The sequence below is a fragment of the Pseudomonas sp. MDV22-iso1 genome, assembly GCF_058145095.1.
The window spans coordinates 1-57,293 of record NZ_JBYVMF010000021.1 but is presented as its reverse complement, the minus strand read 5'-3'; the positions used below and the strand labels follow the sequence as shown (position 1 = coordinate 57,293).

At 58.0% G+C, this 57,293-nt stretch carries 51 protein-coding genes (1 of these 51 running past the window's edge); 24 read left to right on the top strand and 27 right to left on the bottom strand.

The features are described 5' to 3' along the window. The 4 genes from AC3ZVB_RS21685 to rpsU form a co-directional block, all read right to left on the bottom strand. Positions 1-1,867: the 5' end (the start) of an EAL domain-containing protein gene (locus AC3ZVB_RS21685; protein ID WP_194693802.1), read on the bottom strand. The gene continues 1,880 nt to the left of window position 1, outside the view; 1,867 of the gene's 3,747 nt are visible here — the first part of the coding sequence; its start codon is at positions 1,865-1,867; the stop codon falls past the left edge of the window. A gap of 122 nt (positions 1,868-1,989) precedes the next feature. Beyond that, on the bottom strand, positions 1,990-3,840 hold the full coding sequence (rpoD, locus tag AC3ZVB_RS21680; RefSeq protein WP_162436253.1) for an RNA polymerase sigma factor RpoD: 1,851 nt from the start codon (positions 3,838-3,840) through the stop codon (positions 1,990-1,992). 67 nt (positions 3,841-3,907) lie between these two features. After that, positions 3,908-5,887 (bottom strand): DNA primase, encoded by a 1,980-nt coding sequence (gene dnaG, locus AC3ZVB_RS21675; RefSeq protein ID WP_194693801.1) that lies wholly within the window; start codon positions 5,885-5,887, stop codon positions 3,908-3,910. A gap of 482 nt (positions 5,888-6,369) precedes the next feature. Further along, the gene (gene rpsU, locus AC3ZVB_RS21670; RefSeq protein ID WP_002551877.1) at positions 6,370-6,585 is read right to left on the bottom strand and encodes a 30S ribosomal protein S21; all 216 of its coding nucleotides are present in this window, start codon (positions 6,583-6,585) and stop codon (positions 6,370-6,372) included. 199 nt (positions 6,586-6,784) lie between these two features. Between rpsU and tsaD the strand changes: the two genes are divergently transcribed. Further along, positions 6,785-7,810 carry a tRNA (adenosine(37)-N6)-threonylcarbamoyltransferase complex transferase subunit TsaD gene (tsaD, locus tag AC3ZVB_RS21665; protein WP_490147704.1) on the top strand — a complete coding sequence of 342 codons (1,026 nt, stop codon included), beginning with the start codon at positions 6,785-6,787 and terminating at the stop codon, positions 7,808-7,810. A gap of 23 nt (positions 7,811-7,833) precedes the next feature. Here tsaD and plsY read toward each other — a convergent pair whose 3' ends face one another. Next, complete coding sequence (gene plsY / locus AC3ZVB_RS21660; protein ID WP_490147703.1) at positions 7,834-8,403, bottom strand: glycerol-3-phosphate 1-O-acyltransferase PlsY; 570 nt, start codon at positions 8,401-8,403, stop codon at positions 7,834-7,836. A 74-nt stretch (positions 8,404-8,477) separates the two neighbouring features. On the opposite strand from plsY, the gene folB reads away from it, so the two are divergent. Then, positions 8,478-8,834 (top strand): dihydroneopterin aldolase, encoded by a 357-nt coding sequence (folB, locus tag AC3ZVB_RS21655; protein ID WP_162436257.1) that lies wholly within the window; start codon positions 8,478-8,480, stop codon positions 8,832-8,834. Then, on the top strand, positions 8,825-9,343 hold the full coding sequence (folK, locus tag AC3ZVB_RS21650) for a 2-amino-4-hydroxy-6-hydroxymethyldihydropteridine diphosphokinase (RefSeq protein WP_490147702.1): 519 nt from the start codon (positions 8,825-8,827) through the stop codon (positions 9,341-9,343). Before folB ends, folK begins: the two co-directional genes overlap by 10 nt. Positions 9,344-9,416: 73 nt before the next feature. On the opposite strand, the gene AC3ZVB_RS21645 is transcribed toward folK, so the two are convergent. The 11 genes from AC3ZVB_RS21645 to AC3ZVB_RS21595 form a co-directional block, all read right to left on the bottom strand. Then, complete coding sequence (locus AC3ZVB_RS21645) at positions 9,417-10,646, bottom strand: multifunctional CCA addition/repair protein (protein ID WP_490147701.1); 1,230 nt, start codon at positions 10,644-10,646, stop codon at positions 9,417-9,419. Between the two features lie 63 nt (positions 10,647-10,709). Continuing rightward, positions 10,710-12,272, bottom strand: a complete 1,563-nt coding sequence (locus tag AC3ZVB_RS21640) for a SpoVR family protein (RefSeq protein WP_162436260.1) — start codon at positions 12,270-12,272, stop codon at positions 10,710-10,712. Then, positions 12,269-13,540, bottom strand: a complete 1,272-nt coding sequence (locus tag AC3ZVB_RS21635; protein WP_162436261.1) for a YeaH/YhbH family protein — start codon at positions 13,538-13,540, stop codon at positions 12,269-12,271. The genes AC3ZVB_RS21640 and AC3ZVB_RS21635 overlap by 4 nt, the downstream gene beginning before the upstream one ends. Before the next feature lie 141 nt (positions 13,541-13,681). Further along, on the bottom strand, positions 13,682-15,604 hold the full coding sequence (locus tag AC3ZVB_RS21630; protein WP_046029985.1) for a PrkA family serine protein kinase: 1,923 nt from the start codon (positions 15,602-15,604) through the stop codon (positions 13,682-13,684). A gap of 297 nt (positions 15,605-15,901) precedes the next feature. Then, positions 15,902-16,231, bottom strand: a complete 330-nt coding sequence (gene glpE / locus AC3ZVB_RS21625; protein WP_194693796.1) for a thiosulfate sulfurtransferase GlpE — start codon at positions 16,229-16,231, stop codon at positions 15,902-15,904. Positions 16,232-16,264: 33 nt separating this feature from the next. Continuing rightward, the gene (locus tag AC3ZVB_RS21620) at positions 16,265-17,149 is read right to left on the bottom strand and encodes a symmetrical bis(5'-nucleosyl)-tetraphosphatase (RefSeq protein WP_490147700.1); all 885 of its coding nucleotides are present in this window, start codon (positions 17,147-17,149) and stop codon (positions 16,265-16,267) included. Further along, positions 17,149-17,529 carry a Co2+/Mg2+ efflux protein ApaG gene (gene apaG, locus AC3ZVB_RS21615; RefSeq protein ID WP_162436264.1) on the bottom strand — a complete coding sequence of 127 codons (381 nt, stop codon included), beginning with the start codon at positions 17,527-17,529 and terminating at the stop codon, positions 17,149-17,151. The genes AC3ZVB_RS21620 and apaG overlap by 1 nt, the downstream gene beginning before the upstream one ends. A gap of 122 nt (positions 17,530-17,651) precedes the next feature. Further along, entirely contained in the window at positions 17,652-18,470 is an 819-nt protein-coding gene (gene rsmA / locus AC3ZVB_RS21610; RefSeq protein WP_194693794.1) for a 16S rRNA (adenine(1518)-N(6)/adenine(1519)-N(6))-dimethyltransferase RsmA, read from the bottom strand. After that, entirely contained in the window at positions 18,467-19,456 is a 990-nt protein-coding gene (gene pdxA, locus AC3ZVB_RS21605) for a 4-hydroxythreonine-4-phosphate dehydrogenase PdxA (protein ID WP_490147699.1), read from the bottom strand. Before pdxA ends, rsmA begins: the two co-directional genes overlap by 4 nt. After that, complete coding sequence (gene surA / locus AC3ZVB_RS21600; RefSeq protein ID WP_194693792.1) at positions 19,453-20,769, bottom strand: peptidylprolyl isomerase SurA; 1,317 nt, start codon at positions 20,767-20,769, stop codon at positions 19,453-19,455. The genes pdxA and surA overlap by 4 nt, the downstream gene beginning before the upstream one ends. Next, positions 20,750-23,563: an LPS-assembly protein LptD gene (locus AC3ZVB_RS21595; protein WP_490147698.1), complete on the bottom strand. Its 2,814-nt coding sequence runs from the start codon at positions 23,561-23,563 to the stop codon at positions 20,750-20,752. Before AC3ZVB_RS21595 ends, surA begins: the two co-directional genes overlap by 20 nt. 130 nt (positions 23,564-23,693) lie before the next feature. Here AC3ZVB_RS21595 and AC3ZVB_RS21590 point away from each other — a divergent pair, with 130 nt between their 5' ends. The 3 genes from AC3ZVB_RS21590 to AC3ZVB_RS21580 are packed head-to-tail and all read left to right on the top strand — an operon-like array spanning position 23,694 to position 26,150. After that, entirely contained in the window at positions 23,694-24,713 is a 1,020-nt protein-coding gene (locus tag AC3ZVB_RS21590; protein ID WP_490147697.1) for an aminoglycoside phosphotransferase family protein, read from the top strand. Next, a complete protein-coding gene (gene murU, locus AC3ZVB_RS21585; protein WP_490147696.1) occupies positions 24,710-25,381 on the top strand; it encodes an N-acetylmuramate alpha-1-phosphate uridylyltransferase MurU in 672 nt (223 codons plus the stop codon). The genes AC3ZVB_RS21590 and murU overlap by 4 nt, the downstream gene beginning before the upstream one ends. Before the next feature lies 1 nt (position 25,382). Next, entirely contained in the window at positions 25,383-26,150 is a 768-nt protein-coding gene (locus AC3ZVB_RS21580; protein ID WP_162436271.1) for a DnaJ domain-containing protein, read from the top strand. Between the two features lie 66 nt (positions 26,151-26,216). On the opposite strand, the gene AC3ZVB_RS21575 is transcribed toward AC3ZVB_RS21580, so the two are convergent. Beyond that, positions 26,217-27,200 (bottom strand): alpha/beta hydrolase family protein, encoded by a 984-nt coding sequence (locus tag AC3ZVB_RS21575; protein ID WP_490147695.1) that lies wholly within the window; start codon positions 27,198-27,200, stop codon positions 26,217-26,219. Positions 27,201-27,273: 73 nt separating this feature from the next. Here AC3ZVB_RS21575 and AC3ZVB_RS21570 point away from each other — a divergent pair, with 73 nt between their 5' ends. From AC3ZVB_RS21570 to trpE, 10 genes are all read left to right on the top strand, one after another. Further along, the gene (locus AC3ZVB_RS21570; protein WP_490147694.1) at positions 27,274-29,670 is read left to right on the top strand and encodes a PAS domain-containing sensor histidine kinase; all 2,397 of its coding nucleotides are present in this window, start codon (positions 27,274-27,276) and stop codon (positions 29,668-29,670) included. Between the two features lie 66 nt (positions 29,671-29,736). After that, positions 29,737-30,366, top strand: coding sequence for a response regulator (locus tag AC3ZVB_RS21565; protein ID WP_490147693.1), 630 nt, complete (start codon positions 29,737-29,739; stop codon positions 30,364-30,366). A gap of 343 nt (positions 30,367-30,709) precedes the next feature. Continuing rightward, entirely contained in the window at positions 30,710-31,834 is a 1,125-nt protein-coding gene (locus AC3ZVB_RS21560) for an ABC transporter ATP-binding protein (protein ID WP_194693786.1), read from the top strand. Between the two features lie 44 nt (positions 31,835-31,878). Beyond that, entirely contained in the window at positions 31,879-32,922 is a 1,044-nt protein-coding gene (locus AC3ZVB_RS21555; protein WP_162436276.1) for an ABC transporter substrate-binding protein, read from the top strand. A gap of 264 nt (positions 32,923-33,186) precedes the next feature. Then, entirely contained in the window at positions 33,187-34,434 is a 1,248-nt protein-coding gene (locus AC3ZVB_RS21550) for an ABC transporter permease (protein WP_490147692.1), read from the top strand. An 11-nt stretch (positions 34,435-34,445) separates the two neighbouring features. Then, positions 34,446-35,270, top strand: a complete 825-nt coding sequence (locus AC3ZVB_RS21545; RefSeq protein ID WP_162436278.1) for an ABC transporter permease — start codon at positions 34,446-34,448, stop codon at positions 35,268-35,270. Between the two features lie 224 nt (positions 35,271-35,494). Further along, positions 35,495-36,643: an iron-containing alcohol dehydrogenase gene (locus AC3ZVB_RS21540; RefSeq protein ID WP_490147691.1), complete on the top strand. Its 1,149-nt coding sequence runs from the start codon at positions 35,495-35,497 to the stop codon at positions 36,641-36,643. An 80-nt stretch (positions 36,644-36,723) separates the two neighbouring features. Next, complete coding sequence (rpe, locus tag AC3ZVB_RS21535) at positions 36,724-37,398, top strand: ribulose-phosphate 3-epimerase (RefSeq protein ID WP_008035979.1); 675 nt, start codon at positions 36,724-36,726, stop codon at positions 37,396-37,398. Then, positions 37,395-38,213 carry a phosphoglycolate phosphatase gene (locus AC3ZVB_RS21530; protein WP_162436280.1) on the top strand — a complete coding sequence of 273 codons (819 nt, stop codon included), beginning with the start codon at positions 37,395-37,397 and terminating at the stop codon, positions 38,211-38,213. The genes rpe and AC3ZVB_RS21530 overlap by 4 nt, the downstream gene beginning before the upstream one ends. A gap of 71 nt (positions 38,214-38,284) precedes the next feature. Beyond that, a complete protein-coding gene (trpE, locus tag AC3ZVB_RS21525; protein WP_194693783.1) occupies positions 38,285-39,766 on the top strand; it encodes an anthranilate synthase component I in 1,482 nt (493 codons plus the stop codon). 87 nt (positions 39,767-39,853) lie between these two features. On the opposite strand, the gene estP is transcribed toward trpE, so the two are convergent. Then, positions 39,854-41,761 (bottom strand): esterase EstP, encoded by a 1,908-nt coding sequence (gene estP / locus AC3ZVB_RS21520; RefSeq protein ID WP_162436282.1) that lies wholly within the window; start codon positions 41,759-41,761, stop codon positions 39,854-39,856. Between the two features lie 407 nt (positions 41,762-42,168). Between estP and AC3ZVB_RS21515 the strand changes: the two genes are divergently transcribed. The 4 genes from AC3ZVB_RS21515 (at position 42,169) to AC3ZVB_RS21500 (ending at position 45,471) form a co-directional block, all read left to right on the top strand. Then, complete coding sequence (locus tag AC3ZVB_RS21515) at positions 42,169-42,762, top strand: aminodeoxychorismate/anthranilate synthase component II (protein WP_007980194.1); 594 nt, start codon at positions 42,169-42,171, stop codon at positions 42,760-42,762. 9 nt (positions 42,763-42,771) lie between these two features. Continuing rightward, the gene (trpD, locus tag AC3ZVB_RS21510; protein WP_162436283.1) at positions 42,772-43,821 is read left to right on the top strand and encodes an anthranilate phosphoribosyltransferase; all 1,050 of its coding nucleotides are present in this window, start codon (positions 42,772-42,774) and stop codon (positions 43,819-43,821) included. Beyond that, the gene (trpC, locus tag AC3ZVB_RS21505; protein ID WP_490147690.1) at positions 43,818-44,654 is read left to right on the top strand and encodes an indole-3-glycerol phosphate synthase TrpC; all 837 of its coding nucleotides are present in this window, start codon (positions 43,818-43,820) and stop codon (positions 44,652-44,654) included. The genes trpD and trpC overlap by 4 nt, the downstream gene beginning before the upstream one ends. Positions 44,655-44,748: 94 nt before the next feature. After that, positions 44,749-45,471, top strand: a complete 723-nt coding sequence (locus AC3ZVB_RS21500; protein WP_490147689.1) for a lipoate--protein ligase family protein — start codon at positions 44,749-44,751, stop codon at positions 45,469-45,471. Positions 45,472-45,492: 21 nt separating this feature from the next. Here the strand turns inward: AC3ZVB_RS21500 and crp are convergent, their stop codons facing one another. After that, complete coding sequence (gene crp / locus AC3ZVB_RS21495) at positions 45,493-46,137, bottom strand: cAMP-activated global transcriptional regulator CRP (protein WP_490147688.1); 645 nt, start codon at positions 46,135-46,137, stop codon at positions 45,493-45,495. A gap of 260 nt (positions 46,138-46,397) precedes the next feature. Here crp and AC3ZVB_RS21490 point away from each other — a divergent pair, with 260 nt between their 5' ends. Beyond that, a complete protein-coding gene (locus tag AC3ZVB_RS21490) occupies positions 46,398-46,820 on the top strand; it encodes an OsmC family protein (RefSeq protein ID WP_008061600.1) in 423 nt (140 codons plus the stop codon). Positions 46,821-46,964: 144 nt separating this feature from the next. Here the strand turns inward: AC3ZVB_RS21490 and coq7 are convergent, their stop codons facing one another. The 6 genes from coq7 to hemJ all read right to left on the bottom strand — a co-directional run bounded on the left by coq7 (position 46,965) and on the right by hemJ (position 51,483). Beyond that, positions 46,965-47,612 carry a 2-polyprenyl-3-methyl-6-methoxy-1,4-benzoquinone monooxygenase gene (gene coq7 / locus AC3ZVB_RS21485; RefSeq protein WP_162436287.1) on the bottom strand — a complete coding sequence of 216 codons (648 nt, stop codon included), beginning with the start codon at positions 47,610-47,612 and terminating at the stop codon, positions 46,965-46,967. Between the two features lie 123 nt (positions 47,613-47,735). Next, a complete protein-coding gene (locus AC3ZVB_RS21480) occupies positions 47,736-48,074 on the bottom strand; it encodes a histidine triad nucleotide-binding protein (protein ID WP_008027110.1) in 339 nt (112 codons plus the stop codon). A gap of 80 nt (positions 48,075-48,154) precedes the next feature. Continuing rightward, entirely contained in the window at positions 48,155-48,943 is a 789-nt protein-coding gene (locus AC3ZVB_RS21475) for an SDR family NAD(P)-dependent oxidoreductase (protein WP_490147687.1), read from the bottom strand. Positions 48,944-49,005: 62 nt separating this feature from the next. Beyond that, positions 49,006-49,980 carry a DUF805 domain-containing protein gene (locus AC3ZVB_RS21470; RefSeq protein WP_490147686.1) on the bottom strand — a complete coding sequence of 325 codons (975 nt, stop codon included), beginning with the start codon at positions 49,978-49,980 and terminating at the stop codon, positions 49,006-49,008. Between the two features lie 72 nt (positions 49,981-50,052). Further along, a complete protein-coding gene (locus AC3ZVB_RS21465; protein ID WP_490147685.1) occupies positions 50,053-51,021 on the bottom strand; it encodes an NAD(P)H-dependent flavin oxidoreductase in 969 nt (322 codons plus the stop codon). Between the two features lie 33 nt (positions 51,022-51,054). Further along, positions 51,055-51,483, bottom strand: coding sequence for a protoporphyrinogen oxidase HemJ (hemJ, locus tag AC3ZVB_RS21460; RefSeq protein WP_162436290.1), 429 nt, complete (start codon positions 51,481-51,483; stop codon positions 51,055-51,057). Between the two features lie 137 nt (positions 51,484-51,620). On the opposite strand from hemJ, the gene argC reads away from it, so the two are divergent. After that, a complete protein-coding gene (argC, locus tag AC3ZVB_RS21455) occupies positions 51,621-52,655 on the top strand; it encodes an N-acetyl-gamma-glutamyl-phosphate reductase (RefSeq protein WP_490147684.1) in 1,035 nt (344 codons plus the stop codon). 167 nt (positions 52,656-52,822) lie between these two features. Further along, complete coding sequence (gene erpA / locus AC3ZVB_RS21450; protein WP_007947969.1) at positions 52,823-53,173, top strand: iron-sulfur cluster insertion protein ErpA; 351 nt, start codon at positions 52,823-52,825, stop codon at positions 53,171-53,173. A gap of 81 nt (positions 53,174-53,254) precedes the next feature. Here erpA and AC3ZVB_RS21445 read toward each other — a convergent pair whose 3' ends face one another. Together AC3ZVB_RS21445 and AC3ZVB_RS21440 are read right to left on the bottom strand one after the other, a co-directional pair. After that, positions 53,255-54,346 (bottom strand): anhydro-N-acetylmuramic acid kinase, encoded by a 1,092-nt coding sequence (locus AC3ZVB_RS21445; RefSeq protein WP_490147683.1) that lies wholly within the window; start codon positions 54,344-54,346, stop codon positions 53,255-53,257. A gap of 3 nt (positions 54,347-54,349) precedes the next feature. After that, positions 54,350-55,774 (bottom strand): peptidoglycan DD-metalloendopeptidase family protein, encoded by a 1,425-nt coding sequence (locus AC3ZVB_RS21440; RefSeq protein WP_490147682.1) that lies wholly within the window; start codon positions 55,772-55,774, stop codon positions 54,350-54,352. Between the two features lie 212 nt (positions 55,775-55,986). Here AC3ZVB_RS21440 and tyrS point away from each other — a divergent pair, with 212 nt between their 5' ends. Next, positions 55,987-57,186: a tyrosine--tRNA ligase gene (gene tyrS / locus AC3ZVB_RS21435; protein WP_162436294.1), complete on the top strand. Its 1,200-nt coding sequence runs from the start codon at positions 55,987-55,989 to the stop codon at positions 57,184-57,186. The last annotated feature ends 107 nt before the right edge of the window (positions 57,187-57,293 follow it).

The window sequence follows — 57,293 nt, the reverse complement described above, 5'->3', positions numbered from 1 at the left end:
TCTGCTTGCGCTCGTTGAGGTTGACCCAGATCCCGAGCTCCAGAGACGACCTGTCTACCGACATCGCGCTGTTGAAACCGGTAATGCGGCTGAAGCCGTCGTTGACTTCCAGAAGCAAGCCGTCGCTTTGACGCGACAGTAGTAATCCGTCCGGGGACGCATGGAAGGCCTTGGCAAATTTCTCTTCGGAGATTTGCAGTTGCTGCTGCGTTTCCTTGAGTTGGCTGATGTCACGCACGACCACGACCAGTGCCGGGGTGGTAACCAGATCGAACGGTTCGGCCGAGATCAGGCCGGTAAACACCTGGCCATTGTTGCGGCGAAAGGGCATTTCCAGGTTGCGAATGCTACCGGCCTGCAACCGCTGCAGCAGTCCCGGGCCGACGCCGGGAATGCCCCAGATGTTCAGGTCGGTGGCCGTCTGGCCGATGACTTCTTGAGCGGTGAGGCCGATCTGTTCTTCGAACGCCTCGTTGACCTCCATCAGGCAGCCGTCGGAGAGTCGCGCAATCACCAGGATGTCGGGGCATTGCTGGAACACCGAAGCAAATTTCTGCTCCGAGAGGCGCAAGGCTTCTTCGGTGCGCTTGGCGTCACTGATGTCGATCATCAAGCCGCGCAGGACCGGTTCATGGCCATGTTCGATCAAGCTGACAATATCGCGCACCCACAGGCACCTGCCGTCAGCGGTGATTACCCGGTAATCCACCGTGTGATCGCGACCGGCCAATACTTCGTGATCGCAGAAGGTTTGAGTGCGGGTAAGGTCGGCGGGGTGAATGATGCTGCGCCAGAAGCCCGGAATCAGCCAGTGGGACAGTGGGTAACCGAGCAAGTCTTCGGCATGGGGCGACACGTAGCTGTAGGTGAAGTCGCTGATGCGCGCTTCCCAGGCAATCGCGGAAAGGCTCTCCACCAGCCCGCGGTAGTGGTACTCGCTGCTACGCAGTTCCTGTTCCAGATCGACGCGCCTGGCGATTTCCGAGCTGAGTCGGCGGTTGATACGGATCACCATGGCCAGCACGGTGATCAGCAACAGCAGTCCCGGCAGGCCATACACCAGCAGATCTGACCAGAAAGTCCGGTGATCGAGGACGTTGCCTACCCAGTGTTCCTGAATGGCACTGATTTCAGACGGGGACATGTCTGCCAGGACTTTGTCCAGAATGCCGACCAGTACCTTGTTGTCCTTGGGTACGGCCATTGCCAGTTGGTAGCGGTAGGGGGTCTCGCCACTGACATAGAGGCCTTCAAGCTTGAGCTGACGCAGGCTCCAGACGCTGGAGGCGAGATCGCCGACCACCGCGTCTACTTCGTCGGTCGCCAGTGCCTGCAAAGCCGAGCTGACGTTGGGCATCGCCACCAGATTCAGGTCGGGATGATGATTGCGCAGCAGTTCGTGAGGGGCATAGTTCTCGACGACGGCAATTTTCAGTCCGTACAGGTCCTCGATTTTGCGTGGTTGGGCGCCGCCGACGTGGGCAAGGATGACGATCGGGAAGTCCAGGTAAGGGCGAGTGAACGACAGATAGGTCTGGCGTTCCGGAGTCGACATGATGCCTGGCAACAGATCGATTTTGCCTTGTTTGACCTGCTCCAGAACGACTGTCCAGTTAACGGGCTCGATGGGGGTGAGCTTGATGGACAGGCGTTGGCGGATCATGTCGATATAGTCCGCTGCAAGGCCCTGGTAACGGCCCTGGTCGTCGCGGTACTCAAAGGGTGGCCACGACGCATCTACACCCAGACGCAGGTCTGGGTGGGCCGTCAGCCAGCTACGTTCTTCGTCGGTCAGAGTCAGCGCGCCAGCCGTTGCGGTCCAGGTCATCAGCGACAGCAAAAAAAGCACGGTCGGCAGTCTGGGCATAACGGTCTCGTTATGGCTCGGGGGAATGTTTCGAGTGTAGACGGGCAATTCGGCGGGAGGGAGGCGCGGGGGATTTAATCTGCATAAAGCAAAACCCCCGGCCTGGGCCGGGGGTTTTGTTGTCACTCGTCGAGGAAGGAGCGCAAATGCTCGCTTCTCGTCGGGTGGCGCAGCTTGCGCAGCGCCTTGGCTTCGATCTGACGAATCCGTTCACGGGTCACGTCGAACTGCTTACCAACCTCCTCGAGGGTGTGGTCGGTATTCATGTCGATACCGAAGCGCATGCGCAGGACCTTGGCTTCACGGGCAGTGAGGCCGGAGAGTACTTCGCGAGTCGCTTCTTTAAGGCTCTCAACGGTGGCGACATCGATTGGCGACTGCATGGTCGAGTCTTCGATGAAGTCACCCAGATGGGAGTCTTCGTCATCACCGATCGGGGTTTCCATGGAGATCGGCTCTTTAGCGATCTTCAATACCTTGCGGATCTTGTCCTCAGGCATTTCCATGCGTTCGCCCAGCTCTTCCGGGGTCGGTTCGCGACCCATTTCCTGCAACATCTGCCGGGAAATGCGGTTGAGCTTGTTGATCGTCTCGATCATGTGCACCGGAATACGGATGGTGCGGGCCTGGTCGGCGATCGAGCGAGTGATCGCCTGACGGATCCACCAGGTGGCATAAGTCGAGAACTTGTAGCCGCGACGGTATTCGAACTTGTCTACCGCTTTCATCAAACCGATGTTGCCTTCCTGAATCAGATCGAGGAATTGCAGGCCACGGTTGGTGTACTTCTTGGCGATGGAGATCACCAGACGCAAGTTCGCTTCTACCATCTCTTTCTTCGCGCGGCGGGCCTTGGCCTCACCGATCGACATGCGACGGTTGATGTCCTTGATCTCGGCAATCGTCAAACCGGTTTCGGTTTGCAGCGCGGTCAGCTTTTGCTGGCAACGAATGATGTCCGGCTGCAGGCGACCAATGGCTTCAGCGTATTTGCTTTTGCCTTTAGCCAGCGCATCGGTCCAGCTTTCGTCAACTTCGTTGCCCGGGAACTGGCGCAGGAAGTCGGCACGTGGCATGCGAGCATCACGAACACAAAGCTGCATGATCGCGCGCTCTTGCTGACGCAGACGATCCAGGGCACTGCGAACACGCTCGACCAGGCCTTCGAATTGCTTCGGAACCAGTTTGATCGGCATGAACAGCTCAGCCAGAAGCACCAGCTCGGCGATTGCCAGCTTGTTACCACGACCGTGCTTTTTCAGCGCCTTGCGGGTGATTTCCATCTGATCGGAGACAGCGCCAAAACGCTGTGCTGCGATGACCGGATCCGGACCGCTTTCGGCTTCTTCTTCGTCATCAGTCGTTGCTTCGGCGTCATCGTCTTCGGTGTCGTCGTCCGCTTTCACGGCTTTCGGATCGACAGGCGGTGGCACTTCTGCAGCAGGCGGCGCAATGCCGTCGTCCGGGTCGATATAACCGCTCAGGACGTCGGACAGGCGGCCACCTTCGGTGGTGACGCGAGTGTATTCGGAGAGAATATGGTCAACCGTGCCAGGGAAGTGCGCAATTGCGCCCATCACTTCGCGGATGCCCTCTTCAATACGTTTGGCGATTTCGATTTCGCCTTCACGTGTGAGGAGCTCTACCGTACCCATTTCACGCATGTACATGCGCACTGGGTCGGTGGTGCGACCAATGTCGGTCTCGACCGCTGCCAACGCTGCTGCTGCCTCTTCGGCCGCGGCTTCGTCGGTATCGGCGTCGGCCAGCATAAGGGAATCCTTATCTGGCGCAACCTCGAATACGTTGATCCCCATGTCGTTGATCATGCGGATGATGTCTTCCACCTGTTCCGGATCTGAAATATCCTCCGGCAGGTGGTCGTTGACCTCCGCGTAAGTCAGGTAGCCCTGCTCACGACCAAGTGTGATCAACTCTTTGATACGAGACTGCTGTTGCGCTTTTCCGGACATAACACCCTATCCACTGAAGGTCTTGGCGGGCAAAAAACAAGCCGAGGATTATACCTGAGCTATGACCTCACGCGCCAGTTGAGGTCGGGTTTGATACAGCCATATTGCGTTTTAATAGGTCGCGCATCTGATTTGCGATCTGATTTGCTTCCTCTGCACTCAATCCTGGCTGCCTGGCTTTTCTGATGAGTGCTTCCAGGCTATCCGTGTGTTGAGCTGCCGATAACCTAGTAATGGTGTCTAAAAACTGTTGTTCAAGGTTGTCGCCATCAATCAGCCATTCCTTTTCCGCTAATGCCTTGAGCAATCGCCCCTGTTCGGTCCCGTGCCAGCGGGCCATCAACTGAATTGAGTTTAGCTTAGGATTTTTTTGCACGGCCCCGATAAGGGCGACCAGCAACTGTGCGTATGTGTTGCTTTCATTGGCGAAGTGGTCGGCGGTTTCTACCCTGCCAGCCAGATCGGGATGATGAATAAGGGTGCGCAGCGCGATCAGCGTCGGGGCTTCCACCGCAATCGGCGTGCGTGGCGCGCGGGGTTGATCACGATCACCGCCGCGTTTGCCATTCTTGTCCCAAGGCTTCTTGTCCCACTTTTTGCCACCAGCGCCGGGTTTTTTCGGCGTCCATTCCTGCTGCGGCGCGTACATGTCTTGCGCTTGCGGCTGATGGTAGTCGCTGTAGTCAGGCATGACATCGTAATCGATGCCCGGATCGTAGGCCGGCGGCGCATCTTGCGGTGCGCTTTGCACCAGCTGGCTGACCGCTTCGCCACTCAGGCCGGTAATTTCGGTCAGGCGCTGACGCATCAGGATGCGCAGGTTTGCACCCGGCACCTTGTCGATCAGCGGTGCAGCGAGGGTGGCCATGTGGGCCTTGCCTTCAAGCGAGCGTGGGTCCGACTCTTCGGTCAACTGCTGAAAAAAGTAATCGGCCAGCGGTTGAGCGTGCTGATTGATGCGAGCCCGGAACGCGTCAGTGCCTTCGGAGCGAACCAGGGTGTCCGGGTCTTCGCCCTCGGGCAGGAAAAGAAAGCGAGCGCGACGTCCGTCCTGCAGGCACGGCAGCGTCGCTTCCAGTGCACGCCAGGCAGCATTGCGGCCAGCCTGGTCGCCATCGAAGCAAAACAGCACGTTGGGCACGACGCGAAACAGTCGCTTCAAGTGCTCTTCGCTGGTGGCGGTGCCCAGGGTGGCGACGGCGTTGCGCAGGCCTTGTTGGGCGAGGGCAATAACGTCCATGTAGCCTTCGACAACAATGATTTCGTCCAGGTTGCGGTTGTTCTTGCGCGCTTCATAAAGGCCGTAGAGCTCCTGGCCTTTATGGAAGACCGGGGTCTCTGGAGAGTTCAGGTACTTCGGTTTGTCGTCGCCCAATACCCGGCCGCCGAACGCGATGATGCGCCCCCGGCTATCGCGAATCGGGAACATGACACGATCGCGAAAGCGGTCATAGCGTTTGCCTGTTTCGGCGTTCTCGATCAATAGGCCGGCGTCGACCATGGCTTTCTGTTGCAGGGTATCGCTGCTCAAGTGTTTGAACAGGTTGTCCCAGCCGGGTGGCGCGAAGCCGAGACCGAAGTCCCGTGCGATCTCGCCCGTCAATCCACGTCCCTTCAAGTAATCCACAGCGGCTTTGCGCGATGGATGGCTTTTGAGTGCCTGACGATAAAAGTCGGCAGCGGCGGTGAGCAGTGGGTACAGCGGAGAGTCGGTTGGCTGTCGCGGTTTATGCGGTCGGCCACTTTCTTCTCGGGGTATTTCCATGCCCGCGGCTTTGGCCAGTTCTTCGACAGCCTGGATGAAGTCCAGGTTGTCGTGGTCCATCATGAAGCCGAGTGCATTGCCGCCAGCGCCGCAGCCGAAGCAATAATAGAACTGCTTGTCGGGACTGACGCTGAAGGAGGGGGTTTTCTCTTTGTGGAACGGGCAGCAGGCGGTGTAGTTCTTGCCGGCTTTTTTCATTTGCAGGCGCGAGCTGACTACATCGACGATGTCGGTGCGGTTCAGAAGGTCGTCAATGAAGCTCTGGGGAATTAGCCCGGCCATGGCGTTCTCGTCATCTGCGATGAAGTGGATCCAAAACTTACGACGAACGAGCGTGGTTCGTTGCTTGAGACGCGCAAGGTTGGCGGCTCAAACGGTGTCGTTTGCGTAATCGCTGTCGGGAAGTGTATCTGCCGAAAATCCACTGACGTTAGTACCAATCAGTATTCGACTTTTTGAAAGTATTGCGCTGAACTCCGCAACGGCCAGTCAATGGCCTCGGATAGCTCATAAGCGGGCACGCAAGAAGGTGCCTTGGGCTGATCGTCGTGAGAGGAATCAGTGGGTGTGCTCGTCAGTAGCCTTGGAAGGCTCGTCAGAAAAGACGTGCACCGCTGGCAAAAGAGCCAGGTCTGACGCTGTGAAGCAGATTTGTCTAGGTCGCGTCTGCGACTTTGACGGTGAAGCATCAAGCGTTTTCCGCAAATGCCATAAGCCCGGCTGAGGGCCGGGCTTGGCAGAAGCTTGCTACGAACGTCTGTGTATTAGTACAGACGAACGGCGCGGCGCTGTTCGCGCTGAACTTTCTTCGCGTGACGCTTAACAGCGGCTGCTGCTTTGCGCTTACGCTCAGAAGTTGGCTTCTCATAAAATTCGCGGCTACGAACTTCAGCCAGTACACCGGCTTTTTCGCAGGAGCGCTTGAAACGACGCAGAGCTACGTCGAAGGGTTCGTTCTCTTTTACTTTGACGGCTGGCATCCAGAGCTACCTTCATTCATTACCGGGGTCAACATCCTCGCGGCAAAAGAGCACTTGAAGACGTCGGTTTTTAAGGGTTGCGGATGTTAACCCCTCATCGCTCGGAATGCAAAGCCTCTGATCGAAAACCGCTGGTCGGGGCATCGCGTGGGGACTATTATGCGCGCCTTCGAATTCAGCCTAAACAAGGCGCAAACCCATGCTAGTACTGGGATTAGAGACCTCTTGCGACGAAACTGGTGTCGCACTTTACGACAGTGAGCGCGGTTTGTTGGCCGACGCGCTGTTTAGCCAGATTGACCTGCATCGTGCCTATGGCGGTGTGGTGCCGGAGCTGGCCTCGCGTGATCACGTCAAGCGCATGCTGCCCTTGATTCGCCAGGTGTTGGCAGAGGCGGGCTGTGTGCCTACCGAGATCGACGCCATCGCTTATACCGCGGGTCCTGGCCTGGTGGGTGCCTTGCTCGTGGGTGCTTCGTGCGCCCAGGCGTTGGCCTTTGCCTGGGGCATTCCAGCGTTGGGCGTGCACCACATGGAAGGTCACTTGCTGGCGCCCATGCTGGAGGCGCAGCCCCCCCAATTTCCGTTCGTCGCTTTGTTGGTGTCGGGCGGTCATACGCAGTTGGTTCAGGTCGACGGAATCGGTCAATACACCCTGTTGGGCGAGACTCTTGATGACGCCGCTGGTGAAGCCTTCGACAAAACCGCGAAGATGATGGGCCTCAATTATCCGGGTGGGCCGGAAATTGCGCGCCTGGCGGAGCAGGGAGTAGCAGGACGTTTCACGTTCCCGCGTCCGATGTGCGACCGGCCGGGTCTGGCTTTCAGTTTCAGTGGTCTGAAAACCTTCGCCCTGAACACCTGGCAGCAGTGTGTCAGTGCCGGGGACGACAGTGATCAAGCCCGTTGCGACATCTCGCTGGCGTTCCAGCAGGCCGTGGTGGAGACTTTGACCATCAAGTGCAAGCGTGCCCTGAAACAGGCGGGTATGAAGCGTCTGGTGATCGCTGGAGGCGTCAGCGCCAACAAGGCCCTGCGCACTTCGCTGGAAAAGATGCTCGGCGACTTGAAAGGCGATGTGTTTTACGCGCGTCCGGAGTTTTGTACCGACAACGGGGCGATGATCGCGTTTGCCGGTTGCCAGCGACTGCAAGCCGGCCAGCACGAAAGTCTGGTGATCAGCGTGCAGGCGCGGTGGCCGATGGAGCAGTTGTCGCCACTCTGATGAGCGGTACTCATGCGCGGCATTTAAAAATGCCGTTCGCGCCCGGCAAACAGGTCGCGTAGATTGCCGCGGTGACGCCAGACAATCAGCCCGGTGAGCACGCTCATGGGCAGCAATGCCGCCGGCTCTTGCCAGGCGAGCAGGGGCAGGGTCAGCGGTGTGGCGATCAGTGCCGCCAGTGAGCTGGTACGGGTCAGGTAGAACGTCAGGAGCCACGCACAAACCGCCAGCAACGCGGCGGGCGGGTAGAGGCCCAACAGCATGCCGGCAGCGGTGGCGACGCCTTTGCCGCCACGAAAGCGGAAATACAGCGGGAACAGATGACCGATGACGGCGCAGATGCCGATCCAGGCCTGTTCTTGCAGTGAAAGGCCTGCAAGACTTGCGATCAGTACTGGCAGCAAGCCCTTGCAGAGGTCGCCCAGCAAGGTCAGCACGGCGAGTTTTTTGCCCGCCAGGCGCAACATATTGGTGGCGCCGGCATTGCCTGAGCCACTCATTCGCGGATCGGGGTTACCGGTCAGGCGGCTGAGCAAAATGGCGAAGGACAGCGAGCCGAGCAGGTAGGCGAAAGTCGCCAGTAACCAAAACATGCTAACTATTCCGGGCAAGGACGCCCTGATTCTAACGGCGCATTGCGCCCTTGTCGTGCAGCGGAGAGAAGTGCTTGGACAGAGTGTTTATCGAGGGCCTGGAAGTCGACACCGTGATTGGTGCCTACGACTGGGAACGAGGCATCCGACAGTGCTTGCGTCTTGATCTGAGTTTTGCCTGGGACAACCGCCCTGCTGCCGCCGGTGACGACCTGACCTTGGCACTTGATTACGCCAGCGTCTCGTCGCGCATTCAGGCGTTTGCCGAGCAGGCTCAGTTTCAGTTGGTCGAAACCTTCGCCGAGCGCCTGGTTGAAGTATTGATGAGTGAATTCAAGGTCACTTGGGTGCGCCTCAAGCTGACAAAGCCTGGTGCGGTTCCCGCTGCCAAAGGTGGTGTGGGCGTGGAGATCGAGCGCGGATGTCGCTGACTCAGGTGTATCTCGGGCTCGGTAGCAATATCGAGCGCGAAACCCATCTACAGGCGGGTCTGGATGCGCTCGCGGGTTTTCTGGTGGATATCCGCTGCTCGGCAGTCTTCGAAAGCCAGCCGGTGGGGATCAAGAGCGGGCCATTTTTCAACTTCGTGGTTTCGGCGTTTACCGACCTGCCGTTGATGGAGCTTGATCGACGGCTGAAATTCATCGAGGCGGACAATGGTCGCTACGCACCGGACCGCAAGGGTTTGCCCCTGGACATCGATGTGTTGCTGTTCGGCGACCTGGTAGGCAACTTCGATGGCTTGATCCTGCCGCGAGCAGAAATCCTGAAAAATGCCTTCGTGCTGTGGCCCTTGTCGCTCATTGCCGCGGATCGCGTGCATCCGGGCGTAGGCAAAAGCTTTGCGACGTTGTGGCGCGAGGCGCAGATCGATCAAGTGTTGGCGCCAGTGGCATTCGAGTGGCGCGGTGAGCAGCTGACCCCCTTAGAATTGCTGTGACGCTATCGCAGGCAAGCCCGCTTCCACAAGGTCGACACCGTACCTGCGGGAGCGGGCAAGCCCGCGATGCTTTTCAAGCCGAGGCGGCTTCCTTGTAAGCCTTGAGCGCTTTCAAACGCTCACGCTTGATCGCTTCCCCCAGCTCTGGTCCCTTGAATCCTTTCTCCAGCAACGGTTGAACGGCCACACTTCTGGCGGCAGTTGCCGCGCCACGCAAATAATCCGCTTGTGGATAACTTCTCTGCTCCAGACCTTTGCGTCCTCGAGCGTCCATCTCGCACGCCGCTATAAACTCTTCGAACCGCTGTGGTCGCCGATAGACGTCAAAGCTTTGCAGTAACTCCAGCAAGGTCGAAGGCTTCAGTTCCAAAGCGCGATGACCATGGGTGTGATATTGGCCCACCAGCAGCGCCAGCTCCTGGCAGTCTCGCGGCGCTTTGAAGCGTTGGTTAACCGCTTTTATCAGCTTCAGGCCCGTGTGCTCGTGGGCGATGTGGCGCGGCCATTCTTCCTTTGGCGTCAGGCCTTTGCCCAGATCATGCAGCAGGCAAGCCCAACGTACCGTAAGCGGTTGCTTGTGGAGGGCCGATTGCTCAAGGACGCTGAGCGTATGTGCGCCCGTGTCGATTTCCGGGTGATGAACTTCAGGCTGCGGTACACCAAACAAGGCATCGACCTCAGGCATCAGGACCTTGAGCGCGCCGCATTCGCGCAGTACTTCGATGAATACTTGCGGCTGGTCTTCCATCAAGGCGCGAGAAATTTCCTTCCAGCTGCGTTCGGCGGTCAAGGCTTCCAGCTCGCCGGACTCGCTGAGCTGACGCATCAATTCCAAAGTCTCGGACGCGACGGTAAAGCCCAGCGCCGCGTAACGGGCGGCAAAGCGAGCAACGCGCAACACACGAAGGGGATCTTCGGCAAACGCCGGGGAAACGTGGCGTAGCAGGCGCTCTTTTAAGTCTTTCTGACCTTGGTAAGGATCCGTCAGATTTTGCTGGTCGTCTTCGGCCATCGCGTTAATTGTCAGGTCGCGGCGAACCAGATCTTCTTCAAGGGTAACTTCAGGGCTGGCATGGAAGGTGAAGCCGCCATAGCCGCGTCCGCTCTTGCGTTCAGTGCGAGCAAGCGCATATTCCTCGCCGGTTTTTGGATGAAGAAAAACCGGGAAATCAGATCCCACCGGCCGAAAACCCTTGGCGAGCATTTCCTCGGTGGTGGCCCCGACGACAACCCAATCGATGTCGGTGACAGGTTTGCCCAGCAGGCGGTCACGTACTGCACCACCGACTTTATAAATCTGCATAAAAAACCTCCGTTAGCTCGACAGGATAACCTTTGCGTCGAGCTAACGGAGGCCGAAACCGGTTCAAAGATGAATGACAGCCAAGTCCAGGCGGCCATAATCACTCTCGGAATGCTCACCTTTTGGCGGCACGTGGTGGGTTTTCGTCACTTGATCCCCTTGCAGGGTTTCCAGGTGTATGTCGAAGCCCCAGAGCCGATGCAGATGCTTGAGCACTTCCTCGGTCGATTCTCCCAATGGCTTGCGGTCGTGCTGCTGATGACGCAGCGTCAAGGAGCGATCACCGCGCCGATCGATGCTGTAGATCTGCACATTGGGCTCCCGATTGCCCAGGTTGTACTGCGCTGCGAGGGTTTCGCGAATAGTGCGATAGCCTCCTTCGTCATGAATGGCGGGAACCAGAAGATCGTCTTTCTGGTCATCGTCAAGAATGCTGAAGAGCTTCAGGTCGCGAATCACTTTCGGCGACAGGTACTGCAGGATGAAGCTCTCGTCCTTGAAGCTGCTCATGGCGAATTTGATGCTCGACAGCCAGTCCGTACCGGCAATCTCCGGGAACCAGCGATAGTCCTCCTCCGTTGGGCTTTCGCACATGCGCCGAATGTCCCTGTACATGGCAAAACCCAATGCGTACGGGTTGATGCCACTGTAGTAAGGGCTGTCGAAACCCGGTTGCATGACCACACTTGTGTGTGACGTCAGAAACTCCATCATGAAACCGTCGGTGACGAGACCTTCGTCATACAGGTCATTCATCAACGTGTAGTGCCAGAACGTGGCCCAGCCTTCGTTCATGACCTGAGTCTGGCGTTGCGGATAAAAATACTGGGCGATCTTGCGCACGATTCGCACGATTTCCCGCTGCCATGGCTCGAGCAGAGGTGCATGTTTTTCGATGAAATACAGGATATTTTCCTGAGGTTCGGCGGGGAAGCGTGCGTTATCCTTGTCGCTGTATTTGTCCGCGCCTTTTGGAATCGTGCGCCACAGATCGTTGATCTGCTTCTGCAAATGTTCCTCACGGTCCTTTTGCCGGCGGCGTTCCTCTTCCGCTGATATCGGATAGGGGCGCTTGTAGCGGTCCACGCCGTAGTTCATCAATGCATGGCAAGAGTCCAGCAGGTCCTCGACAGCATCGATGCCATGGCGCTCTTCGCACTGCATGATGTATTGCTTGGCAAACACAAGGTAATCAATGATCGAGCTGGCGTCCGTCCAGGTGCGGAACAGGTAGTTGCCTTTGAAAAAACTGTTGTGCCCGTAGCAGGCATGCGCAACCACCAACGCCTGCATGCAGATGGTGTTTTCTTCCATCAGATAAGCGATGCACGGGTCTGAGTTGATCACGATTTCATACGCGAGCCCCATCTGGCCTCGACTGTAGGATTTCTCGGTGCTCAGGAAGTGTTTGCCATAGGACCAGTGGTGGTAACCCAGTGGCATACCTACCGAGGCATAGGCATCCATCATCTGCTCAGCAGTGATCACTTCGATCTGGTTAGGGTACGTATCGAGTGCGTAGCGAGCTGCAATACGACTGATTTCACGGTCGTAGGCCTGAATCAGCTCGAACGTCCATTCGGAGCCGGTGGAAATGGGTTGGCGCTTCTGCTCTTTGGCGGTCATGTCACTAACCTGCGCTGGAAGAGTTCACGGAAGACCGGATAGATATCGCCGGCCGAGACCAGTTGTTGCTGGGCAAACGTTTCAGAGAAGGCTTCGGCAATCCGTTCGTACTCGAACCACAGAGCCTGATGTTCGCGTGGGGTGATCTCGACGTAAGTGTAGTACTGCACGAACGGCATGATCTGGTTGATCAGAATGTCGCGGCAGATCGGTGAGTCGTCATTCCAGTTGTCACCGTCCGAAGCCTGAGCGGCGTAGATGTTCCACTCATTGCTTGGATAGCGCTCGGCCATGATCTCCTGCATCAGTTTCAAGGCGCTGGAGACGATGGTGCCGCCGGTTTCCCGCGAGTAGAAGAATTCCTCCTCGTCCACTTCCCGGGCGCTGGTGTGGTGGCGGATGAACACGACGTCGATCTTGTCGTAGTTACGCTTGAGAAACAGGTACAGCAAGATGAAGAAGCGCTTGGCGATGTCCTTGGTTGCCTGGGTCATGGAGCCGGAAACGTCCATAAGGCAGAACATCACTGCTTTCGAGCTGGGGTTGGGTTGCTTGATGAGCAGGTTGTACTTGAGGTCGAATGTGTCGAGAAATGGCACGCGATGGATTCGCGCGCTGAGTTTTTCGATTTCAGCTTCAATTTCTTGAATATCGCCGAAGTTATCCGGTTCATCCCGTCTCAGTCGCAGCAGTTCCTCTTTCGCTTCACGCAACTTTGCCCGGCTGCTGCCGGACAATGCAATGCGTCGGGCATGGGCTGAGCGAAGGGTACGGATGATGTTGATCCGCGATGGATTGCCTTCGTTACTGATCCCGGCTCGAACCGTCTTGAAGGTGTCAGTGCCAGTCAGGTTGCGCTTGACCAGGTTCGGCAACTCGAGATCCTCGAACATGAATTCAAGGAATTCCTCCTGGGTGATCTGGAAGACGAACTCGTCCATCCCTTCACCCGAATTGCCGGCCTTGCCTGGACCTCTACCGCCACCCCCGCCCGGCGGACGTGCAATATGCTCGCCGCTGGTGAATTCCTTGTTACCTGGGTGCACGACAGTCTGCTTGCCACCACGGCCGTGATGAAGCACCGGCTCGTCGATGTCACGACCGGGAATACTGATCTGTTCGCCATGTTCCATGTCCGTAATGGAACGCCGGCTGACCGCCTCTTCGACGGCTTTCTTGATGTGATCACGGTAGCGCCGCAGAAACCGTTGGCGGTTCACCGTGCTCTTGTTCTTGCCATTGAGACGTCGGTCGATCACATAGCTCATAGGCCCTCCGGGGAGCTTCGAGTCATAAGCTTCAAGCTGCAAGACAGAAGCTTCAGAAACAAGCGGCGCGCGACATATGGCCACAATTACGCAAACAGCGCGTGTTCGTTGCTGATCTGCCGCTTGCCGCTTGCCGCTCCCTTATTGGGACTTTCTAACCCTCAGATACCACTCGGACAGCAGTCGTACCTGTTTGTCGGTGTACCCGCGCTCGACCATTCGTGTAACGAAGTCGTTGTGTTTCTGTTGATCCTCTTTGCTCGCCTTGGCGTTGAAGCTGATAACTGGCAGCAAGTCTTCGGTGTTGGAGAACATTTTCTTCTCGATGACCACGCGAAGTTTTTCGTAGCTGAGCCAGGTCGGGTTCTTGCCATTGTTGTTGGCGCGGGCGCGCAGTACGAAGTTGACGATTTCGTTGCGGAAATCCTTCGGATTGCTGATGCCTGCCGGTTTTTCGATCTTTTCCAGCTCTTCGTTCAACGCCACCCGATTGAGGATCTCGCCGGTTTCCGGATCGCGGTATTCCTGATCCTGAATCCAGAAGTCTGCGTACAGCACGTAGCGATCGAAGATGTTCTGGCCGTACTCGCTGTAAGACTCGAGGTAGGCGGTCTGGATCTCCTTGCCGATGAATTCGATATAACGCGGTGCAAGGTATTCCTTGAGGAAGCGCAGGTAGCGTTCGCGCGTCTCGGCCTGGAATTGCTCCTGTTCGATCTGCTGCTCAAGTACATAAAGCAGGTGGACCGGGTTGGCGGCGATTTCGTGCGGATCGAAGTTGAAGACTTTCGACAGAATCTTGAATGCAAAACGCGTCGACAGCCCGTTCATGCCTTCGTCGACACCAGCGTTATCGCGGTATTCCTGTATCGATTTGGCTTTCGGATCAGTGTCCTTGAGGTTCTCGCCGTCATACACCCGCATCTTGGAATAGATGTTGGAGTTCTCCGGTTCTTTGAGGCGCGAGAGCACGGTGAACTGGGCCAGCATCTTCAAGGTGTCGGGCGCGCAGTGAGCTTTGGCCAGCGAACTGTTGAACAGCAGCTTGTCGTAAATCTTCACCTCGTCGCTGACCCGCAGGCAGTACGGCACTTTGACGATGTAGATCCGGTCGATGAACGCTTCGTTGTTCTTGTTGTTACGGAAGGTGTGCCATTCCGATTCGTTGGAGTGAGCGAGCAGGATCCCGGTAAACGGAATGGCCCCCAATCCTTCGGTACTGTTGTAGTTACCTTCCTGAGTGGCGGTCAGCAACGGGTGTAGCACCTTGATCGGCGCCTTGAACATTTCGACGAATTCCATCAGGCCCTGGTTGGCCCGGCACAGTGCGCCCGAGTAGCTGTAAGCATCGGCGTCGTTCTGTGGGTATTCCTCCAGTTTGCGGATATCGACCTTGCCCACCAGCGCGGAGATGTCCTGGTTGTTCTCGTCTCCCGGCTCGGTTTTGGCCACCGCGATCTGGTTGAGAATGGATGGATAAAGCTTCACCACGCGGAACTGGCTGATGTCCCCGCCGAACTCGGCCAGGCGCTTGGTCGCCCATGGCGACATGATGGTGTTGAGGTAGCGACGCGGAATGCCAAAATCTTCTTCAAGGATCGCGCCATCTTCAGTGGCGTTGAACAGACCCAGGGGCGATTCGAATACCGGTGAGCCCTTGATCGCGTAGAAGGGCACCTTTTCGATCAACTGTTTGAGCTTCTCGGCGAGGGACGATTTACCGCCACCCACGGGGCCGAGCAGATAGAGGATTTGTTTCTTCTCTTCGAGGCCCTGAGCGGCATGACGGAAATACGACACGATCTGGTCGATGCATTCTTCCATCCCGTGGAAGTCTTCAAAGGCCGGATAGCGACGAATAACCTTGTTCGAGAAGATTCGCGACAGCCTCGAGTTGGTCGAGGTGTCGAGCAGTTCCGGTTCACCGATAGCCAGCAACAAGCGTTCGGCGGCGGATACATAGGCGCTGCGGTCCTTTTTGCACAGCTCAAGATACTCTTGCAGCGAGAGTTCTTCCTGGCGTGTGGATTCGAAGCGTTGTTGGAAGTGGCTAAAGATACTCATGACGTCACCTCGCTCGATACGTGGAGCCGACGCCGGATCACTCAGTCGATGCTGGCAGCAACCGAACAGGCAGTCGCTGTTTACCCCCCAGAACTCTTTCACAGCTGACGACTGCGAAAGCTACTCCCGATGACCCGCGCGCCGGTGTACCGGCTCTCCCCTGTTTTGGATGGCCTGGGCTTAAGGATAGTTGGGAATTCGGGAGGTAAAGGCGAGATACGTAATTAGTTGTGGCTGACCGTTCGTCTGCCTCGGTGCAAGCCCACGGGAGACGGGGGCTTGCGCGTTACAAAAATATTATTCAGAAGTGCTTTGCGCGGTATCTGAAGGATAGGTCGTACGCCACAACTCAAAACCGCCGTCCATGCTGTAGACGTCGGAGAAGCCCTGACTAACCAGATATGCCGCAGCGCCCTGGCTGGAATTGCCGTGGTAGCAGACCACGACGGTCGGTGCATCGAGGTCGGCTGCCCGGATGAAATCCGAGATGGAAACGTTGTCCAGATGTTTGGAGCCAGCAATGTGTAGTGCAGCATAGGTTTGTGGATCGCGAACATCGACTACCACTGCACCTTGTTCACGCAGGGCCTGGGCCTGTTCTGGGGGGATACGTTTGAATTCGCTCATGGCGGGCTCCTGTGGCTCGGCTGAAAGCGCAGTCTAGCGCTGGGCGCTGGCTGACGATGATTCGGAAATGGTCTGGGCGACTGGCGGTTTGGCTACATGGCCATGCTCGTCGCATTTGCAGGACAGGCGCTCGCCGCTGTCGACATTCATCAGGGTCAGGGCACCGCCCCAGACACAGCCGGTGTCGAGCGCCGAAATGCCCGGTTCAAGCACTTTGCCTTCCAGCGCGGCCCAGTGACCAAAGATGATTTTAACGTCCTTGGTTTTGCGTTCCTTGTGCTGAAACCAGGGCTTGTAACCTGGCGGTGCTGAATCGACGCCTTCCTTGCTCTTGAGATCGAGCTTGCCTTCGGCGGTGCAGAAACGCATGCGGGTGAAATAGTTGGTAATCACCCTCAGGCGCGTGACGCCTTTGAGGTCGCTGTCCCATTTCGCCGGATCGTTGCCGTACATGCCGTCGAGGTAAAGCGGAAGCATGTTGTCGTCTTGCAGGGCCGCTTCGACCTCGGCGGCACACTTGAGGGCTTTACGCAGCGACCATTGCGGCGGAATGCCGGCATGCACCAACGCGACGTTGCGTTGTTCGTCGTAGTGCATGAGCTTCTGCTGGCGCAACCAGTCCAGCAACTCTGCGCCATCGGGAGCCTCGATAATGTCACGAAGGGTGTCGCTTTTTTTCAGGCGTTCGATGTTCTTTCCCGCAGCCAGCAAATGCAGGTCATGGTTGCCGAGCACGCACACCAGCGATTCACGGATGCTATAGAGGAAACGCAGGGTTTCCAGGGATTGGGGGCCGCGGTTGACCAGGTCGCCTACCAGCCACAAACGGTCTTTAGTCGGGTCGTAGGCGACTTTCTTGAGCAGGCATTGCAATGCCTCAAGACAGCCCTGCAAGTCACCGACGGCGTACGTTGCCATCAGTGCAGGGCTCCGGGCACCGCCAGGCGAAATGGTGCGATGACAGCATCAAAATGCTTGCCATCGTCGGCGATCATTTCATAGGTGCCCTGCATCGTGCCGACTTTGGAAGTCATCACCGTGCCACTGCTATAGGTGTGGCTTTTGCCCGGATCGATCAACGGTTGCTGGCCAACGACGCCCGCACCACGAACCTCCTCGACATGCCCGTCACCATCGGTGATTACCCAATGCCGCGACAGCAGCTTGGCGGGTAGCTCGCCATTATTTTGCACGGTGATGGTGTAAGCGAAGGCAAAGCGTTCGTGCTCGGGTTGCGATTGTTCTGCCAGATAGCGGGTGACGACGCTGACGTCGACCTGATAGCGAGGATCGGACATGCAAGAGGCCTTAAAAACGAAGCGGGACGCGGGGCGTAGCTGATAGAACTCAGTCTAGGCCAAGTATCGGGTAGTAAACCAGACCTGACGGCTGGTGTCTTACCCGATAACGCTCGTTTGTCTCAGTCTGCGTCGGGTTTCTGCAGGACTTGTTCGCTGAGCTTGTCGGCCAGGCGTACGAACGCGGCCAGATCGAGTTGCTCCGGGCGCAGACTGCCGTCGACTCCGGCCGCTTCGATCTCGTCATTGCTGAGCAGCAGCTTGAGAGTGTTACGCAAGGTTTTACGGCGCTGGTTGAAGGCTTCGCGCACGACGCGTTCCAGCAGTTTGTGATCCTTGGCCGGGTGCGGAAGCACCGCGTGAGGTACCAGGCGCACGATGGCCGAATCGACTTTAGGTGGCGGATTGAACGCGCCAGGGCCTACGTTGAACAAATGCTCCACGCGGCAGTGGTACTGAACCATGATCGACAGACGACCCCAGTCACCGCCGCCCGGGCCTGCAGCCATGCGCTCGACCACTTCCTTTTGCAACATGAAGTGCATGTCACGGATCAGGCTGGCGTTGTGCAGGAGGTGAAAGATCAGCGGGGTGGAAATGTTGTACGGCAGGTTGCCGACGACCCGAAGACTGCCGGGTGCTGCATTCAGGCTGTTGAAGTCAAACTTCAGTGCATCGCCCTGGTGCAGGTTGAAGTTGCTCTTGCTGGCGAACTGCTGGTTCAGGATCGGGATCAGGTCCTTGTCCAGTTCCACTACGTCGAGCTGACCGCCGCTGCTCAACAGGCCTTGGGTTAATGCGCCCTGGCCTGGGCCGATTTCCAGCAGGCGATCTTCGGCCTTGGCATGGATGGACCGCAGGATGCGGTCGATAACGCCGGCATCGTGCAGGAAATTCTGGCCAAAGCGTTTGCGCGCCTTGTGTTGATAATGCTCGGTCATAAACGGGTCTCGGCCATCTGGTAAGCGGTTTCAAGGGCGACTTGCAGGCTGCCGGTGTCGATTTTTCCGCTGCCGGCCAGGTCCAGGGCTGTGCCGTGGTCGACCGAGGTGCGGATGATTGGCAAGCCCAGAGTCACGTTCACTGCCGCGCCGAAGCCTTTGTACTTCAGTACCGGCAGGCCCTGGTCGTGGTACATCGCCAGCACCGCGTCGCAGTGCTCCAGATATTTGGGGGTAAACAGAGTGTCGGCGGGAAGGGGGCCCCGAAGGTCCATACCCTCGCCACGCAGGCGCTCTAATGTAGGTTCAATGATGTCGATTTCTTCATGGCCCAGATGACCGCCTTCACCGGCGTGCGGGTTAAGCCCGCAGACCAGGATGCGAGGCTGGGCGATGCCGAATTTTTCCTGCAGATCGGCGTGCAGGATTCGAGTGACCCGCTCCAGACGCTCCGGTGTGATTGCGTCGGCAATGTCGCGAAGGGGCAGGTGAGTGGTGACCAGCGCCACGCGCAATCCGCGAGTCGCCAGCATCATCACCACTTGCGCGGTCTGGGTCAGGTCGGCGAGAAATTCCGTGTGCCCGGAGAAGGGGATCCCCGATTCGTTGATCACGCCTTTATGAACTGGCGCGGTGATCATGCCTGCGAAATGTCCATCCAGGCAGCCTTGGCCCGCACGGGTCAAGGTTTCGAGCACGAACGCAGCATTGGCTTTGTCCAGTTGCCCGGCGATGACCTTGGCGTTGAGCGGAGTGTCCCACACGTACAGGCTGTTGGCTGGCGCCGGGGTATCTGGCCAATGGTCAGGTGTCACCGCAAGCAGATCGACAGCCACGCCCAGCTGCGCGGCGCGCTCAATGAGCAGGTCACGGCTGGTAATGGCAATCAGGGGGTGCGGCTGGGCTTGCGAGGCAAGCAGCAGGCACAGGTCAGGACCTATGCCGGCTGGTTCGCCGGGTGTCAGCGCGAAACGTTGGGGTTTCACTGCGCTGCCTGGTCTGCACCAGGGAGTTTGATCTCTACGTACGCTTCGTCACGGATCTGACGCAGCCAGGTTTGCAGCTCTTCGTCGTACTTGCGGTTACGCAGGACGGTCATTGCTTGCTGCTCGCGCGCCTGGTTGGTGCTGTCGGTAGCGCGGCGACCAAGGACTTCCAGGACGTGCCAGCCGTATTGAGTCTGGAACGGCTTGGACAGTTTGCCTTGCGGGGTGTTAGCCATCACTTCACGGAATTCAGGCACCAGTGCATTCGGGTCGATCCAGTTCAGGTCGCCACCGTTGAGGGCGGAGCCCGGGTCTTCCGAATAGCTCTTGGCCAGCTCGCCGAAGTCTTCGCCTGATTCGATGCGTGTGTAGAGCGACTCAGCCAAAGCCTTGGTTTTTGCTTCATCACGGATCGGGCTAGGTTTGACCAGGATATGACGCACGTGCACTTCGTCACGTACCTGGGCCTCGCCGCCACGCTTGTCGAGAATCTTCAGGATGATGAAGCCACCTGGAGTGCGCATTGGCTGGGTGATGTCCCCAACCGCCATGGTGCTCAGCATCCGGTCGAACGGTGGTGGCAATTGAGCTGCTTTACGCCAGCCCATGTCGCCGCCTTCCAGTGCTGTCTCGCTGGCGGATTTGGCGATTGCCAACTGACCGAAGTCAGCGCCTTGCTTGAGCTGCTGGTAAACCGCGTCCGCTTGTTTGGCAGCATTCTGAATCGCGTCGGAGTTGGCGCTTTCCGGCGTAGGAATCAGGATGTTGGCCAGGCGGAACTCTTCGGACAGCTGCATCTTGCCAAGGTCGGAAGCAAGAAAGTTTTTCACTTCCTGCTCGGACACCTGGATGCGCTCGGCCACACGACGCTGACGTACACGGCTGATGATCATTTCGCGACGGATCTGGTCACGGGCGTCGTCGTAAGACAAACCATCGCGAGTCAGGGCTGCGCGGAATTGATCCACGGTCATGTTGTTGCGCTGTGCAATGGTGCCGACAGCCTGGTTCAGTTCTTCATCGGTAATACGGATGCCGGAGCGTTCGCCGATCTGCAGTTGCAGGTTTTCGACGATCAGGCGCTCCAGCACCTGCTGATCCAGCACGCCAGGCGGCGGTGCAGCGGCACCACGCTTGGCGATGGTTTGCTGAACTTCATGAACTCGTTGGTCCAGTTGGCTCTGCATGACCACGTCGTTGTCGACGATGGCCACCACTTTATCGATGGACTGTACTGCGGCGTTGGCCGCAGTACCCAGGAACAGCGCGCCCAGCACGAGCGGGCGCAGACAATCAGAAAGCTTGGTCTTCACGTTCACGATAACCTTGGATGCCTTTGTCGAGGAAACTCTCTACTTTGGCGCCGGTGAGGCCGCCGAGTCCCTTCAGAACAATTTGGAGGAAGACGCCATGGTCGCCTTTTTCGTTTTGCGGAGCGTCTTGGCTGGTTTCGTCGTAGTCGACGAAGTAGCGGTTGATCACGCGCAGTTTCCAGCAGCAGTTGTCGTACTCGAAGCCACCGAAGGCATCCAGGGTACGGTTACGGTTGTAGTCATACTGCCAGCGGCTGATGAGGTTCCATTGCGGCACGATCGGCCAGATCACCGAGAAGTCGTGCTGTTGAATCTTGTAGTAGTCCTTCACGTAGCCAGGTTGGCCCGGAGTGCCGTAGTCACCGCCGCCCACAGCCCACTTACCGGTGTTCTGGTCGTAGCGGATCTGGTCGTTGCGATAGCGATAACCGGCGTTGATAACCTTGTTCGGGTTGTCTTCAGGCTGGTAGTGGAACATCGCGCTACCCGAGCGAGGGCTGCGGGTATCCGGGTCCCAGTTGTAATCGGCGGTGGTGCGCCAATCGCGGTTCCAGCGATATTCGTATTCCAGCGCATAAGGCGAAACTTTGGATTTCGCGTCTTCGCGGGTTTTGGCGTCAATACCTGGCAGTTGAACTTCGCGGTTCTTGAAGTAGAACGCCTGACCGATGCTGATGCGTTGACGTTCGAAACCGTTGTCTTCGATCCAGCGGTTAGTGATACCCAGGGCCAGTTTGTTCTCGTCACCGACGCGATCGGCACCGGAGAAGCGGTTGTCACGAAACAGCGACGAGTAATTGAATGTGTACTCGCTGGTGTCGAATACCGGAATATCTTCCTGGTTCGTCTCTGGAACGTAGAGGTAATAGAGGCGCGGCTCGAGGGTCTGGTTGTAGTTTTTGCCAAACCAGGTGGTTTTGCGATCGAAGTACAGGCCACTGTCAATGCTCGCAATCGGAACGCCACGGTTCTGGTTGCTGTCGAACTGGCCATTGATGTTTTCAGTCCCGGCCGCTGCAGCCGCCGCATTTTGCGCGGCAATCTGGGATTTCCCGATGCTGTCCAGATCCAACTGGTACTGGGTGTATTGGTATTTGAGCTGTGGTTTCAGGAACCCATATGACCAATCCAGCGGCAGGCTGACAGCCGGTGCAAGGTTGAGGCGATCGCCATTGGCACGAGCCAGACCTTGAACGTTGGTGTCCAGTCGCGGAGTAGAAACGCCATCTTCATCGGTGAAGTTGCCATTTTTCAGGTCGCGATCAAACCGCACCAGTTCGGTGTTGTAAGTGAAGTCCAGGCCGCCCGGATGAGTCGGCAGCGCGCCATCAAAGGTGATCTGCGGCAAACGGTCATACGGTGTTATGTTCGAAACAGTCGCCAGCTGATAAGCCTGGGCATTCAGTCGGGCGGTGTAGCTGTCGCCACGATAGCTAACCGAACCCTGCTGGTTCACATAATCAGCGCTTTTCACACCAATCTGGTCAGTCTGCAGATCCTGGAAGTAATACGGATCGCTGATCTTGGTGTAATCGACCTGCGTGAAAACGCGCGAGTCGAGGCCACCTTTGTGCTGCCAGTTGTACATGTAGCGGGTTTTTTCGTAATCGGACTGTTTGCTGCGCTCGGTGTCGTCGTCGTTGAGGTACGCGGCGCCGAACTGACCTTCGCTGGACGGGGTCAGGTAGCGGAACTCGCCTTCCATCAACAAGCCACGCTTGCTCATGTAACGCGGGTACAACGTGGCGTCGTAGTTCGGCGCCAGGTTGAAGTAGTACGGCGTGACCAGCATGAAGCCGGTATCGGTGCCGGTGCCGATAGTCGGCGGCAGGAAGCCGGACTGGCGACGGTCATCGATCGGGAAGTAGATGTACGGCGTGTAAAGAACCGGAATGTCCTTGACCCGCAGTGTCACGTTGGTCGCGGTGCCGAAGCCGGTGGCCGGGTTAAGGGTGATGTTATTACCCTTGAGCTGCCAGGCGTTGCTGTTCGGTTCGCACGTGGTGTACGTACCATCCTTGAGGCGGATGATCGCGTTCTCGGCACGTTTGGCGTACAGGGCGCTGCCGCGAATACGGGACTTGTGAAGAATGTACTCGGCGTTGTCGACCTTGGCTTCGCCGGTGTCGAGCTGGACATCGGCGTGGTCGCCGACGATCAGGGCACCGTTGTCACGAACCCGGACATTACCGCTCAGTTCGCCACGGCTTTCTGCCTGATAAAGATTTGCTTCGTCGGCTTCGACCTGCATGCTGCCCTGGCGCATGACGACGTCACCGGCCAGGGTAGCGACCTGCTCATCCTGCTTGTAGCGGGAGGCTTTGGCGCCGAGGAAGGTCGGGGCGTCACTTTTACTCGTCTTGTCATTCATGCCAGGACGAATCGGTTCGATATAGGAACCAGAGCAGTAAGGACCTGTTTCGGCCAATTGCGCTGCAGTGAGGTTTTCGCGTGGAACCCAGTCGAGGTGACTGTAGTCTGCACTGCGCGACTTCAATCCGCGTCCCTTGGCCTCGGTCACCAGTGCCGTTTTGGCGCCGGTGTCTTCGCTGGAACCGCTGTCGGCCGGTGTCTCGCCGCTCGCGCCTACCGCACTGCCGTCATGGACGGGGCGTGGAGGCAGGGCAGCCGCTGGCGATTTTGGCGCACAGTCCCAGGCACCCGAAGCAGAGACTGAGCAGTCATACTGTTCCGCGGCGACCACGAACGAAGTGGCTAGGGGTTGCAGGGCCAGCAGACTGCCGGTAACCAACAACGGAAATTTTTTACGAAACGCGGGGGATTTCAATGCCATCTTATTAGTCCGGGCTTCCTGCGTGCCATCTGCCCGCGGTGTGGGCCGCACGCCTCTCGATGGTCTGAAAAAGATGCTGGATAATAAAGCATGACCCGCTTGACGGCTAGCGCCGTCGGAGACCCTTGCAATGCCTGACCAAGATGTACGTTTGCAACACCTGAAAGTTTGGCTCGATGAGCAATTGGCGATTCTCTACGCAGATCAGGGCTGGGGAGTCGTACCCCCGGCCACGTTGACTGCTGCCAGCAGTGACGCGAGTTTTCGGCGGTATTTTCGCTGGGAGGGCGAGGGCAGAAGTTTCGTCGTGATGGACGCACCTCCGCCTCAGGAAAACTGCAAACCCTTCGTGGATATTGCTTTTTTGCTGGAGAAATCCGGAATTAACGTGCCGAAAATTTATGCCGAAGACCTTGAACGCGGCTTTCTTCTGCTCAATGACCTTGGAAACAAGACGTACCTGGACGTGATCACCAGCGAAAACGCCGATGATCTGTTCAAGGACGCGCTGCAGGCACTGCTGGCTTTTCAGCAACTGCCAATGGTGGCGCCGTTGCCAAGTTATGACGTGGCCTTGCTGCGGCGTGAGCTGGAATTGTTCCCAGAGTGGTACGTCAAGCATGAATTGGGCATCGAGTTCGATACCGCTCAGCAAGCACTCTGGCAGAAAGCCAGCGATCTGTTGATCGACAGCGCACTGGCACAGCCGAAAGTGCTGGTCCATCGCGATTACATGCCGCGCAACCTGATGCTCAGCCAGCCCAACCCCGGCGTGCTGGATTTCCAGGACGCGGTCTATGGCCCAGTAACCTACGACGTGACCTGCCTGTTCAAGGACGCTTTTCTCAGTTGGCCTGAGGAGCGTGTACGCGGTTGGCTGGAAGATTATTGGCAGCAAGCGGCCGCTCTCGGCATTCCGGTTCAGCCGGATCTGGAAGATTTTCTGCGTGCCAGTGACCTGATGGGCGTGCAGCGTCACCTGAAAGTCATCGGGATCTTTGCCCGCATCTGTCACCGCGACGGCAAGCCGCGCTATCTGGCGGACGTACCGCGATTCTTTGCTTATATAGAGGACGTTGTGGCGCGCCGACCCGAGCTGGCTGAACTAGGGGCGTTGCTGGACAGCCTGCGCGGCGGAGTAACGGCATGAAGGCGATGATTCTGGCGGCAGGCAAAGGCGAGCGCTTGCGCCCGCTGACCCTGACCACGCCCAAACCGCTGGTTCGTGCCGGTGGTGTGCCGCTGATCGAGTATCACTTGAAGGCCCTGGCAATCGCGGGCTTCACCGAAATAGTGATCAACCACGCCTGGCTCGGTCAGCAGATTGAAAACTATCTGGGTGACGGATCGCAGTACGGCGTTCGAATCCAGTACTCGCCGGAGGGCGAGCCTCTGGAAACGGGCGGCGGTATTTTCCGTGCATTGCCGCTACTGGGCGACGATGCGTTCCTGGTGGTCAACGGTGATATCTGGACCGACTATGACTTCAGCGTGTTGCACCAGCCTATCTCCGGGTTGGCGCATCTGGTGCTGGCGGACAACCCGCCTCATCACCCGACCGGCGATTTCAGTCTGAGCGATGGTCACGTTCGCGACAATGAGCCGGGTGCTGAAACATTGACCTACAGCGGCATTGCCGTGCTGCATCCGCAGCTGTTCGATGGGTGTCCTGCGGGCGCGTTCAAACTCGCGCCGTTGCTGCGCACAGCGATGGCGGCAGGGCAGGTCACCGGCGAGCGCCTTAGCGGACGCTGGGTCGATGTGGGTACTCACGAGCGTCTCGCTGAAGTGGAAACTCTATTAGAAGCGAGCCGCTGACATGTTGTGGCCAGGGACTCTGATTGGAGCCGGAGCCGGCTTTGCCATAGCCAGCATTCCGGGGGCCATGCTTGGCGCCTTGTTAGGGCAGGCGTTGGACCGGCGTTTGCAGCTGCAGAGCTGGGGGCATTTGCGGGAAAAGCTCGGTGGCCGTCCTGTACTGCGCAATGACGAACTATTGTTTGTGCTGCTTGGACGGCTGGCGAAGTGTGACGGACGCGTCGTGGATGGGCACATCCAGCAAGCGCGCCAGGAAATGCGTGCGCTGGAAATGACCGAGTCAGCCCAGCGCCGAGCGATTGCCGCGTTCAATCGAGGCAAATCCGGGCATGACCGTTTACGTGGTCATTTGAGGCGCTTGAGCGCCCAGCCTTTCGCGGCGGAAGGGGTGTTGCGCGCCTGCTGGCGAATGATCTGGGCCGACGGCCAGGCGGGGCGCAGTGAGCGTGAGCTGATTGCGCAGTGGGGCAAGTGGCTGGGCTGGAGTTCGCGCCAGGTACAGGCACTGGCGACCGATTACGAGCCACAGAAACGTCCGTTGGTCAGCAATACCCTGACCTATCAGGACGCAATGCGGTTGCTGGGAGTGTCCGCCACCAGCGATCCGGCGCAGATCAAGCACGCCTATCGGCGCCTGCTCAGTCGTCATCATCCGGACAAAATTGCCGGCAGTGGCGCGACGGCGATGCAGGTTCGGGAAGCGACGGACAAAACGCGGGAGTTGCATAACGCCTACACATTGATTCGTCAGCGGCGGGATTTCCGTTAGCTATCCACAAGAACAAAAGATCGTCCGAGCGCGGTTCGAGCCTTCGGACGATCTTCTGCTTTTTGCTCAATCAGCAGCGTTAGGACTCAACCAGCCACGCACCCGGCGCACCAGTTGTTCCTGTTGATCCTTGGCGTTACCCGGCAGTGATTTCAGCGACACCTGACTGAACGCCGATGTCTTCAATCGCTTGCTCGCCTGCAATCGCTCCAGCGCTGCGTTGCGATCGAGCGGCTTGTCCATGTAGAAGATGTCCGCTGTGGGTAGCTTCAGGGTTGGCATGAGTTCGGTCAGTTCGGGTTTCGCCTTGGCGGGTGTCTGGACCGCGACCATCACAAGTTTCTCGACTTGCGACGGTTGCTTTTCGCTCATATATCGAGCAGCCCAGTAACCACCAGTGCCGTGCCCCAATACCACGATGCTGGGGGCGCTTTGCTGTTCGGCGTAGGCAATAGCGGCATCCAGACGCGCAAAAATCCGTTCGGCGTCGACCTTGGCGTGTTCTTCGCTACTGTCGACCACGACCTTGTCTGCTACGTCCGCTTCCCCGCCCGCCGCTTGTTCGATAGGCGCGGCGGTCGTGGAATCCTTGCTCCCGACATCCGGCGCCTTGATGGTGGGCGGTACGTCGAGGACTCGAGGCGCAATGACATCGCTTTGCAAGTCCGGCAAGGTGATACTCAGGCTGCTCCAGCCGGCGTTCGGTAATTGGCGTCGCAATGGACCGATTGCTTGAGGCCAGTCAGCTGTTTCGCCGGCGCCCGGGATGATAATGACTACGCCTTTGGGTTCGGCAACATTGGCCGGTTTCCATAGCGACAGAAAGGTGTCGTCGCCGGCTTGCAGTTGTTGCTGTTCCTCGGCGGGGATCGTTCGCGCCAGCGCTGCGGCCTCTTCCTGGCTGCGTTCAGGCAGCGGCTGGCGTTCGACCGGTTTTGCTTCGGTGGGTGTTTGCGCCGGAACAGGATCAGCCGCCTCAACTGAAAAGGCGCAAGGCAGGATCAGCGACAGGCACAATGCTGGCAGTGCCAGGCGGTAGACAAGGGGCATCGGATATTCCAGGCCAGAAGTGATTCCGGCAGCCTAATGGGTTGGTCAGTGTTTGTCAGTGTGCGGAGCTTCAATGATGCGTTTTCGCTGCCTGTGGGTGATCGGCTGCTTGTTGTTTCCCTTGATGAGCTGGGCGGCGTCGGCGCCACCGGCCCACGTTGCCCAGTTGTCATCGGGGCAACAGCAATGGTTGGAAGACCACCGTGAGTTGCGGGTCGGATTGGTTTTGCAGGCGCCCTATGCCCAATACGATCGTCGCTTGCAGCGCCTGTCGGGTGTCAACGTCGAGCTGATGAAGTGGTTGGCCAAAGCGCTCAAGATCGAGCTGAGCTGGCGAAACTATCCCGACCTCGCTCAATTGGAAACGGCTGCCCGCGAAGGGGAGATCGACCTCGCGCCGGGATTGACTCAAACCCCCGGTGGTCTGCGTCTATGGCAGTTTTCAGACCCCTACATGCGGGTGCCGCAATTGGTCGTCAGCGACCAGAAAAGCAACGGTGCAGTGGAGCTGGAAAAACTCGACAGCCAGACCCGGGTGGCAGTGCGCATGCCGGGTGCCACGGCTGATTACCTGCGTAGCAATTTTCCGCATTTGAATCTGCAGGGCGTGCCCATCGAGCGCCAGGCGTTGCAACTCCTGTTGAGTCAACAAGCCAGCTACGCCGTGGTCGACGAAGCGCAGTTGGGGCGGCTGTCCGCCGAGCCCGAGTTCGCGGGGCTGGTGGTCGTCGGCGACATCGGCTTACCGCAGTTGCTGCGGGTGGCCACGCGTCGTGACTGGCCTGAACTGGCGGGGATCGTCGAAAGTGCCCTGCGAGCGATCCCTGCCAAGGACCTGGAGCAACTGCACAACCAATGGCTGCAACCCAAATACCCGCGCCTGACCGAGTCTCCGGGGTTCTGGCAAAACCTCTGTCTTCTGTTGGCCGTGATCATGCTGAGCAGCATGGCCATTGTGTTTTGGCAGCGTCGGCAGCAGCACAGTCTGGAGCAGCGCCTTTTAGCAGCACGTGAAGACATCGCGTTGCGCAAGGCCAGCGAAGAGGCCTTGCGACTCACCCAGTTTTCCATCGACCAAAGTACGGTCGGTATCTTGTGGGTGAATTGGGACAGTCATGTGCGCTATGCCAACCGTGCCGCCGAAGCCATGCTCGGCTATACGGCGGACGGGATCATTGATCGGCCATTGATCGACTTCGAGCCAGGTTTGCACATGGATCGCTGGTTGAACCTGTGGAAACGCGCCAGGGCCAGCGAAGAGGGGCCGCAATCCTTTGAAACTAACTGTGTGCGTGCCGATGGCAGCATTCTGCCGACGGATGTGTCGCTGAGTTTCCTGCGTTTTCGCGACGGCGAATACCTGGTGGTCTACCTCAATGATGTCACCGAGCGTCGTCGCGCACTGGCTGCGTTGCAGGAAAGTGAAGCGCGGCTGCAAGGAATTGCCGCCAACGTACCGGGCTTGGTCTTTCGACTGGAGCGAGCGCCGGTAACAGGGCAGATCGATTTTGCCTACATCAGTGAAGGCAGCGAGAGTCTGGTTGGCTATTCGCCAGCGACCCTGGCCCATCGCGACAAAGGCCTGCGCAGTTTGGTGCATCCGGATGACAAGGCGAGCTATCACCAGACTCAGGACCGTGCCCTGGATACCGACAGTGACTGGTCATGGCAAGGTCGAATCCTGACCCGCCAGGGCGAGCAACGCTGGGCTGAAATCAAGGCGATTACCCGACGGCTCGAGGATGGTGCCTACGTCTGGGACGGGATCGTTTGGGACATCAGCGAGAGCAAACGCATCGAACTGGAGCTGGCCGGCTCCCGCGAGCAACTGCGTGAATTGTCTGCACACCTGGAAAGTGTGCGGGAGGAGGAAAAAGCTCGTATCGCGCGTGAGGTTCACGACGAGTTGGGTCAGATGCTCACGGTATTGAAGCTGGAAACGTCCATGTGCGAATTGGCCTACGCCCAATTGGACCCTGGTCTGAATGAGCGCCTGAACAGCATGAAGCGTTTGATCGCCCAGTTGTTTCAGCTCGTGCGCGATGTGGCGACGGCACTCCGTCCGCCGATTCTCGACGCAGGGATCTCCTCTGCCATTGAATGGCAGGCCCGGCGTTTCGAGGCGCGTACGCAGATTCCGTGTCTGGTGCAGGTACCGGACAATCTGCCCGTGCTGAGTGATGCGATGGCCATTGGATTGTTCAGGATTCTTCAGGAGGCGCTAACCAATGTCATGCGGCATGCCCAAGCGCATACTGTCGAACTGACATTGGTGCGTGAAGGCGACGAACTGTGTCTGACCGTCAGCGACGATGGCGTAGGATTTATCGCCACGACCGGTCGGCCAACATCCTTTGGCGTGGTCGGCATGCGTGAACGGGTGTTGATCATGGGCGGGCAGTTGTCGCTCGACAGTGAGCCGGGGGAGGGCACGACGTTGATCGTGCGTGTTCCTTTGGAGGCGGCCTGAGGTATTTGTTGGAGCACCTGCTCACGAATGTTCCTGGCTCTGACATTAAGAAGAATGGAGAAGTCTGTGATCCGTGTACTGGTAGCCGAAGACCACACCATCGTTCGTGAAGGCATCAAGCAGTTGATTGGCCTGGCCAAGGATTTGTTGGTGGTGGGGGAGGCGAGCAATGGCGAGCAGTTGCTCGAGATCCTGCGACATGTGCCCTGCGAGGTGGTGCTGTTGGATATCTCCATGCCTGGTGTCAACGGCCTGGAAGCCATTCCACGGATTCGGGCGCTGAACAATCCGCCCGCGATTCTGGTGTTGTCGATGCACGATGAGGCGCAAATGGCCGCCCGTGCTTTAAAGGTCGGCGCAGCGGGCTACGCGACCAAGGACAGCGATCCGGCACTGCTGCTGACGGCGATCCGCAAAGTCGCGGCCGGTGGGCGTTACATCGATCCGGACCTGGCAGACCGAATGGTGTTCGAGGTAGGTCTGACCGATTCCCGCCCCTTGCATTCATCGCTGTCGGAGCGAGAATTTTCGGTGTTCGAACGCCTCGCCCAAGGCGCCAACGTCAACGACATCGCCCAGCAATTGGCCTTGAGCAGCAAGACCATCAGCACCCACAAGGCGCGGCTGATGCAGAAGCTCAACATCACCTCCCTGGCGGAACTGGTGAAGTACGCGATGGAACACAAACTCCTCTAGAGAACACCGCTGTCCCCTGTGGGAGCGAGCATGCTCGCGATAGCGGACTATCAGTCGACATTCATTTTGAATGTCATACCGCAATCGCGAGCAAGCTCGCTTCCACAGGGATTGTGGTCGCATGCCCATTTACGACATCCTGCAAAACCGCTTTTGCCCGTTCTTGCGGCTTGCAGCTTCAAGATTGCAGCTGTCTCTATCTATTCCCGCCATCCTTGTAGGGCAATCCCTACCCCCAACCTTCCATCCGGCTGAGGCCAATCTCTCCTGCCCCCCGATTTGCGTGGCTCCCGGCGTCCACTAGGCTTAGTCCACAGCAGTCATCACTAACAAAGGTGTGGGTATGAGCCAGGTCGATTCAAGCGCAGGGGCCAGCGATGTTCTGGTCAGCTTTCGTGGAGTGCAAAAGAGCTACGACGGCGAGAACCTGATCGTCAAAGACCTCAACCTGGACATTCGCAAAGGTGAGTTCCTTACCTTGCTCGGCCCGTCCGGTTCCGGCAAGACCACCAGCCTGATGATGCTCGCCGGTTTCGAAACACCGACCGCAGGCGAGATCCTGCTGGCGGGTCGTTCGATCAACAACGTGCCGCCACACAAACGTGACATCGGCATGGTGTTCCAGAACTACGCGTTGTTCCCGCACATGACGGTGGCCGAGAACCTCGCGTTCCCGCTGACCGTGCGCGGTTTGAACAAAAGCGATGTCAGCGACCGGGTCAAACGTGTCCTGAGCATGGTTCAGCTCGACGCCTTCGCCCAGCGTTATCCCGCACAACTGTCCGGCGGCCAGCAGCAGCGTGTGGCACTGGCCCGCGCACTGGTGTTCGAACCGCAACTGGTGCTGATGGACGAACCTCTTGGCGCACTCGACAAGCAACTGCGTGAGCACATGCAGATGGAGATCAAGCATCTGCACCAGCGTCTCGGCGTGACCGTGGTGTACGTGACCCACGACCAGGGTGAAGCCCTGACCATGTCTGACCGCGTCGCGGTGTTCCATCAGGGCGAGATCCAGCAGATCGCGCCGCCGCGCTCCCTTTATGAAGAACCGAAGAACACCTTCGTTGCCAATTTCATCGGCGAGAACAACCGCCTTAATGGGCGCCTGCACAGCCAGACGGGTGATCGCTGCGTGGTCGAGCTGGCGCGTGGTGAGAAGGTTGAAGCCTTGGCGGTCAATGTCGGCAAGACCGGTGAGCCCGTCACGCTGTCGATTCGTCCGGAACGCGTGAGTCTCAATGGTTCGAGCGAGTCCTGCGTCAACCGTTTCTCGGGCCGGGTGGCGGAATTTATCTATCTGGGCGACCACGTCCGGGTTCGTCTGGAAGTCTGCGGTAAGACCGACTTCTTTGTGAAACAACCGATTGCCGAGCTCGATCCCGCGCTGGCTGTCGGCGACGTGGTACCGCTTGGCTGGCAGGTCGAACACGTTCGTGCGCTCGACCCGCTTCTAGAGGCGAATTGATCGCCCCCCTGCTACACCAACCCTGCACGTGGAGAACAATATAAATGTTGAAATCCCTGAAATTCACAGCCCTGGTAATGGGCATGATCGGTGCGGCACACGCGATGGCAGCGGGGCCGGATCTGACCGTGGTGTCCTTTGGCGGGGCGAACAAGGCCGCGCAGGTCAAAGCCTTCTACGCGCCGTGGGAAGCGGCGGGTAACGGCAAGATCGTAGCCGGCGAATACAACGGTGAGATGGCCAAGGTCAAAGCCATGGTCGACACCAAGAGCGTGTCCTGGGACCTGGTGGAAGTTGAATCGCCGGAACTGTCCCGTGGTTGCGATGAAGACATGTTCGAGCAGCTCGACCCTGCGCTGTTCGGCAAGTCCGAAGACTACGTCAAAGGCGCTATCCAGCCTTGCGGCGTGGGCTTTTTCGTCTGGTCGACAGTGTTGGCCTACAACGCCGACAAGCTGAAAACCGCACCGACCAGCTGGGTGGATTTCTGGGACACCAAGAAATTCCCGGGCAAGCGGGGCCTGCGTAAAGGCGCCAAGTACACCCTGGAATTCGCTTTGATGGCCGATGGCGTTGCGCCGAAGGACGTCTACAAAGTACTGGCCGGTAAAGACGGTCAGGATCGCGCGTTCAAGAAGCTCGATGAGCTCAAGCCAAGCATTCAGTGGTGGGAAGCCGGTGCGCAACCGCCGCAATACCTCGCCTCCGGTGACGTGGTCATGAGCTCGGCCTATAACGGCCGAATTGCTGCCGTGCAAAAAGAAAGCAATCTGAAAGTCGTCTGGAACGGCGGTATCTACGACTTCGACGCATGGGCCATTCCAAAGGGCCTGGACAAGGCGCGGGCTGAAGCGGCGAAAAAATTCATCGCGTTCTCGGTCATGCCGCAGCAGCAGAAGACCTATTCGGAAAACATTGCTTACGGCCCGGCCAACACGCAAGCGGTGCCGTTGCTCGCCAAGGATGTCCTGAAAGACATGCCGACTACTCCGGAAAACATCGCCAACCAGGTGCAGATCGACGTCAGCTTCTGGGCTGACAACGGTGAGCAACTGGAGCAGCGCTTTAATTCCTGGGCTGCGAAGTAAGCAAAGGGCTCGCCCTCCTGTGAGGGCGAGTTTCTGTGGCGAGGATTCGTGTGATGAAGAGATTTATGTGGCGAGGGGATTTATCCCCGTTCGGCTGCGTAGCAGTCGCGAATTCGGTGAGTGCGTGTACCTGAAACTCCTTAGTCGCAGGTTTTGGGGCCGCTTCGCGACCCAACGGGGATAAATCCCCTCGCCACACAAGCTTTCTCGCCACACCAGTTCGCTCCCACTTCAACGACTGATCAAAGATTTCCGGAGTACGCCATGGCTACCGCCATTCCCCTGAACGCGGGCACTGACCCCACCTTGAAGCAGCGGCTCAAGCATGCCGAGCGGATCAACCGCTGGAAGGCCCAGGCCTTGATCGCGCCACTGGTGCTGTTTCTGTTGCTGGTGTTCCTGGTGCCGATCGTGGCGCTGCTCTACAAAAGTGTGGGTAACCCGGAAGTTGTCGGCGGCATGCCGCGCACCGTGGCTGCCATTGCCAGTTGGGACGGCCGCGGCTTGCCCGCTGAACCGGTTTACAAAGCTGCCAGCGAAGACCTCGCCGAAGCCCGCAAAAACCAGACCTTGGGCGATCTGTCCAAGCGCTTGAACATGGAGTTGGCCGGCTACCGCAGCCTGCTGACCAAAACCGCCCGTGCTTTGCCGTTCGCCGCTGAGCCCGCCTCTTATAAAGAAGCGCTGGAAAGTCTCGACGAGCGTTGGGGTGATCCGGCCTATTGGCAAGCGGTGCGCCGTAACACCAGCAACATCACGCCGTACTACCTGCTGGCGGCTGTCGATCACCGCATCGACGACCTCGGCGAAATTGCCCCGGCCACACCCGACCAGGCGATTTACCTCGACATCTTCGCCCGGACTTTCTGGATGGGTCTGGTCATCACGGCGATCTGCCTGGTGCTGGCGTATCCGTTGGCCTACCTGCTGGCCAACCTGCCGTCCCGTCAAAGCAACCTGCTGATGATTTTGGTACTGCTGCCGTTCTGGACCTCGATTCTGGTCAGGGTTGCGGCCTGGATCGTGCTCTTGCAGTCGGGTGGTTTGATCAACAGCGGCCTGATGGCCATGGGCATTATCGATAAGCCACTCGAATTGGTGTTCAACCGTACCGGGGTCTACATATCGATGGTGCACATCCTGCTGCCGTTCATGATCCTGCCGATCTACAGCGTCATGAAAGGCATCTCGCCGACTTACATGCGCGCCGCGATTTCACTGGGCTGCCACCCGTTTGCCAGTTTCTGGCGGGTGTACTTCCCGCAGACGTATGCCGGTGTCGGTGCCGGTTGCCTGTTGGTATTCATCCTTGCCATCGGCTACTACATCACCCCGGCCTTGCTCGGGAGCCCGAACGATCAGATGGTCAGTTACTTCGTCGCCTTCTACACCAACACCAGCATCAACTGGGGCATGGCGACCGCACTCGGTGGGTTACTGCTGCTGGCGACTGTGGTGCTTTATCTGATTTACAGCTGGCTGGTGGGCGCCAGTCGCCTGCGCCTGAGCTAAGGGAGAACGAAATGCTGAATCCTTATATGTCGCCCATCGAACGGGTGTGGTTCTACAGTTTGCGCATCCTCTGCGGACTGATCCTGTTGTTCCTGATTCTGCCGGTGCTGGTGATCATTCCGTTGTCGTTCAACTCCGGGAGTTTCCTGGTGTATCCGCTGCAAGGTTTTTCACTGCACTGGTATCAGGACTTCTTCGCCTCGGCGGAATGGATGCGTGCGTTGAAGAACAGCATCATCGTCGCACCGGCAGCCACCGTATTGGCCATGATCTTCGGCACGCTGGCGGCGATTGGACTGACCCGTGGCGATTTTCCGGGCAAAGCTCTGGTGATGGCGCTGGTGATTTCGCCGATGGTGGTGCCGGTGGTGATCATCGGTGTGGCCAGCTACCTGTTTTTTGCGCCGCTGGGGCTGGGCAACAGCTTCTTTTCGCTGATCGTGGTGCACGCGGTACTGGGTGTGCCGTTTGTGATCATTACGGTGTCGGCGACACTGCAGGGGTTTAATCACAACCTGGTGCGTGCGGCGGCCAGCCTGGGCGCTTCGCCACTCACCGCGTTTCGTCGAGTGACGTTGCCGTTGATCGCCCCCGGCGTGATTTCCGGTGCGCTGTTTGCCTTCGCGACGTCGTTCGATGAAGTGGTGGTGACCTTGTTTCTCGCCGGTCCTGAACAAGCGACCTTGCCTCGGCAGATGTTCAGCGGCATCCGCGAAAACCTCAGCCCGACCATTGCTGCTGCGGCAACGCTCTTGATTGCTTTCTCGGTGATCCTGCTGCTGACCCTGGAATGGCTGCGCGGACGCAGCGAGAAACTGCGTACTGCGCAGGTGTAACACCAATCTCTGTAGGAGCTGGCGAGTGAAGCGAGGCTGCGATCTTTTGATCTTGTTTTTAAAATCCAAAGTCAAAAGATCGCAGCCTCGTTTCACTCGACAGCTCCTACAGGGGATTATGTAGTTTCTCCGGATCGCAGGTCATTCATGACCTGAATATCAGACAACCCCAAATCCCCAGCTACTATTGTGCCCAGCTCCCCTGTCTATAAGAGGCTGCGCACATGAGTCTTTCCTCTTTCAAAATCGCTCACAAACTGATCACCGGCGCAGGCGCCATCGAGCAGTTGGCCGCTGAACTGACACGCCTGGATGTCGACCACCCGCTGATCGTCACCGATGCGGCCCTGGTCAAATCCGGAACCGTCGAGCTGGCGCTGACGCAGCTGGGCGGTCGTACCTACGAGATATTCGACCGGGTGCTGCCGGACCCGGAAATCGCCATCGTCGAAGACTGCATGCGGGTTTACCGTGAAGGCGGGCATGACGGCTTGATCGGATTGGGCGGCGGGAGTGCGATCGACATCGCCAAGAGCGTTGCGGCCTATGCGGGTTATCACGGCGCGCTGGAGGACTTGTTCGGTATCGATCAGGTGCCGCGCAAAGGTCCGCCGCTGATCGCCATCCCGACGACGGCGGGTACCGGCTCGGAGGTGACCAATGTAGCGATCCTCTCCGACAAGGTTGCGCAGCTCAAGAAAGGCATCGTCAGCGACTATCTATTACCGGACGTGGCGCTGGTCAGCCCACAGATGACCCTGACCTGCCCCCGCAGTGTCACTGCTGCCAGTGGTGTCGACGCGCTGGTCCATGCCATCGAATCCTATTTGTCGGTCAATGCCTCTCCGATCACCGACGCCTTGGCCATTGGTGCGATCAAACTGATCGCCAAGGCATTGCCCAAGGCCTACGCCAACCCGACCCACCTGCAGGCCCGCGAGGACATGGCGACCGCCAGTCTGATGGCCGGCATGGCGTTTGGTAATGCGGGGGTCGGCGCGGTGCATGCGCTGGCGTATCCCCTGGGCGGGCGTTTCAATATTGCCCACGGTGTCAGCAATGCACTGCTGCTGCCCTATGTGATGGCCTGGAACAAGATGGCCTGCGTCGAGCGCATGCAGGATATTGCCGAGGCCATGGGGGTGAAGACTGCTCATTTGAGCGCTAACGAAGCGGCGGATAAAGCGGTCGAGGCGATGACCGAGCTGTGCGCTGCGGTAGAAATTCCTCAAGGACTGCGCAGTTTCGGCGTGCCCGAAGACGCCATCCCGGCCATGGCCGTGGAAGCCGCCGGGATCGAACGCCTGATGCGCAATAATCCACGTAAGTTGAGTGCCGTCGATATCGAGAAGATCTACCGAGCGGCCTACTGATCATCGCGCTCACGGTGCGCGCGTCAAAGCATGAGGTATACAATGCGCGCCATCGTGATTTTGCTCAGAAAAGGTGCGTCATGCAGCCCTTCGTAATTGCTCCGTCGATTCTCTCCGCTGACTTCGCCCGACTGGGTGAAGAAGTGGACAACGTCCTGGCCGCTGGCGCCGACTTCGTGCACTTCGATGTCATGGACAACCATTACGTACCCAACCTGACCATCGGCCCGATGGTCTGCGCGGCACTGCGCAAGTACGGCGTGACCGCGCCGATCGATGCGCACCTGATGGTCAGCCCGGTAGACCGCATCGTCGGTGACTTCATCGAGGCGGGGGCGACGTACATTACCTTCCACCCGGAAGCCACTCAGCACGTTGACCGCTCCTTGCAACTGATCCGTGAAGGCGGCTGCAAGTCGGGCCTGGTGTTCAATCCGGCAACACCGCTGGACGTACTCAAATACGTGATGGACAAGGTCGACATGATTCTGCTGATGAGCGTCAACCCGGGTTTTGGCGGCCAGAAGTTCATTCCAGGCACCCTCGACAAGCTGCGTGAAGCGCGCGCCCTGATCGACGCTTCCGGACGTGACATTCGCCTGGAAATCGACGGCGGTGTAAACGTGAACAACATCCGTGAAATCGCCGCTGCCGGCGCCGATACCTTCGTTGCGGGCTCGGCCATCTTCAATGCGCCGAACTACCAGGAAGTGATCGAGAAGATGCGTTCCGAACTGGCGCTGGCTCGCCCATGAGTGGCTTTGAACAGCTGTTCCCGGGGTCTCTGCCGCGGCTGGTGATGTTCGATCTGGATGGCACGCTGATCGATTCGGTCCCGGACCTCGCAGTGGCTGTGGATAACATGCTGTTCAAGCTCGGTCGACAGCCTGCCGGCCTGAACGCTGTCCGCGAATGGGTCGGTAACGGTGCTCCGGTGCTGGTTCGTCGAGCGCTGGCGGGTGGCATTGACCATTCGACGGTCGATGACGGTGAAGCGGAAGGCGCGCTGGAGATTTTCATGGAGGCTTACAGCGAGAGCCATGAGCTGACCGTTGTTTACCCCGGCGTGCGCGACACTCTGAAATGGCTGCACAAGCAGGGTGTGGAGATGGCGCTGATCACCAACAAGCCGGAGCGTTTCGTCGCGCCATTGCTGGATCAGATGAAGATCGGTCGCTACTTCAAATGGATCATTGGCGGCGATACCCTGCCGCAGAAGAAACCCGATCCGGCAGCACTGTTCTTTGTGATGAAGATGGCCAACATTCCGGCTTCACAGTCCTTGTTCGTCGGCGATTCGCGCAGCGATGTGCTGGCGGCGAAAGCGGCAGGGGTCAAGTGTGTAGCGCTGAGCTATGGCTATAACCATGGCCGGCCGATTGCCGAAGAGTTGCCGGCGCTGGTCATCGACGATCTGCGCAAGCTAATTCCCGGTTGCCTGGATTCTGCCTCTGGGATAACGTTGCCCGACGCTGTTCAACCCCCTTCTGGAAACGCCATCGTGGTGGTCACTCGCAAACTCTGGATGAAAGTCATCAAGGCCCTGGCCCGCTGGCGTTGGCGCGCCTGACTCGATTCTGGCCGGTTATCCGGCGCGTTTGCATACCTGACTGTTAGACCCTCAAGCCACGAGGCTACCCCATGATCCGCGAAGAATTCCTGCGTTTGGCCGCTGCCGGCTATAACCGTATCCCGCTTGCCTGCGAAACTCTTGCCGACTTCGACACGCCGCTGTCGATCTACCTGAAACTGGCTGACGAACCTAATTCCTATCTGCTGGAATCGGTTCAGGGCGGAGAAAAGTGGGGCCGTTACTCGATCATCGGTTTGCCATGCCGCACCGTGTTGCGGGTCCATGACCATCACGTCAGCGTGACCCATGACGGCATCGAGATCGAAAGCCACGAAGCCGAAGATCCACTGGCCTTCGTCGAAGCATTCAAGGCTCGGTACAACGTGCCGACCATCGCCGGCCTGCCGCGCTTCAATGGCGGCCTGGTGGGTTACTTCGGTTACGACTGCGTGCGTTATGTGGAAAAGCGTCTGGGCAAATGCCCGAACCCGGATCCGCTGGGCGTGCCGGACATTCTGCTGATGGTGTCCGACGCGGTGGTGGTGTTCGACAACCTCGCCGGCAAGATGCACGCCATTGTTCTGGCCGATCCATCCCAAGAGGATGCGTTCGAACAAGGTCAGGCGCGGTTGCAGGAACTGCTGGAAAAACTCCGCCAACCGATTACCCCGCGACGTGGGCTGGATTTCAGCAAACAGCAGTCTGCTGACCCGATCTTCCGTTCCAGTTTCACCCAGAACGATTACGAGAAAGCCGTCGACACCATCAAGGAATACATCCTCGCCGGTGACTGCATGCAAGTCGTGCCGTCCCAGCGCATGTCGATCGACTTCAAGGCAGCGCCGATTGATCTGTACCGGGCGCTGCGCTGCTTCAACCCGACGCCTTACATGTACTTCTTCAACTTCGGCGACTTCCATGTCGTGGGGAGTTCGCCGGAAGTGCTGGTGCGGGTTGAAGACAATCTGATCACCGTCCGACCGATTGCCGGCACCCGCCCACGTGGTGCCAACGAAGAGGCTGATCTGGCGCTGGAAAAAGACCTGCTGTCCGACGACAAGGAGATCGCCGAGCATTTGATGCTGATTGACCTGGGTCGCAACGACACCGGCCGTGTTTCGGAAATCGGCTCGGTGAAACTCACCGAGAAGATGGTGATCGAGCGTTATTCCAACGTGATGCACATCGTCTCCAACGTCACCGGGCAGTTGAAAGCCGGGTTGACGGCGATGGACGCGTTGCGGGCAATTCTGCCGGCCGGCACGTTGTCCGGCGCGCCGAAAATCCGCGCGATGGAAATCATCGACGAGCTGGAACCGGTCAAGCGTGGCGTCTACGGTGGCGCGGTTGGCTACTTTGCATGGAACGGCAACATGGACACCGCGATTGCGATTCGCACCGCCGTGATCAAGAACGGCGAGCTGCATGTGCAGGCCGGTGGCGGCATCGTTGCCGACTCCGTGCCGGCGCTGGAATGGGAAGAAACCTTGAACAAGCGTCGTGCGATGTTTCGCGCGGTGGCGCTGGCTGAGCAGACTCCAGAAAGCTGAGTTCGCTTCCGCCTGGATGTTGCTCAATTCAAAAAAACGCGGCGCCTGTGAGGGCGTCGCGTTTTTTTATGCGTGCTGTTTGCCGGATCAGAAATCCAGCGCAACGCCGACGTTGACGCCTTGCTGGGTAAAGTCATCATCCTTGCGAATGAGGTAGCTGGCCCGCAGCGCCAGGTCTTGGGTGAGGTTGTGACTGACGCCCAGATTCACCCGATTCGAATGACTTTGCGGTGTATAGCCTACGAGTTTGAAGTCGTTGGCCGGCAAGCTGTTGAGGGCGATGTTCACTTTCTGCACATCGTCTTCGTACTCGCGCTCGTAGGCGTATTCACCAAACACCCGGGTTTGCGAAGTGATCTGATACTTGCCCTGCAGACCCAGGCCCAGGCGCTTCGAATCACGGGTCTGGTCATCGAAGTTCAACGCTGTGGCGCGGTTGCTGTTCTCCGAATATCCGTCGACCTCTACCTTGGCATAATCAGCGCTCACGAACGGCGACAGGTGCCATTGGCTGCCAGGTTGCGCGATGTCGTAACCCACGCGAGTACTGAACGCCCAGAGATGGCCGTCAGTATCACCTTTCTCCGCACCTTCGCTGGCACCCAGGTCGAACTTGCGTTTGAGGTTGTCGTAATCCAGCTTGCCGCCGGTCAGCGCGGCATCTGCCCACCAGCGGTTCTGCTGGAACTGGGCGAAGGCGGTGGCGAGGTAGCTGTTGAGTTTGTAGTCCGAATCGTTGCTGCCGGCTTCCAGGGTTTGACGATAAAAGCCTGCCGCTACGCCGACGCGCCAGGCGTCATTCAGACGATAGCTGCCACCGATATTCAGGTTGTAGCCGCTGCCATCGGCACTGGCGCCGCTGGATTGGCTGTCGATATCAAGATGCTGTCCGCCACCGGCGACGATTGCCCGCCATTGTCCTACAGCCTGCCAGCTCTCCCAATCCGATTGCCATTGGCTGCGCAATTCGTCCTGGTGAGCACGTAATGTGGCGTGGGCCATTTCCGGCAACAGCGTCAGTTCCCATGGCGCTGCCAATAAGGAGTAGGCGTAATCGGAAATCAGCTTTTGTCCGGCTTCGGTGGGGTGAACCCCGTCGTTGTAAATCAGCTTGCTCGGGTCCGGGGTGGCGCTGTTGATGCCGTATCTGGCGTTTTCCGTGCAGCCGTTACCGCTGAAGCAAGTGGCCGTGAGGTTCTGGTCAGTCGCGAGGCCGAATCGGCCCGGGTCCGCGAACGACTCTTGCAACAGCAACGGAATGTTCAACGGAATGATTTCTGCGTTGATGCCCTGCAGACGTTGCACCAGCTGCAGGTTGAACTGGTTGCTGAGCTGCGTGGCCGCTGTTTGTAACCCCGTGCCGTTGATGGCTGGCGTCAGGCCGATGTCAGGCAGCAGCCACACCATGACGTACTTCGCGCCGGCGGTTTGCAGGACCTGCACGCTGTCCGCCAGTCGGTCCGCTGCCGCGTTGGCTTGGGCGGGGCTGAGGATGCGCCCTTGCAGGAAGTCGTTGCCTCCGCCGGAGAGGTAGTAAAGCGCGTTCGGATCGGCGCGGAAGTTGTTCGATGGCAGGTAACCGGCTCGGGTGCGTTCGCCCGTGGCGGATTGGGTGGTAATGGAGTCAAGGATCTGATCGGTGCGATACCCGCCTACGGCCCAGTTGTTGCCATCCGGAAGGCCCTGATTGGCGCGTACGGCTGAGCTCGAAGCAGCCGTCTCGTCCGGAGTGAAACCCAGCCGTCCACCCAGCAACTGCGTGGAATTGAGCGAGCGGAATTCGCCGCTGCCATCCTGATAGAGCGGTCCGGTCCGGTTGGTGTAGCGCTGGGTCGCACCGGCAGGACCGCCCGTGTCGGTAAAGGTCCCGGCATCGTTGAGGCTGTCGCCGAAGACGACGAAATTCGAATAAGGATTTGGAGCGGCGATCGCCTGGGCGCAGGCCATTGCGAGCAAGCATCCGGCGAGCGGTACAAACAGCGTCTGTTTGATCATGAGCAAGTCCGTTTATTTATTGTTGTAGTGAACGAAACGACAGTACCAAAATCTTCCGGCCTTTTGCCATCGGTCACGAACCCTTCGATAGTTTCCCCAGCCGTCGGCCCCACCATATTGCACGCTCCGCCCAGCTAAGTTACTGTGCCGAGACGTATGAATGAGACCTTCCCCGTGTTGATCATCAGCAAACTTCTGGATCAAGTCATCAAGGCACACGCCCGCTGGCGTTGGCGCGCCTGAATTCCTTTGCCGGCCTCGCCGGTCCTGTACCGATTTACCTTCTTTACCCGTTTCAATTGCCGCTTTGCTGGCGCCACTCCAGCACCTGACAAAGCGCAGCGCTCCGCGGGTAATCGTTTGAAGGTCATGTTCAAAGTCAGTGAATTCAAGAGGTTCCAAGCGCCATGTTGCTGATGATCGATAATTACGACTCTTTTACCTATAACGTTGTGCAGTACCTTGGTGAGCTCGGCTCCCAAGTCAAAGTCGTGCGCAACGACGAACTCACCATTGCCGAAATCGAAGCGCTCAACCCGGAGCGCATCGTCGTGTCGCCGGGTCCATGCACCCCGACCGAAGCAGGCATTTCCATTGAAGCGATCAAGCATTTTGCCGGCAAGCTGCCTATTTTAGGTGTTTGCCTCGGTCACCAGTCCATCGGCCAGGCCTTTGGTGGTGACGTGGTCCGCGCCCGTCAAGTGATGCACGGTAAGACTAGTCCGGTATTCCATGAGGACAAGGGCGTTTTTGCAGGTCTGAATCGTCCGTTGACGGTGACCCGCTATCACTCGCTGATCGTCAAGCGTGAAACCCTGCCCGATTGCCTCGAACTGACGGCATGGACTCAGCTGGAGGACGGCTCGGTCGACGAGATCATGGGCCTGCGCCACAAGACGCTGAACATCGAAGGCGTGCAATTTCACCCCGAATCGATCCTCACCGAACAAGGTCACGAACTGTTCGCCAACTTCCTCAAACAAACCGGCGGCACGCGCTAAGGACTTTCCATGGATATCAAGACAGCCCTGAGCCGTATCGTCGGCCACCTCGACCTGAGCACTGATGAGATGCGTGATGTCATGCGCGAAATCATGACCGGGCAATGCACGGACGCGCAGATCGGCGCGTTCATGATGGCCATGCGCATGAAGAGCGAAAGCATTGACGAGATCGTCGGTGCGGTGTCGGTCATGCGCGAATTGGCGGACAAGGTAGAACTCAAGACGCTGGACGGTGTGGTTGACGTAGTGGGCACTGGCGGCGACGGTGCCAATATCTTCAACGTTTCGACCGCGTCCTCGTTTGTGGTCGCGGCTGCGGGTTGCACCGTGGCCAAGCACGGTAACCGTGCGGTATCGGGTAAAAGTGGCAGCGCTGATCTGCTGGAGGCGGCCGGTATCTATCTGAACCTGACGCCCATTCAGGTGGCGCGCTGCATCGATAACGTCGGCATCGGCTTCATGTTTGCCCAGACTCATCACAGTGCGATGAAGCACGCCGCCGGCCCACGACGCGATCTGGGCCTGCGCACGATGTTCAACATGCTCGGCCCGCTTACGAATCCGGCTGGCGTTAAACATCAGGTGGTCGGCGTGTTCAGCCAGGCGTTGTGCCGGCCATTGGCCGAGGTCTTGCAACGTCTTGGTAGCAAACACGTGTTGGTGGTGCACTCGAAGGACGGCCTGGACGAGTTCAGTCTGGCGGCACCGACTTTTGTAGCGGAATTGAAGAACGACCAGATCACAGAGTATTGGGTCGAGCCAGAAGATTTGGGCATGAAGAGCCAGAGCTTGCATGGCCTGGCAGTTGAAAGCCCGGCGGCTTCGCTGGAACTGATCCGCGATGCCCTGGGCAAGCGCAAGACTGAAAACGGTCAGAAAGCGGCGGAAATGATTGTGCTCAATGCCGGTGCTGCGCTTTACGCCGCCGACCATGCCACCAGTTTGAAAGAGGGCGTTGCCCTGGCGCACGATGCGCTGCATACAGGTCTCGCTCGAGAAAAGCTTGAGGAGCTGGGTGCATTTACCGCGGTATTCAGAGTGGAGAATGAGGGATGAGTGTACCGACGGTTCTGGAAAACATTCTGGCGCGCAAGGTCGAAGAAGTTGCCGAGCGCAGTGCTCGTGTGAGCCTTGCCGAGCTGGAACGTCTGGCCAAGGCGGCCGATGCACCCCGTGGTTTTGCCGAGGCGTTGATCGCTCAGGCCAAGTTGAAACAACCGGCGGTGATTGCTGAAATCAAGAAGGCATCACCAAGCAAAGGCGTGATTCGCGAGAACTTCATTCCAGCCGACATCGCCAAAAGTTACGAAAAGGGCGGCGCGACCTGCCTGTCCGTACTCACCGATATCGATTACTTCCAGGGTGCCGACGCGTACCTGCAACAGGCTCGCGATGCCTGCAAACTGCCGGTGATTCGCAAGGATTTCATGATCGATCCGTACCAGATCATCGAAGCCCGGGCGCTGGGTGCGGACTGCGTGCTGTTGATCGTCTCCGCACTGGATGACGTGAAGATGGCCGAGTTGGCAGCCGTTGCAAAAAGCGTCGGCCTTGATGTGCTGGTGGAAGTGCACGATGGCGATGAGTTGGAGCGGGCCTTGAAAACCCTCGACACGCCGCTGGTGGGCGTCAACAACCGCAACCTGCATACCTTCGATGTGAGTCTGGAAACCACGCTGGATCTGCTGCCGCGTATTCCGCGGGATCGTTTGGTGATCACTGAAAGTGGCATTCTTAATCGCGCCGACGTTGAACTGATGGAAATCAGCGATGTGTATGCGTTCCTGGTCGGGGAGGCGTTCATGCGCGCTGAAAGCCCGGGCACTGAATTGCAGCGTCTGTTTTTCCCTGAGCGCGGCACTGCAATCAGTGGTTCGACACTCGACTGACTCGACCTCTTCGCGAGCAGGTTCACGCTCACATTGAACGCGGCTGATGTGGGTGTGAACCTGCCGGCGAAGATGGCTTCAGATGCACCATGGAATGACCCGTCAAACGGACTCTCTTATGCACCCGACCTCGCTAATCGTAGAAGCTGGACTGCTCGCCGAACAGGATCTGCTGGCCTCGGTTTGCTCCGGTGAATCGGAATTCGGCCTGTTGTTCTGGCAACCCAGCGATAAAGCGCTGGTCATGCCTCGACGCCTGAGTCGCCTGCCTGGTTTCGAGGCTGCCTGCGATGCATCGGCGGCTGCAGGCTGGCCTGTGTTGCTGCGTGAAACCGGCGGTGAGCCAGTGCCTCAGTCGGCATCGACCATCAATATTGCCCTGGTTTACGCACCGCCTGCTCGGGAAGGGGATTTGAATCGCATCGAAACCGCGTACCGGCGCCTTTGCGATCCGATCTGTCAGCTTCTGGATGAGTTGGGGGGCGTGTCGTCTCTGGGTGAAGTCGACGGCGCGTTCTGCGACGGTCGTTTTAACGTCAACCTCGACGGGCGCAAGATGGTCGGTACTGCTCAGCGCTGGCGCCAAAGCAAGGGCGGTACGCGTCCCGTCGGCCTGGTGCACGGAGCTTTGTTATTGGATAACGAGCGTGAGTCGATGGCTGCAGCGGTCAATCGGTTCAACGAGGCGTGCGGTCTGGATCAACGGGTTCGCGCCGAGAGCCACATCGCCTTACATGAAAAGTTCACCGCACCTGATGCGCTGGAGCGGCTCGATACGCTTTATCGTCAGTTGCTGGCGGAAGTGGTTGCGGCTTAGTTTTCGAACTTGACGCGTAACTCAACGTGTACCGAAGACCACCATGGTCTTGCCTTTGACGTCCACCAGGTTGCGCTCTTCCAGATCTTTGAGCACGCGACCGACCATCTCTCGTGAACAGCCAACAATCCGCCCGATTTCCTGACGCGTCACCTTGATCTGCATGCCGTCGGGATGCGTCATGGCATCGGGTTGCTTGCACAGTTCTAAAAGGCAGCGGGCAACGCGGCCGGTCACGTCGAAAAACGCCAGATCGCCGACTTTGCGCGTTGTATTGCGCAGACGCTGTGCGATTTGTCCGCTAAGCACGTAAAGAATGTCCGGGTCTTGCAGGGACAGTTCACGGAATTTTGCGTAGCTGATCTCCGCGACTTCGCATTCGATCTTGGCCCGTACCCAGGCACTGCGTTCCTGTTCCAGACCGGCCTGTTCAAACAGGCCGAGCTCTCCGAAAAAGTCTCCGGAGTTAAGGTACGCGATGATCATTTCACGGCCATCGTCATCTTCTATAAGGATGGTGACCGAACCTTTGATAATAAAGAACAGCGTTTCCGAGCGATCGCCGGCACAAATGATGTTGCTCTTGGCCTGATACCGGCGGCGCTGGCAATGCATCAGCAGCTTGTCGAGGTTTTTGATTTTTGGGGTGGGAGCAATAGCAACCATGGTTGTATCCCGAAAAGACTGCACGGTGTGTTTGGTTTTTTTTAGGCGCTTGCGAAGGCCCGGACCGCGAGCGGACGGACTGCTTATTCGCTTCAAGCTGGCTATGCGCCAGTGAATTGGCGCCAGCATAACAGACACTTTCTGCAACATTCGAGATTTTGCCTACGCAGGCGAAGGTTATGTCCTACGGAGGTGAGCGCTGTCAATCAAGGACCCTGTGCTAAGCTGGCGACCCTTTTTTATGTAGTGGAGTCTTGGCGATGAAGGCACGCATCCAATGGGCTGGCGAAGCCATGTTCCTCGGCGAATCCGGCAGCGGCCATGTCGTGGTCATGGACGGTCCCCCTGATGCCGGCGGTCGCAACCTGGGTGTCCGTCCGATGGAGATGCTCTTGTTGGGTGTTGGCGGATGCAGCAACTTCGATGTGGTCAGCATCCTCAAGAAGTCCCGTCAGGCGGTAGAGAGCTGCGAAGCTTTCCTTGAAGCCGAGCGCGCCACCGAAGATCCAAAGGTATTTACCAAGATCCACATGCACTTTGTGGTCAAGGGCCGCGGGCTGAAAGAAGCTCAGGTCAAACGCGCCATTGAGCTGTCGGCCGAGAAGTATTGCTCGGCTTCGATCATGCTCGGCGCGGCAGGCGTGGAAATTACCCACGACTACGAGATCATTGAGCTCGGTTGAAATCGACATTCCCCCCGATGCAAAAAAGGCGACTACCTCACGGCAGTCGCCTTTTTACTGGCTGATGCAAAACTCGATTGGCGCAAGGATCGCCCGCGATTGCGTCTTGAATATCGCCATCGGGGACAAGTCTTGCTCCTGAGGTCAGATTCGATAAGTACTCTTGGTCATGACCTTGGCCAATAAGCTCATCCCGAATTTCACAGGAGCCGGGAAGCGAAAGCCCCCAGCATCCAGTGCACTCTGCGCGTGATGCTCTTCATCCGTGCGCATCTGTTCAAGAATTGCTCTGGATTTTTCATCTTCCGCTGGCAGTTGCTCGAGGTGCTCGTTCAAGTGTTTGCACACCTGATGCTCGGTGGCGGCGACGAACCCCAGGCTGACTTTGTCGCTGATCAAACCGGCGACCGCACCTATTCCGAACGACATGCCGTAGAACAACGGGTTGAGAATGCTGGTGTGGCTGCCCAATTGATGGATGCGTTGTTCGCACCAGACCAGATGGTCGATTTCTTCTTCGGCGGCATGTTCCATGGCGGCACGCACTTGCGGCAGTTTCGCCGTAAGGGCTTGGCCTTGGTACAGCGCCTGGGCGCAGACTTCGCCGGTGTGGTTGATGCGCATCAGGCCGGCAACGTGCCGGGTGTCTTCGTCGCTCATTTGCACATCAGGCTGCACGATAGCCGGGGACGGACGGTACGGCTGGCCACTGAACGGTAGCAGGGTACGCATCGCCGCATCGGCTTGCAGCAGTAGACGGTCAATCGGCGAGTAGTGACGTTGGGTAGTCATGCTGACCTCCGGGAAGAATCTCGGCGGCCAGTTTAACCGAATCGGCCGGTGAAGGTTTGCGTTGGGTCATTTGGGGGAGAGGGCGTCTCCTGGAACAAGCCCTCTCCCGCAGGGTTTGTGCAATCAGCCCGGCGGCCAGTGCATCTGACGCTGACCCAGCACATGCATATGGATGTGATAGACGGTTTGACCGCCTTCTTCATTGCAGTTCATCACGACGCGGAAGCCTTTTTCGCAACCCAGTTCCAGAGCGAGACGCTGGGCTGTGAACAAGATATGCCCGGCCAGTGCCTTGTCGTCCTCGGTGAGGTCATTCAGGGTGCGCACCGGTTTCTTCGGGATTACCAGAAAGTGCACGGGTGCCTGCGGGGCGATGTCGTGGAAGGCCAGAACCTGGTCGTCCTCGTAAATGATCTTTGCCGGGATTTCCCGGTTGATGATCTTGGTGAACAGAGTATCCACAGCTGTTTTCTCCGTTGTTTAGGCAGTCCTGAGTGTACCCACGCAAGCTACACCATCCCAGTGTTATGCCGTAAGACCGATCAGCGAGGGCAGTAGGCCTTGTTGACCATGCCTGCGATTATCCGGTTCAGCCAGCGTGAGCCGAGGCGCGGCAGGAAGGCGAACCACCGGTTGCACTGACCTGGAATAATAATGGCGCGATTTTTTTCCAGCGCTCGCACGGTGTAAAGAGCAACCTCTTCGGCACTCATCATCCGCTTGTTGTTTTCAAGCTTGGCGGTGTCCATCTGAGCGGTGCTGAAAAACGCTGTGCGGGTAGGGCCGGGGCAGAGCACCGACACCTTGATCGCACATTTCTTGAGTTCTACGCGTAAGCCTTCGGAAAAATTCAGCACATAGGCTTTGCTGGCGTAGTAGGTGCTCATCCATGGGCCAGGCTGGAACGCCGCCAAGGAGGCAACGTTCAGAATCTGCCCGCCACCCTGCAAGGCCATCGTGTTGCCGATGGCGTGACACAGGCGAGTAAGGGCCAGAATGTTGACCTCGATCAGGTCCTGTTCGGTCATCCAGTCCTGAGCCAGGAAGGGGCCACAGGTGCCAATACCGGCGCAGTTCACCAGCAGATCAATCTGCCGGTCACCTTCCTCGAGCTCCAGCAAAAATCCGGACAGCCGCAAGGGCTCTCCCAGATCGCAGGCTCGGAACAGTACCTCCACACCAAAACGCTGGGTCAGTTCGATCGCAATACTTTCCAGCTGATCACGCTGTCGGGCCACTAATAGCAGGCTGCGGCCACGGCGGGCCAGCGCTTCAGCCATCGCCAGGCCGATGCCGCTGGAAGCGCCAGTGATCAGAGCGTAACGGGTCATTCAGTTCTCCATCGCAACAGCTCCGCGCCAGTGACGCGGGTGTCACGTGCGGGGAGCGCTGTTCATTCTTTCGTAGAGTCTACAGGGGGCTGGGCTTCTTCTGCTGCTTCGTCAGCGGAATTTGGCGCTGGCTCTGCTTCCACTGCGGTCTGATCTTCGATCTCTTCGGTGGTGACGGAGTCACTTTCGTAGCTGCTCTGGGTCGCGTTTTCGTATTCATCCTGAATTGCCGTGAGGCCACCCGCCAACCCTCCAATGAACAGGATCGCGATAAACACCAGCCACAACGCAGAAAGCACTTTCACTGCGTTGCTGTTGGGCGGTGGCGGTGCACCGTACCGATTGGCCGTGCTGTTCCCCGGCACAACCATCATCACGAACGGAAAGAAGCTACCGATAAAGGGGACGAGGTTCAGCAGCCACAACCAGCCGGACCAACCGATATCGTGAAGACGCTGGACGCTGAACTGGATACTGACAAAACCCAGTGCGACGACGAGGATGAACGCCAGCAGACCTGCAAGAATCAGCGCGGCGTTTGAATCCGAACTGAGAAGCGCCAGACCAAAAAGCGCAAGCACGATCCCGATGCCGAGTGTCACGAGCGTCAGGACCATCGTCCAGGCAAGAAAGCGTAAGCGTCCGATACGTCCCTGAAAGCTGAACGGCTTGAGCGGAGCAAAGTCGGGGAATGCTTCTCCGACCGCGGCGCGTGGCGGGGCATAGGGCGAATCCTGATCCGGCGAGGGGGGCGCGTAGGACGGGGCCGGTTCGTGAACGTCAGCCAAATCCAGCTCGATCGTTGGTTCGCTTTCGATCCGCGCATCAATGCCGGTTTTCATTAGTGCCTGTAAATATGTCTGGGCATCGGCGTGCGACAGGTCACGCTTGAGAGCAACCGGGCGCCCACTGAACAGTCGTTCGATGGCCGTTACATCGCTTTTGAACAACTCGGCGAGATTGAGCTTGGCCGTAGTGACATCGACGCCTGGCAGCAGAGCGCCGTCGAATACGATCTTGAAACGGTTTTCGCTCATTGCGAGGCATCCTTGTCGCGAGTGTTTGAATGAGAGATGCATACGCCGATCGCAATCGACCGGTTTCTGCATTTAGCGAGGCCAGCGCTTCGGCAGCGTTGCGGCCAGTTCCAGCGCCTTGCGGTATTCGCTGTCGAGGCGCGCGACCAGTTCATCAACGCCTGGTAAGTCATCGATTTCACCTACGCCTTGGCCGGCGGACCATACGGTCTTCCAGGCTTTTGCTTCATCGCTTACAGGTTTGAGTTTGGAGCCGAAGTCAACTTCCCCTTTGCCTTGCAATGCCGCCATGTCGAAGCCGGCAGCCTCAAGGCTTTGACGCATGAAGCTCGCCGGAACACCCGACACTGCTGGAGTATGAACGATGTCGGCTGCTCTGGAACTCAGTAGCATCTCTTTATAGGCATCGGGCGCATGACTTTCGGTGGTGCCGATAAATCGCGTACCGAAGTAGGCCAGATCCGCGCCGAGCAATTGTGCGGCAAGAATCTCGTGGCCGTGGTTCAAACAGCCGGCCAGCAGCAGCGTTTTATCAAAGAACTGGCGAATCTCGGCAATCAAGGAAAATGGACTCCAGGTGCCCGCATGTCCACCGGCGCCCGCCGCCACTGCAATCAAGCCGTCTACCCCGGCCTCTGCAGCTTTCTCGGCATGGCGACGGGTCGTCACGTCGTGAAACACCAGCCCACCGTAGCTGTGAACCTCATCCACCAGTTCTTTCACAGCGCCAAGGCTGGTGATCACAATGGGAACCTTGTGTTCGACACAGATCGCGAGGTCCGCTTGCAGCCTTGGGTTACTGCTGTGGACGATCAGGTTTACTGCATAGGGCGCCGGATTTTCCAGTGTCGCCAAACCCGCTTCAATCTCTTCCAGCCAGGCCTTGAAGCCGCTGCTCTCGCGTTGGTTGAGCGCGGGGAAGCTCCCCACTACGCCATTACGGCAGCAGGCGAGTACCAATTGTGGATTGGAGATCAGGAACATCGGCGCCGCCACAACCGGTAGGCGCAAACGTTGTTCAAGCAAAGCGGGCAGCGACATTGTAGGTACCCCGAAAAGTAGCGCGTAGTGAAGTTAGAAAGGTCGAACCACGACCAGAATTACGATAGCCAGCAATATCAGAACCGGCACTTCATTGAACCAGCGATAAAAGACATGGCTGCGGGTGTTTTCGCCACGGCCAAAGCGTTTTACCTGCGCGCCGCACATGTGGTGGTAGCCGATCAGAATCACTACGAGCGTCAGCTTGGCGTGAATCCAGGCACCCTGGCTGAATATGCTGGGGTTCATGGCGATCAGTGCGATGCCGAAGATCAGCGTGGCGATCATTGCCGGTCCCATGATGCCGCGGTACAGCTTGCGCTCCATGATGCTGAAACGCTCCTTGCTGACGGTGTCCTCACTTTGGGCGTGATAGACAAACAGGCGTGGCAGGTAGAACAGGCCGGCAAACCAGCAGACCAGACTGACGATATGAAAAGCTTTGAGCCATAGATAAAGCATTTTTTAGGTATTCCCAGGTTCACGGTAGCCTGGATAGTAGAGGCTTGAGGCTCCGCGCGTCACCTTGCCGGTTGTCGCAGCGCGATGCGGGCCCTATTATCGACGGCTTTCCAGTGGTTTCGTTTGAGGGCAGGTTTATGGTCAAGGTCGGTATCGTCGGCGGCACGGGTTACACCGGTGTCGAACTGCTGCGTCTGTTGGCACAGCATCCGCAAGCTGAAGTGGTGGTCATCACTTCCCGATCCGAGGCCGGTCTGGCCGTGGCTGATATGTATCCAAACCTGCGCGGTCACTACGACGGCCTGGCGTTCAGCGTTCCAGACATCAAAACCCTGGGTGCCTGCGATGTGGTGTTCTTCGCCACGCCTCACGGTGTCGCGCATGCCCTGGCGGGTGAGCTGCTAGCGGCCGGGACCAAGGTCATCGACCTGTCCGCGGACTTCCGCTTGCAAGACGCTGATGAGTGGGCGAAGTGGTACGGACAGCCGCACGGTGCTCCGCAATTGCTTGAAGAGGCCGTTTATGGCTTGCCGGAAGTCAACCGCGAGCAAATCAAACAGGCTCGTCTGGTTGCTGTTCCTGGTTGCTACCCGACTGCTACCCAACTGGGATTCCTGCCATTGCTCGAAGCGGGGCTGGCCGACACCACGCGTTTGATCGCTGACTGTAAATCCGGCGTCAGCGGTGCTGGTCGTGGCGCTGCCGTAGGTTCTCTGTACTCGGAGACATCGGAAAGCATGAAGGCTTACGCCGTCAAAGGTCACCGTCATTTGCCGGAAATCCGCCAGGGTCTGCGCCGTGCCTCGGGCAAGGAAGTTGGCCTGACCTTCGTACCGCACCTGACACCGATGATCCGCGGCATTCACTCGACGCTCTACGCGACAGTCGTGGATCGCTCGGTGGACCTGCAGGCGCTGTTCGAAAAACGCTATGCCGACGAGCCGTTCGTCGACGTGATGCCAGCCGGTAGCCATCCGGAAACCCGTAGCGTGCGTGGTGCGAACGTGTGCCGAATTGCCGTGCACCGTCCACAGGATGGGGATCTCGTCGTGGTATTGTCGGTTATCGACAATCTGGTGAAGGGGGCGTCGGGCCAGGCGGTGCAGAATCTCAATATCATGTTCGGTCTGGATGAGCGCCTGGGTCTTTCCCATGCAGGCATGTTGCCGTAAGACTTATCCCCAACAGCAAAAAGGCCTGGATATCAGGCCTTTTTGCATTCTTGTCTGACGATTTGCTTGATTGATATACCGTAACAATAGTTGACCGATTTTCTAGGAGAAGCGGATAATGCGCGTCATCACGCATTATGGCGGCGTAACGCCGGGAGATAGTTAGCATGAGCGTCGAATCCTTCACCCCCACGGCTTTGCAATTCACCCACGGTGCTGCGCACAAGGTGAAGAGCCTGGTCGATGAAGAGGGGAATGATCGCTTGAAGCTGCGCGTATTTGTTACGGGTGGTGGTTGTTCCGGGTTTCAGTACGGCTTCACCTTCGATGAAGAAGTGGCCGATGACGACACGATCGTTGAGCGCGAAGGTGTGAGTCTTGTCGTTGATCCGATGAGCTTTCAGTACCTGGCAGGTGCCGAGGTGGACTACCAGGAAGGTCTGGAGGGTTCGCGTTTTGTGATCAAGAATCCGAACGCCTCCACCACGTGTGGCTGTGGTTCTTCGTTCTCGATCTGAATACGCTTCAAGATAATACCGAGCGCCGCATAACCTGAGAGTTTTGCGGCGTTTTGCTGTCTGGAGTTTGCTGGGGAGCAGTCAGGCGGGATAGATAGCGCCGAGCACCCGCAAGCCTCGAGCGCCAGTGACGCTGGGGCGATTGGCGGCAATGCCTGCGAGGCAGCAGTGGGCCAGCCAGGCGAAGGCCATCGCTTCTACCCAATCCGGGTCGACGCCGTAAGCGGCAGTGCTGCAGACTCTTACGTTGGGTAACAGACGGGACAGGCGATGCATTAGCGTGGCGTTGTGCGCGCCGCCGCCGCAGACCAGCACCTCACGCGTATCTGATTGAGCGCTTTGCAACGACTCAGTGATTGTCAGGGCGGTCAGTTCCAGCAGTGTTGCCTGCACATCTTCGATGGCGAACGTCGGCAACAGTGAAAGATGCTGTGTCAGCCAGGGTAGGTTGAACACTTCTCGGCCGGTACTTTTAGGGCCTTTGGTGACGAAAAACGGATCGCTCAGTAGCGCTTTCAACAAGACAGGTTCGACTTCGCCGGTGGCAGCCCAAAGGCCGTCGCGATCAAAGTTGTCGCCGCGTTGTTGATGAATCCAGGCGTCCAGAAGAACATTTCCCGGGCCGCAGTCGAATCCCGCAACGGGTTTGCCGGGTTCAATAAGGCTGAGGTTACTGAAACCTCCGACATTCAGCACTGCGCGGTTGCCGGCCTGCTCTTCAAACAATGCTTCGTGGAAGGCTGGCACCAGTGGAGCACCTTGCCCGCCGGCGGCTACGTCGCGGCTACGGAAGTCGCTCACCACGGTGATGCCCGTCAGCTCGGTCAGCAGGGCAGGGTTGCCAATTTGCACGGTAAAACCGCGCGCTGGTTCGTGGCGAATGGTCTGGCCGTGGCTGCCAATGGCGCGGATGTCCTCAGGTTTCAGGTCTTGTTGTTCGAGGAGAGCGTGGATGCCTTGGGCGGCCAGCTTCACCCAGTTTTGCTGGGCGATGGCGGAACGGGCGATTTCGTCTGGGCCGCTGGCGCACAAGCCAAGCAACTCGGCGCGCAATGAGTCCGGCATGGGGATGTAGTGCGTGGCGATCAGTTTGATCGCCGGGGTCAGCTCTATAAGCGCAATGTCCAATCCATCAAGGCTGGTCCCGGACATCACGCCTATATAGAGGGCCATGGTTTAGCGCTTGCTCGAAGCGAGCATAGTGGCCTTCTCTTGATCCATGCGCGCCATCAGCGGCTGGCTCTGCGCGAGGAAGCGTGCGCGCTCGGCTTTGGCGATCGGATCGGCCATGGGCAGCTTCTGGCCCAGCGGGTCGACGTGTACGCCGTTGACCTGGAACTCGTAATGCAAGTGTGGGCCGGTGGACAGGCCGGTGGTGCCAATGTAGCCGATTACCTGGCCTTGCTTGACGGAGCCGCCAGTCTTTACGCCCTTGGCGAAACCTTGCATGTGCCCGTACAGCGTGCGGTAGGTATTGCCGTGCTGGATGATCACTGTATTGCCGTAGCCGCCGCGGCGCCCGGCCAGCAACACCTTGCCATCACCCGCGGCCTTGATCGGCGTACCGCGTGGGGCAGCATAATCGACCCCTTTGTGAGCGCGAATTTTGTTCAAAATCGGGTGTTTGCGGCCCATGGAGAACTTGGAGCTGATGCGGGCGAAATCTACCGGAGTACGAATGAACGCCTTGCGCATGCTGTTGCCGTCAGCGGTGTAGTAGCTGCTATTGCCTTGTTTGTTGGTGTAGCGCACTGCAGTGTAAGTCTTTCCCCGATTAGTGAAGCGTGCCGACAGGATCGGGCCGTTACCGACGGCCTTGCCATTGACGACTTTCTGCTCGTAGATCACGTCAAACTCGTCACCCTGGCGGATGTCCTGAGCAAAATCGACGTCATAGCCGAACACACTGGCCATGTCCATGGTCAGGCTGTGGGACAGGCCTGCACGGGCGGCGGACTGCGACAGCGAGCTGTTAATCACGCCGTGGACGTAGGCGGAGCGTACGGTGGGCTTGGCGGTAATGCGATTGAACGTATAACCCTTGTCGTTCTTGGTCAGGGTAATGCTTTCAAGGTCGCTGACCTTACTGTGCAGGTTGGTCAGCTGACCTTCCGGATTCAGTTCGAATTCAAGTTTCTGACCATGCTTGAGTTGGCTGAATTGCTTGGCTTGCTTATCGCTGGCCAGCACTTCATGTACCGACGCTGCCGGCAGGCCGACTTTCTCGAACAAGGTTGAGAGCGTGTCGCCTTTGGAAACGATCACTTCCCGATGATTTGGGGCCTTCTTTTCTTCAACAGCCGGCGCTGGTGCAGGTTCTACCTGAGCGGTTTCCTTGGTTTCTTCAACGCTGTTTTCAATCTGCGCGAAAGGGGAGGTTGCGGACTCATTTGTGGCTTGAGCGGCTTCAGCAGCGTCTTGATCTTGTGTCAGTTGTTCAGCAGGGCTTTCCAGTTCAAGACTCAGGGTTGTCTTTTTGGCTTCAACATCACTGGAAGGGAATACCAGAAGCGCCAGGCTCAGAAGGGCGGCAATACCGCTTGCTGCGAGCAGGTGGGTCTTCGGGTAAAGCGGCGGCGCTTTAGACGATTCTTTGGTCATAGGTAATTTTTGACTTTGAAGAAGATGAATTGGAATAGATGAATGACATGATGAAGATGAAATAACTGTATAAAATATAACCAAATCATCTCTGAAGCAAGTCCGTGGTTACTCTGCCAGCGGATTGGCGTCATTGCGCCGGCCAAACTTTGTATTTGAGGCGTGATCTTGTATGGTTGGTACCCTTTGAATTCGAGCCTTGCGGGTCTGTTATGAAGTCGGTTGAAGAGCAGCTAGCGCTGATCAAACGTGGTGCGGAAGAACTGTTGGTCGAGTCAGAGCTTGTTGAGAAGCTAAAGCGCGGCCAGCCGCTGCGTATTAAAGCGGGCTTCGATCCGACTGCGCCGGATTTGCACCTGGGTCACACCGTGCTTATTAATAAGCTGCGCCAGTTCCAGGAGCTTGGGCATCAGGTGATCTTCCTTATAGGGGATTTCACCGGAATGATCGGCGATCCGAGCGGGAAAAGCGCAACGCGTCCTCCGCTGACTCGCGAGCAGGTGCTCGAAAATGCTGAAACCTACAAAACTCAGGTTTTCAAGATTCTTGATCCGGCCAAGACCGAAGTGGCATTTAACTCCACCTGGATGGATCAGATGGGGCCGGCTGACTTTATTCGGCTGACTTCGCAGTACACCGTCGCACGCATGCTCGAGCGTGATGATTTCGACAAGCGCTATACGACTAATCAGCCAATCGCTATTCATGAGTTCCTCTATCCGTTGGTGCAGGGGTATGACTCTGTTGCGTTGCGCGCGGATGTCGAGCTGGGCGGCACGGACCAGAAGTTCAACCTCTTGATGGGGCGTGAGCTGCAGCGTGGTTATGGTCAAGAGCCTCAGTGCATTCTGACCATGCCATTGCTGGAAGGTCTGGATGGCGTGAAGAAGATGTCCAAGTCGCTGGGTAACTATGTCGGTATTCAGGAAGCGCCTGGTGTCATGTACAGCAAGCTGGTGTCTATTCCGGATGCGCTGATGTGGCGCTATTTCGAGTTGCTCAGCTTCCGCTCCATGGATGAGATAAATGCATTCCGTGCGGATGTGGAGTCGGGTGCCAATCCGCGTGACATCAAGATCAAGCTGGCCGAAGAGATCGTGGCGCGTTTTCATGGTGAAGAGGCTGCGGCCAACGCTCACCGTGCAGCAGGTAATCGCATGAAAGATGGCGAGCTGCCGGAGAACTTGCCGGAGATTGAGTTGGCTGCTGCTGAAGATATGCCGATTGCGGCCGTCCTTAATAAGGCAGGCTTGGTCAAAAACTCGGCTGTGGCGCGTGATCTCCTGAATGCTGGTGGTGTGCGTATAGATGGTGAGGTTGTCGATCGCACCTTTATATACGCGCTGGGCGCGACCCATGTCTGCCAGGCCGGAAAGAAGGCATTTGCGCGCATTACGCTCAAATCGGAATAAAGGTGAAATAAGGGGTTGACGGCGAATTGTAACGGTCTATAATTCGCCCCAATTCCGGCGCAGTCGAAACGGAAAACTCCTTGGTAAACAAAGAGTTACGCAGTTTT

Bases quoted from the DNA above. Each gene is read 5' to 3' on its own strand.
- AC3ZVB_RS21440 (WP_490147682.1), bottom strand. From the start codon at position 55,774: ATGACCAAAGAATCGTCTAAAGCGCCGCCGCTTTACCCGAAGACCCAC.
- AC3ZVB_RS21575 (WP_490147695.1), bottom strand. From the start codon at position 27,200: ATGCCCCTTGTCTACCGCCTGGCACTGCCAGCATTGTGCCTGTCGCTG.
- hemJ (WP_162436290.1), bottom strand. From the start codon at position 51,483: ATGCTTTATCTATGGCTCAAAGCTTTTCATATCGTCAGTCTGGTCTGC.
- rsmA (WP_194693794.1), bottom strand. From the start codon at position 18,470: ATGACCGAGCATTATCAACACAAGGCGCGCAAACGCTTTGGCCAGAAT.
- glpE (WP_194693796.1), bottom strand. From the start codon at position 16,231: ATGAGCGAATTCAAACGTATCCCCCCAGAACAGGCCCAGGCCCTGCGT.
- tsaD (WP_490147704.1), top strand. From the start codon at position 6,785: ATGCTAGTACTGGGATTAGAGACCTCTTGCGACGAAACTGGTGTCGCA.
- AC3ZVB_RS21590 (WP_490147697.1), top strand. From the start codon at position 23,694: ATGCCTGACCAAGATGTACGTTTGCAACACCTGAAAGTTTGGCTCGAT.
- AC3ZVB_RS21635 (WP_162436261.1), bottom strand. From the start codon at position 13,540: ATGAGCTATGTGATCGACCGACGTCTCAATGGCAAGAACAAGAGCACG.
- AC3ZVB_RS21595 (WP_490147698.1), bottom strand. From the start codon at position 23,563: ATGGCATTGAAATCCCCCGCGTTTCGTAAAAAATTTCCGTTGTTGGTT.
- argC (WP_490147684.1), top strand. From the start codon at position 51,621: ATGGTCAAGGTCGGTATCGTCGGCGGCACGGGTTACACCGGTGTCGAA.
- AC3ZVB_RS21470 (WP_490147686.1), bottom strand. From the start codon at position 49,980: ATGAGCGAAAACCGTTTCAAGATCGTATTCGACGGCGCTCTGCTGCCA.
- tyrS (WP_162436294.1), top strand. From the start codon at position 55,987: ATGAAGTCGGTTGAAGAGCAGCTAGCGCTGATCAAACGTGGTGCGGAA.
- rpoD (WP_162436253.1), bottom strand. From the start codon at position 3,840: ATGTCCGGAAAAGCGCAACAGCAGTCTCGTATCAAAGAGTTGATCACA.
- AC3ZVB_RS21620 (WP_490147700.1), bottom strand. From the start codon at position 17,149: ATGGCAACGTACGCCGTCGGTGACTTGCAGGGCTGTCTTGAGGCATTG.
- AC3ZVB_RS21545 (WP_162436278.1), top strand. From the start codon at position 34,446: ATGCTGAATCCTTATATGTCGCCCATCGAACGGGTGTGGTTCTACAGT.
- AC3ZVB_RS21630 (WP_046029985.1), bottom strand. From the start codon at position 15,604: ATGAGTATCTTTAGCCACTTCCAACAACGCTTCGAATCCACACGCCAG.
- AC3ZVB_RS21640 (WP_162436260.1), bottom strand. From the start codon at position 12,272: ATGACCGCCAAAGAGCAGAAGCGCCAACCCATTTCCACCGGCTCCGAA.
- rpsU (WP_002551877.1), bottom strand. From the start codon at position 6,585: ATGCCAGCCGTCAAAGTAAAAGAGAACGAACCCTTCGACGTAGCTCTG.
- apaG (WP_162436264.1), bottom strand. From the start codon at position 17,529: ATGTCCGATCCTCGCTATCAGGTCGACGTCAGCGTCGTCACCCGCTAT.
- AC3ZVB_RS21560 (WP_194693786.1), top strand. From the start codon at position 30,710: ATGAGCCAGGTCGATTCAAGCGCAGGGGCCAGCGATGTTCTGGTCAGC.
- AC3ZVB_RS21465 (WP_490147685.1), bottom strand. From the start codon at position 51,021: ATGTCGCTGCCCGCTTTGCTTGAACAACGTTTGCGCCTACCGGTTGTG.
- AC3ZVB_RS21645 (WP_490147701.1), bottom strand. From the start codon at position 10,646: ATGCAGATTTATAAAGTCGGTGGTGCAGTACGTGACCGCCTGCTGGGC.
- erpA (WP_007947969.1), top strand. From the start codon at position 52,823: ATGAGCGTCGAATCCTTCACCCCCACGGCTTTGCAATTCACCCACGGT.
- estP (WP_162436282.1), bottom strand. From the start codon at position 41,761: ATGATCAAACAGACGCTGTTTGTACCGCTCGCCGGATGCTTGCTCGCA.
- crp (WP_490147688.1), bottom strand. From the start codon at position 46,137: ATGGTTGCTATTGCTCCCACCCCAAAAATCAAAAACCTCGACAAGCTG.
- AC3ZVB_RS21515 (WP_007980194.1), top strand. From the start codon at position 42,169: ATGTTGCTGATGATCGATAATTACGACTCTTTTACCTATAACGTTGTG.
- plsY (WP_490147703.1), bottom strand. From the start codon at position 8,403: ATGTTTTGGTTACTGGCGACTTTCGCCTACCTGCTCGGCTCGCTGTCC.
- AC3ZVB_RS21445 (WP_490147683.1), bottom strand. From the start codon at position 54,346: ATGGCCCTCTATATAGGCGTGATGTCCGGGACCAGCCTTGATGGATTG.
- AC3ZVB_RS21500 (WP_490147689.1), top strand. From the start codon at position 44,749: ATGACCCGTCAAACGGACTCTCTTATGCACCCGACCTCGCTAATCGTA.
- AC3ZVB_RS21550 (WP_490147692.1), top strand. From the start codon at position 33,187: ATGGCTACCGCCATTCCCCTGAACGCGGGCACTGACCCCACCTTGAAG.
- trpD (WP_162436283.1), top strand. From the start codon at position 42,772: ATGGATATCAAGACAGCCCTGAGCCGTATCGTCGGCCACCTCGACCTG.
- coq7 (WP_162436287.1), bottom strand. From the start codon at position 47,612: ATGACTACCCAACGTCACTACTCGCCGATTGACCGTCTACTGCTGCAA.
- AC3ZVB_RS21540 (WP_490147691.1), top strand. From the start codon at position 35,495: ATGAGTCTTTCCTCTTTCAAAATCGCTCACAAACTGATCACCGGCGCA.
- AC3ZVB_RS21475 (WP_490147687.1), bottom strand. From the start codon at position 48,943: ATGACCCGTTACGCTCTGATCACTGGCGCTTCCAGCGGCATCGGCCTG.
- trpE (WP_194693783.1), top strand. From the start codon at position 38,285: ATGATCCGCGAAGAATTCCTGCGTTTGGCCGCTGCCGGCTATAACCGT.
- trpC (WP_490147690.1), top strand. From the start codon at position 43,818: ATGAGTGTACCGACGGTTCTGGAAAACATTCTGGCGCGCAAGGTCGAA.
- AC3ZVB_RS21580 (WP_162436271.1), top strand. From the start codon at position 25,383: ATGTTGTGGCCAGGGACTCTGATTGGAGCCGGAGCCGGCTTTGCCATA.
- AC3ZVB_RS21555 (WP_162436276.1), top strand. From the start codon at position 31,879: ATGTTGAAATCCCTGAAATTCACAGCCCTGGTAATGGGCATGATCGGT.
- AC3ZVB_RS21570 (WP_490147694.1), top strand. From the start codon at position 27,274: ATGATGCGTTTTCGCTGCCTGTGGGTGATCGGCTGCTTGTTGTTTCCC.
- AC3ZVB_RS21490 (WP_008061600.1), top strand. From the start codon at position 46,398: ATGAAGGCACGCATCCAATGGGCTGGCGAAGCCATGTTCCTCGGCGAA.
- dnaG (WP_194693801.1), bottom strand. From the start codon at position 5,887: ATGGCCGGGCTAATTCCCCAGAGCTTCATTGACGACCTTCTGAACCGC.
- murU (WP_490147696.1), top strand. From the start codon at position 24,710: ATGAAGGCGATGATTCTGGCGGCAGGCAAAGGCGAGCGCTTGCGCCCG.
- rpe (WP_008035979.1), top strand. From the start codon at position 36,724: ATGCAGCCCTTCGTAATTGCTCCGTCGATTCTCTCCGCTGACTTCGCC.
- folK (WP_490147702.1), top strand. From the start codon at position 8,825: ATGTCGCTGACTCAGGTGTATCTCGGGCTCGGTAGCAATATCGAGCGC.
- AC3ZVB_RS21530 (WP_162436280.1), top strand. From the start codon at position 37,395: ATGAGTGGCTTTGAACAGCTGTTCCCGGGGTCTCTGCCGCGGCTGGTG.